Source organism: Pseudomonas sp. WS 5011, assembly GCF_012985775.1.
GTDB classification, from domain to species: Bacteria; Pseudomonadota; Gammaproteobacteria; order Pseudomonadales; family Pseudomonadaceae; genus Aquipseudomonas; species Aquipseudomonas peli.
In genome coordinates this window covers 171,985-216,844 of the sequence record NZ_JAAQXA010000008.1, presented here as the reverse complement: position 1 = coordinate 216,844, position 44,860 = coordinate 171,985, and the positions used below count along the sequence as shown (strand labels likewise).

Sequence of the window (44,860 nt, the reverse complement as noted above, 5' to 3'; positions counted from 1 at the left end):
CACCCGTTCCGGGTAATCAAGCGTCAGTTTGGTTATGTGAAGACGCGGTTCCGTGGTCTGGCCAAGAACACGGCACAACTGGTGACGCTGTTTGCGTTATCAAATCTGTGGATGGCACGCAGACATTTACTGACGAATGCGGGAGAGATGCGCCCGTAATATGGGCAATAGCCGCCGCGAGGTGCTCGCGGCGGTTAGAAATACAGAAATTAGCGGGTGATCTGGTCGTTTTTGATCGGTTTGCCGCTTTCAAAATCGGCAGGGGCTGAAGTCAGCCTGAAATACAGGGCTTTTTCAGACCATCCTTAAGCAGCACCGGGTACCAGCGCAGCAGCTCTGGCTCACCAGCCAGGCCCAGAAGCAGGCAAAAGCCCAGGGCCACAGCGGTCATCCAGCGGTTGCCCGGCTTGCCCCATTGGCTGAGCGCGCGGGCCAGCCACAGGCCACCAAGCAGCAGGGCGAACAGGCGTGGCGACAGGTGCTCCATGCCGTAGTACACGGCAAAGGGGTAGAGCAGTCCGGCCAGCAGCAGGAGCAGGCCAAATAGACGACTCATTATTCGCTGGCTGGAGCGTTAACCAGCTGCAGCACCGCCTCGACCACGTCACCCACCGTGCGCACTGCCTTGAACTCTTCGGCCGCAAGCTTCTTGCCGGTCTGGCGCTTGATGTGGTCGATCAGGTCCACGGCATCGATGCTATCGATCTCAAGGTCCTGATAGAGGTTGGCTTGCGGCGTAATACGTTCGGCGTCCAACTCGAACAGCTCCACCAGGGCATCGCGCAAGGTCTCGAAAATCTCTTCACGGGTTTGCATCGGCGGCTCCCTCAGGCGGTCTGTTGCGATGACACGAATGCCGCCAGGCTGGCTACGTTGGCAAAGTGCTTGCGGGTGTCTTTGGCTTCAGCGTCGATCTTGATGCCAAAGCGCTTCTGGATCGCCAGGCCGAGCTCCAGGGCGTCGACCGAGTCCAGGCCGAGGCCTTCGCCGAACAGCGTCAGGTCGGCGGCAATGTCTTCGGCCGCCATGTCTTCAAGGCCCAGGGCATCGATAATCAGGTTTTTAATTTCCAGCTGTAAATCGCTCATCTTTGGCGAGCTCCTTCATAAAGTGTTGGTGCAGAAAATCGTTGAGTTTGCGCGAGGCTATCGGCGGCGCCCCCATGGCATTGAACTGCTGTGGGTCAATATCCTCGCCTACGCGTAGGCGAATGTGAAAACGGCGCGACGGAATGCTGTACCAGGGCTCGGCTTTGGTCAGGGTGGTGGGGCTGACGCTGATCACCACTGGGGTGACGATGCGTGCGCCACGAATCGCGATGGCCGCTGCACCACGGTGAAACTCCGGGGCCTGCCCCGGCGTGGTGCGCGTGCCTTCGGGGAATATCACCAGGGTCTGGCCGCTTTGCAGCGCGCCGGCGGCTTCGTCGAGCATGTCCATGCTGCCGCTGTTGCTGATGAAGTGGGCCGCGCGCAGGGGGCCGCGCATGCTCGGGTTGTCCCACAGGGTTTGTTTGACCACGCAGTTGGCATCACGAATAAAGGCGATCAGCACCACCACATCGATCAGCGAGGGGTGGTTGGCGATGACCATTTGTCCCGGTTGACCGAGGCGTTCGATGCCTTCGACTTCGTAGGTCAGTACGCCGCTGCGGTACATAAAGCGCACGAACAGGTAGAAGGTTTTGCTCACCACCGCGCGGGCGCGGGTGCGCCGGCTCAGGGCATCGCCTGGCAGCAGGGTCAGCAGCGGGAAGATCAGCACGCGCAGCAGCACACCGCCGATGCCGAACAGGCTGAAGCTCAGGGCCGTGGCCACCAGCCGCCAGACATAGGGCGGGCTGTAACGGCTCAGGCCTTGTTGCGTGACCAGGTCCATTGTCGGTTCTTCCAGTGGTGCTGCAGGGTCGGCTGGTCGCTGCACAGGGCGCGGACCAGGTTGAGAGCGTGGGGCCATTCGCTGCCGGCGCCGTCGCCCCGGCTCAGGTGCAGCTGCCAGTCATCGCCCGGCGTCAGCAGTAGGCCAACGGCATAGGGGAACGGGACGTCGTCGATAAATGGCGCGTAAAGCTCGGGCGGAGTTTCTTCGGCAATCACCACTAGCACTGCTGGTGCGCCGTCGTGGAGCATGCCGCAGGCTTCCAATATGGCGTTTTCCAGGCCGTCGCCGGCGCCGGCAATGGCCGTCATTTCGCTGTGATCGCCGCGCTGGATCGACCATAGACCGATGATCGCGTTGTGCACCGAGAGGCTGAACTGGGTCGGCGACAGCGGCTCGTTGTGCGCCAGATCACTGAGAATGGTCAGGGTGCGCGGGGTTTCGCCATGCCGGCTGGCGAACACCATCGGTAATTGCGGGTGCGCTTCGGCCAGCGGCCAGGCGACGTGGAAGGCCATCCGCGCCAGGCGGCTCAGGCGGCGGCGCTGCATGGCCGGCAGCGCGCTGACATCCGGTTGCTGGCCCGCATCCACCAGGCGCGACGGTGCCTGATGCCAGGCGCACCAGTCAGCCGTGCTGTCCAGGCCAGGAGCCCAGGCACGCCATTGTTCGATCCTGAAATGTGTCACGCGGTGGGCATCCATGTCGGCTGCCGCCAGCCGCAACCAGCGGAGGGCTTGGCAGCAGGCATGGCGAAGTGCTGGCATTATCCAGACCGTACGGGCCGTGCGCAAATCTATGGCCTACTGTTCTGACCGGAGGCGGCGGGGTTTTGCCGAAAATCTCGCCCTTGTCACGTAGTTTGCATAGAATCCGGGACCATTTCGGGGTTTATGCGGGATTCAGGGGGTATTTCATGCGGCGCGTGATCTTCAATCAGAAGGGCGGTGTGGGGAAGTCCAGTATTGCCTGCAACCTGGCCGCGGTCAGTGCTTCCCAGGGCTATCGCACGCTGCTGATCGACCTAGATGCCCAGGCCAATTCGACCCATTACCTCACCGGCCTGACCGGTGAGGACATCCCCATGGGCATTGCCGAGTTCTTTAAAGGCACGCTGTCATCGGCGCCGTTCGGCAAGAAAGGCAGCGTGGATATCTACGAGACGCCGTTCGACAACCTGCATGTGGTCACCGCCACCGCCGAGTTGGCCGACCTGCAGCCGAAGCTTGAGCAAAAACACAAGATCAACAAGCTGCGCAAACTGCTCGAAGACCTCAGTGAAGACTACGAGCGCATCTACCTCGATACCCCACCTGCGCTGAATTTCTACACCGTCTCCGCGTTGATCGCGGCTGACCGCGTGTTGATTCCGTTTGACTGCGACAGCTTCTCGCGCCAGGCGCTGTATGGCCTGCTGCGCGAAATCGAGGAACTCAAGGAAGACCACAACGAGGGCCTGGAAGTCGAAGGCATTGTGGTCAACCAGTTCCAGCCGCGCGCCAGCCTGCCGCAGCAGCTGCTCGATGAGCTGATTGCCGAGGGTCTGCCGGTGCTGCCGGTCAACCTGATGAGTTCGGTGAAGATGCGCGAATCTCACCAGGCCTGCACGCCGCTGATCTATCTGGACCGCAACCACAAGTTGACTCAGCAGTTTGTCGAGCTGCATGACCTGCTCAACAGTGCTGATTGAGTTGAGTCTGGATAACAAAAAAGCTGCCTAGGCAGCTTTTTTGTTGGGCGAAGAAAACCTACCTGACGACGTAGATGTCGCAGGGCGCCTTGTGCAGGAAATGCTGCGCTAGGCTGCCGAGCAATGCTTGCGACAGTGCGCTGCGGCCGTGGCTGCCGAGTACCAGCAGTTCGGTGTTGGTGCTTTTCAGGCGCGCTTGCAGGCAACGCAGGATGCCGCCTTGCTCCACCGAATGAGTCAGGGTCGGGCCTTTCTCCGGTAGGTTCTGCGCTTCATCTTCCAGCAACTGGTTGATCAGGGCTTTTTGCGTGTTCAGTTGCGCTTCAACCTGCTTGGGCGTGCCCTTGTCTGGCTCGAAGACGTGCAGGGCGTGCAGTTCGGCCGTTTCCGGCAGCAGGCGGTAGGCCTGGCCGAGGGCGCTGCAGGCGCAGAGTGAAAAATCGATGGCCGCCAGTGCGCGCTGGTATGGCTTGAAATCGTTACGCGCTACCAGCAGCAGTGGCACCGGGCAGTTGCGGGCAATGCGGTCGAGGCTGGTGCCGGAGAAGAAGTCGTGGCGCTGGTGATGGCCGCCGAGTACCAGTAAGTCGCAACCCAGCTCATTAAGCTGTTGCAGCACCACTTCCGAGGGCTTGATGCCGGTGCGGATCAGCAGTTGGCTGCCGGGTGGGGCGTATTGGGTCAGGCTGCGGTCCAGCGCCTGCTTGGCCTGCTCATGCTCCTGACTGCTTTTACTCGGGTCGAGCACATGCAGGATGGTCAGTTTGGCGCTGAATTGCTTGGCCAGTTGCGTGGCGCGGCACAGCGCCATATCGGCAGTGTCGCGCAGGTCGTGGGCAATAAGGATGTGGCTGGGCATGGTCGGCGTTCTCCTGCCGATGCATGTCGGCACATTTATTGTGACCTCGAGTCATAGCTGGACTTTTGACCTAGGGCAAGGTCAGGTGTCAGCGTGCGCGCAATTGGTAAAGGCCGCGACTCTCGGCCACTACTTCACCACTCTCATCGGTTAGCTGCAACTGTAAAACATACTCGGCTTTGCCCAGTTCTGTTGCCTGTTTTTGCAGCTGCTGGATTTCCTCTGCTGCAAGGTGTGCCTCGACACGAATATCGCCGGTTGCCGGGCGGCGAAAGCGCAGGTTCATTTCCTTGATGATGGGGTAAAAGCGCTGGGCATCGAAGCTGGTGAGGAACAGCGCACCGCCGGGAATTTCTGCCAGGGTGAACAGCGCGCCGGCGTACATGCTGCCGATATGGTTCTGGTTACCCGCCAGCGGCATGCGCAGGCGCACGTGGCCGACTTCCAGCACTTCGGCCTTGAGCCCGCTGCGCTGGACAAAGGCAATCTGTTCTTCGGTGAGCTGGCGCACCAGTTCGATAGGCATCGTCATGCTTGGCTCCACAATTATTGTTGTGCAGCCAGCCTAAGGGTTGGTCGATGGCAGGGTAATGACCGCAAGGCTGCCGGTCGATTGACCAATTCGCTCAGATGCCCTGCTGACGCAACCAGCCGAGCAATTGCGGCAAGGGCAGCGCGCCACTCTGGCGAGCCACTTCGATGCCGCCCTTGAGCAGGATCAGCGTCGGGATCGAGCGAATGCCCATTTCAGCCGACAGCTGCGGGTTGGCTTCGCTGTCCAGCTTGGCCAGGCGGCAGTGGCCTTGCAGCTGCGCGGCGGCCTGTTCATAGATCGGAGCAAAGCTGCGGCACGGGCCGCACCAGCTCGCCCAGACATCAATCAGCAACGGCAGGTCGCCTTTATTCTGCGCGTCGAAGTTGGCCTGGGTCAGGTCGAAGGGTTTGCTGGGTAGCACCTCCGATTTGCAACGGCCGCAGCGCGGCGCATCGCCCAGGCGCTCGGCGGGAATGCGGTTAAGGCCGTTGCAGTGTGGACAAGGGATCAGCAGAGGGTTGGACATGGGCGACTCCAGAGGCGGTTATCCCTTATCTGGAGTCGCTTATGCGGATATCAAGGGCGATCAGCCCGCCGCAGCGTCCAGCGCCTGGGCTAGGTCGGCGAGGATGTCGTCGCTGTGCTCGATACCGATCGACAGGCGCACCATGTCACGCGGTACGCCGGCGCGCTCCAGCTCTTCATCATTCAGCTGGCGGTGAGTGGTCGAGGCCGGGTGGCAGGCCAACGATTTGGCATCGCCGATATTCACCAAACGCACCACTAACTGCAGCGCATCGATAAAGCATGCGCCTGCAGCCTGGCCGCCCACAATGCCAAAGGACAGGATAGAGGCCGGCTTGCCGCCGCAGAAACGCTGCGCCAGTGCGTGCTCGGGGTGATCGGGCAGGCCAGCGTATTTGACCCACGCCACCTGTGGATGATTTTGCAGGTAATGGGCGACCTTCAGCGCATTCTCGCAGTGGCGCTCCATGCGCAAGGCCAGGGTTTCCAGGCCTTGCAGAATCAGGAAGGCATTGAACGGCGACAGCGCTGCCCCGGTGTTGCGCAGCGGCACCACGCGGCAGCGGCCGATAAAGGCCGCCGGGCCGAAGGCTTCGGTGTAGGTCACGCCGTGATAGGAAGGATCCGGGGTGTTGAGCAACGGGAAGCGCGCCTTGTTGTCCGCCCAGGGGAACTTGCCGGAGTCGACGACGATGCCGCCGATGCTGGTGCCGTGGCCGCCGATGTACTTGGTCAGCGAATGCACAACGATATCGGCGCCATGCTCGAACGGGCGGCAGAGAATCGGCGTGGCCACGGTGTTGTCGACGATCAGCGGCACGCCATGGCGGTGCGCAGCGGCGGCCAGTGCGGCCAGATCGACGATATTGCCGGCCGGGTTGCCGATGGACTCGCAGAATACGGCTTTGGTTTTGTCGTCGATCAGCGCTTCGAGGGCGGCGATGTCGTCATGGGCAGCAAAGCGGGTCTGGATGCCGAAGCGCGGCAGGGTGTGGGCCAGCAGGTTGTAGGTGCCGCCGTAGAGTTTGGCCACCGAGACGATATTGTCGCCAACCTCGGCCACGGTCTGGATCGCGTAGGTGATGGCGGCCATGCCCGAGGCCACGGCCAGCGCGCCGACACCGCCTTCAAGCGCAGCCACGCGCTCTTCGAGCACGGCGTTGGTCGGGTTCATGATCCGCGAGTAGATGTTGCCGGCGACCTTCAGGTCGAACAGATCGGCACCGTGCTGGGTGTCGTCGAAGGCAAAGGAGCTGGTTTGGTAGATCGGCACCGCCACGGCCTTGGTGGTCGGATCAGGGCTGTAACCGGCGTGGATGGCCAGGGTTTCCAATTTCATGCGCGCGTTCCTTCAGGGCAGTTTGAAAGACCCGCAGCATGGCCAAAGCAAGAAGGCCCGGTCAATGCGCTGGCGCAATGAAACGGGCCTTGGGTTAGATCGATGTATTTGCCGCTTATGCCGCTAACAGGCCGCTGAAAACTACCTGCGTTGCCATCGCGGCGTTAAAAACAGGCTCACAGCCAACGGTTGAACGTGCGTTAGCACGGCCCCGAAGGGGTGAGCGAAGCGAATCAAGTGCTCATTTACAGCTCGTAAACTGCGCTTTTTCGCCGTTTTGACCAGCCGAAGGCTGTTACTGGCGTAGCGCCTTGCGCTGGCTGCCTCGCCTACGTTTTCAACGGCCTGTTAAACCGGTGTTAGCGGGAAGAACCAGGGGATTACAAAACTGGCCACAACCCACAGCAGCAGATTGAGTGGAATGCCGACCTTCATAAAGTCGGTAAAGCGATAGCCGCCGGCGTTGTAGACGAAGGTGTTGGTCTGATAGCCGATGGGCGTGGCGAAGCTGGCGCTGGCGGCGAACATCACTGCGACCACAAAGGCGCGCGGGTCTACGCCCAGGTGCTGGGCCATACCGATGGCAATCGGCGTGACCAGTACCGCTACAGCGTTGTTTGACAGCACTTCGGTAAGAATCGAGGTGAACAGGTAGATAAACGACAGCATCAGCAGTGGCCCGGCCCAGGGCATCAGACCCATGACATTGCTGACCATCAGGCTGACCAGGCCGACCTTATCCATGGCGATGCTGATAGCCAGCATGCCGAAAATCAGGCTGAGAATTTTCCAGTCTACTGCCTTGTAGGCGTCTTCCACGTCCAGGCAGCGGGTCGCCAGTACGGTCACCGCGCCGATGATCGCCAGGCCCTCGATGGGCATTACGCCAAACGCGGCGAGGATCATCACCGCCAGGGTGGCAATAATCGCAATCGGCGCCTTGTCGCGGCGGAAGGCACGCTCCTGCACGGCATTGAGGCTGATCAGCTCGCCGTTGTCGGCGAAACGCTTGATCTGCGTCGGCGTACCTTCCACCAGCATTACATCGCCGAACTGCAGTTCGAAGTCATCCAGGTTGCCCTGGATGTTCTCATCCTGACGGTGCACGGCGAGCACGGCGATGCCGTAGCGCGCGGTGAGGTCGAGGTCGCGCATCGGCCGGTGGCTGTAGCGCGAGTTACGCCCGACGATGGCCTCGGCGAGGATCACGTCGTGGCTGCTGATGGTTTCGAAGGCATCGCTGCGGTTGAAAATCAGGTGGCCGCTTTCGCGCAGCTCCACCACATCCTTGACCTGGCCGTGCAGTACCAGTTGGTCGCCCGCCACCAGTAGGGTGTCGTGGGCCGGCTCGGTGAGCTCTTGCTCGTCACGGAAGATTTTCAGCACCTGCAGGCCACTGCCACCGTTGAGGTTGGCTTCGTGCAGGGTCTTGCCGATTACGGGCGAGTCATGCGGTACCAGCAGCTCGGTCATAAAGGTGCGGTCAAGGTTCGGGCGCAGCTGCTTGGACAGGGTTTCGCGCTCAGGCAACAGGCGATGGCCGATGGTCAGCAGGTAGGCCATGCCGAAGGCGGCCATGATCAGGCCTGCGCCGGTAATCTCGAAGATGCCGAAGGGCTCCAGGCCCGCCTTGCGCGCCACGCCGTCGACCAGAATATTGGTCGAGGTGCCGATCATGGTCAGGGTACCGCCGAGGATGGTGGCGTAGGACAGCGGAATCAGCAGTTTCGACGGCAAGGTGCCGGCGCGGCGGGCCAGGGAAATCGCCACCGGAGTCAGAATGGCCACCACCGGTGTGTTGTTCAGGCAGGCGGAAATCACCAGGGCGGTGACGGTCAGCCCGGTGAGTACGCGAATCGGGCTGGTACCGACCAGATCGCCCAGCCAGTTACCCAGGGCGTCGATGCAGCCGGTGCGCTCCAGTGCCGCTGAGAGTACGAACATGCAGGCGATGGTCACTGGCGCCGAGTTGCTCAGTACGCTGAGTACTTCCCCAGGCGTCAGCAGTTGGGTAATCAGCAGCGCAGCCACGGCGATGGCCGCGACGATGTCCGGGCTCCACTTCTCGCGCACAAAGGCGTACAGCACCCAGATCAGCAGGGCACCGACAAACAGCAAGGGCAGAGGAAGAGAGTCCCAGAACATGAACATCCTTAGCGTTGAATCTCGTGTGAGGTATCGGGCACGCCAATCCAGACGGGGCGGCCACGCAAGGCGGAGAAGATAAGGGTTGCTGCTTAGAGAGTCTAAGAATGTTTGGAAAGGTTTATATGCCTTTTCGATTTAATAGATAAGGCTGTACCGGCCGCTCTAGCGGGCACTGTGCCTGTGCGCTGGAACGGTGGCGGATTAGGCTCAAGGCTTTATCGGGCAGGAGGTGATATGCGTCAGCTAGGCATTCTGGGTGGCATGAGTTGGGAGTCCACGGCCAGCTATTACCGTTTGCTCAACCAGGGTGTGCGCGAGCGACTCGGCGGTTTGCATTCGGCACCGCTGCTGTTGCATTCAGTGGACTTTGCCGAGGTCGCCGAGCTGCAGCGGTGTGGCGACTGGCAGGCGGCTGGGCAGATGCTGGCGCAGGCGGCTCAGGGGCTTGAGCAGGCGGGGGCCACGGCCCTGCTGCTGGCCACCAACACCATGCACAAGGTGGCGCCGGCCATTGAGGTGGCGGTGCAGATACCTCTGCTGCATATTGGTGATGCGGTTGGTCAGGCCCTGCAACGCCTGGGTGTGCGCCGCGCGGCTTTGCTCGGCACGCGTTTTACCATGCAGGAGGACTTCTACCGCCAGCGCCTGGCCGAGCGCTTTGCGATTGAGGTGATTACGCCGGACGCGGCGCAGATGACGGAAATCGACCGGGTGATCTTTGCCGAGCTGTGCCAGGGCCAGTTTCTGCCGCAGGCGCGGGCGTTCTATCTAGACTGCTTGCGCACGCTGCAAACCCAGGGCGCCGAGGTGGCCATCCTCGGCTGCACCGAGATCGGTTTGCTGCTCGATGGCCTGGATGCCCCACTGCCGCTGCTCGACAGCACCGAACTGCATGTGGCCATGGGGCTGGAGTGGATGTTGGGGGCTTGAGCGCTGCTCAAGACGAGCAGCTGATTTCCAGGTGCTTGCCCCATTCCGGCGGTCGCTGGGCGTAGCGTTCGAAGCCTGGCTGTTCGTCGAAGGGCCGCGATAGCACTTGATGCAGTTCGCGCACCGGGGCGTAGTCGCCTTGCTCGGCGGCCTCGATCACTTGCTGCGCCAGGTAGTTGCGCAAGATGTACTTGGGGTTGACCGCGTGCATGCGCATGCGGCGTTGCTCCGTGTCGTCACCATCGCGTGCACTGCGCGCGAGGTAGTCAGCTGCCCAGGCATCGAAACCAGCCAGGTCGGTGAAATCGTCGCGCAGACGCGCTACGGCTTGCGCGGCCGGGCTGTCGCCGAGTTCGCGGAAGAACAGGGTGTAATCCACTGCGCTGCTCTGCATCAGTTGCAGCAGGCGCTGCACCAGGGCTTCATCGCCCTCATCGGCACTGAGCAGGCCCAGGCGCTTGCGCATCAGGTCGAGGTAATGCGCCTGGTACAACGGCAGGAACAGGCCGAGCGTCTCGCGCAGCGCGTCGACATCGACCAGCGGCACCAGGGCTTGGCCGAGGGCGGCGAGGTTCCACTGGGCAATGGGCACCTGATTGCTGAACGAGTAACGGCCGGTGTCATCGGAATGGTTGCAGATGTGCTGGGCGTCGAAATCATCGAGAAAGGCGTAGGGGCCGTAATCGAAGGTGATGCCGAGGATCGACATATTGTCGGTGTTCATCACCCCGTGACAGAAACCGTAGGCCTGCCAGTAGGCGATCATCGTGGCGTTGCGTTCGATGACTTCGCGGAATATTGCCAGATACGGCTGTTCCTGCTGCAAACAGTCGGCGTAGTGGCAGTGCAGCACGTGCTCGGCCAGCTGTTTGAGTTGCTCATGTTGCTGGGTGTAATAGAAGTACTCGAAGTGACCGAAGCGGATATGGCTGGGCGCCAGGCGCAGTACCATCGCCGCGCGTTCTTGTTTCTCCCGCCAGACCGGCGTGCTGGAGCCGGTCACGCACAACGCCCGCGAGCTGGGGATGCCGAGGGCGTGCAGGTGTTCACTGGCGAGAAACTCGCGGATCGATGAACGGAGTACGGCGCGGCCGTCGCCCATGCGCGAGTAGGGCGTTTGTCCGGCGCCTTTGAGGTGCAGGTCCCAGTACTCGCCGGCGTCGTTGATGACCTCACCCAGCAGCAGGCCACGGCCATCGCCCAGGCGCGGGTTGTAGCCGCCGAACTGATGCCCGGAATAGACCATGGCGCGTGGCTCGGCGGTGCTCCACAGCTTGTGCCCGGCGAAGATCTGCGCAAACACCTCGCTCTCGGCTTCACTCGGGTCCAGATCAAGCAGGGCCATGGCGGCCGGGCTGGCAACGACCAGGCGCGGCTCGGCAATCGGCTCGGGCAGTACGTGGGTGGAAAATACGTCGCCGAGGCGGGCAAAACGGTTGTCGAACTGCAGCTCGATAAGCGGCTTCACGGTCAGGCTCCAGCCGGGCACATACGGCCCGGCAGTGATGAGGTGGCAGCCCGCGCTGGCGGGCCTGGCGGCAGGCTACTGCGGGTCGATTGCAGGTGTCGGTGGTGGTAATTGTCCCTGCTGTGCATCGGCTGCCGCTGTGGCGGCCACCATTTGTCCGGTGGTCAGGTTGAGTTCCTGGCCGTGCAGGTTCTTGATCATTACCTCGACCTGGTTGAAGGCCATTTCCACGTTGTGCTCACGGAAGCTCAGGGCGATGCGCGTGAGGATTTCATCGGTGGCGGCGTTGCGGTCGCCCAGCTCGCGCACATGGAAGCGCAGCTCGTAGTCGAAGGTGCTGGCGCTGATAGTCAGGAAGAACAGCAGCGGTGCTGGGTCGCGCAGTACCCGCGGGTTTTCCTCGGCGGCCTGCATCATCAGCTTGCGCGCCAGCGGCAGGTCGGTTTCGTAGGCTACGCCGATCTTCACGATGACCCGGGTAACCGTGTCGTTGAGCGACCAGTTGATCAGCTGGTCGGTGACGAAGGTCTTGTTCGGCACGATGATTTCTTTGCGGTCGAAATCGGTGATGGTGGTGGCGCGAATGCGGATCTTGCTCACCGTGCCGGACAGGTTGCCGATGGTCACCACGTCGCCGATGCGCACCGGGCGTTCGAACAGGATGATCAGGCCGGAAATAAAGTTGGCGAAGATCTCCTGCAAGCCGAAGCCCAGGCCCACCGACAGGGCGGCGACCAGCCATTGCAACTTGTCCCAGCTGACGCCGAGGGTCGACAGGGTGGTAACAAAGCCGATGGCTACGATCAGGTAGGACAGCAGGGTGGTGGTGGCGTAGGCGCTGCCCTGAGCCAGGTTCAGCCTGGAGAGCACCAGTACTTCGAGCAGGCCGGGCAGGTTGCGCCCCAGGGCGATGGTGATGCCGACGATGATCAGTGCGCCGAGCACATCGCTGAGGCTGATCGGCACCAGAGTGGCGGCATCACCGCTGCCGCTGCTGTATTGGTAGAGGGCGATATTGTCGAGGTAGGCAAACACCGAGATCAGGTCCGCCCAGACCCAGTACAAGCCCGCGATAAAGGTGCCGAGCAGGGCCAGGCGAATTAGGCGCAGCGACTGCTGGTTGACCTGTTCGATATCCAGGGTCGGCTCCTCGACCACGGTTTCCGTGCCTTCGCCGCTGTCCTTGCTCTGTGCCTGGCGTTTGGCCGTGGCGCGCTGGTAAGCCAGGCGACGTGCTGCCACGCCCAGGCCGCGCACGAAGGTGGCCTCGATGACCAGCCAGATCACCAGCAGATACAGGGTGTTGATCAGACGGTCGCTGAGTTTCAGTGCGGTGTAGTAGTAGCCGAGGCCGACCGCGATGATCAGCGCCAATGGCAGCAGGCTCAGGCCGATGCCGATCAGCATGCGGAAGGCTGAGGCATGCTCGCGTGCCGGGCCGGTGAGTAGCAGTTTGTGCAGCAGCCAGACCATCAGTGCGTAGCAGGTCAGCACCACGGTCAGGCCGATCACGTCATCGCCCAGGCCGGCCGGTTGGTGTTTGGCCACCGTGACCACGGCGACCATGGCCATGACTACCAGACCCAGACGGCGTACCTGGCGATGCAGGAAGGCCACCTGTGAGCGGCCCCAGCGGAAGTGCAGCTCGGCCACGCCGCCATCGGCGAGGATGCGGTACAGGGTGTAGAACACCAGCCAGGCCTGGGCCATCTGGAACAGCGCCTCACCCAGGTTGGCGTTCTGTCCGCGGGCATCCATTTGCAGGGCAAAGCCGCACAGCGCCAGGAACAGCGTGCCGGGCAGGGCCAGCAATACGTTGAGCATGATCGCCATCGGCGTGTGCAACTGGCTGTCGCGTTTGAAGTGGCCGATGTCTTGATGCAGTTCTGCGAGCTTGCGATACAGGTAGCCGCGGCGCCACAGCAACAGCGCAATCAGCAGCAGCAGGGGCAGGAACAACAGTGGCCGCTCGGTCAGGCCTGCACCCAGCTGACGCAGGTTGGAGCCCCAGGGCAGTTCGGCAATCTGCCGTTCGAGCAGGCGCGGCACGGACTTGATCCACTCCAGATCCAGCGGTTTGTTGCTGGGGATCCAGAACATCTGCTCGTCGAGGGTGGCGCGCAGGGTTTCTGCGGTGGTTTTCAGCTGCTTCTGATTCAGCTGCAGGGTGATCGACTCATTGAGCAGGGCGTTCAGCTCACGGTTAAGGCGGTCGATCAGCTCGCGGCGGGTATCGGCGATGGCCAGCAGGTCGGTGCGCAGGGCCTGGTTGCCGGCCTCGTTAGGCTGGGCGCTGAGCAGGTTGTCGACATACACGCTGGGGTTGTTGATGGCTTCGCGCTGCTGATTGAGCTCGAACTGGTACAGGCGCAGGTCGGCGATCTGATCGGGCAGGTTGCTGTCGATCTTCAGCGTCGGCAGGGCTTGCTGCTGCTTATAGAGGATGCGCGAGAGCAGCAGGCTGCCTTGCAGCACGCTGATCTGTTCTTCCAGGGCCTGGTCGCTCTGGCTCAGGCTGTCGAGTTGCTGCTTGGTCTGCAGATTCAGGCGGGTCAGTTCATTGAGCCGATCGGTGGCGCGCAGCAGGTAATCGGAGAGCTTCAGGTTGATTGCGCTTTCCTGTGCCAGCAGGCTGTCGGTGCCGGCCTTTTCGACCTCGCGTGACTGTTCGGCGAGGGTTTGTTCGGAGAGGTCGCGGCGCTTTTCATTGATCAGGTTCTGCAGGTCGAGCAGTTCCTGTTCAAGGCGTTTGATGCGCTCTTCCAGCAGGCTGCGGCGGCTGTTACCGAGGTCCTGCAGCAGGCTGTTGCCGGCCAGTTCCTGGCGGCGCAGCTGTGTTTGCGCATCAAGCTTGGCCAGTTCGGCATTCAGCTGGTTACGCCGCTCGTTGCTCAGCGGTTTGCTGGCATCGCGGCCGCTTTTCAGGATGCTGTTGATTTCCTGGCTGCGGGTCTGGTTGCCGCTGATTTCTGCCTGGGCGCGTTCCGGGCGAGTCTGCGCGGTGATCACCAGGCTATTGGCCTCGATGATCTGCTTCTGCCACTCGTTGAGTTGTGCGTTGCGATCGGCGAGCAATTGCTCGAGCTGCGGCAGTGTGCTTTTGCCGTAGCGCAGATTGACCTGGGTGGGTGTGCTGTTTTTCAGTCGCTCGTAATCGCGTTGCGCCTCGCCAATCAGGCGTGGGGCTTGCTGCAGCTGTTTCTCAAGGTCGGCGCGGCGCTGCTCGCTGTCGGCTTTTTCATCCAGCAGCGCAAGGGTTTTCTCCAAGGTCTGCTTGACGGCCAGTTGCTCGGCTTCCGGCAGCTTGCGGTCGGCCAGGTTGTCCAGGCTGCTTTGTACGTCAGCCCGGCTAGGTGGCTCGGCAGCCTGGAGCAGCGGGGCGCTCAGGCACAGCCCGAGCAGTGCGACGGCAAGATAAGTGCGAAGAGAGGGCATAGTGACGATCGTTGGCTCGAAAAGAGGCTGAGTTTAACAGGCGCCTGGCTAAGCGCCTGTGCCGCATGTAACGGCTCTTGGGCGCTAGATTACGCTCTTGTGCTGCGCTTTTTAACGCAACAGCGCTGGCGCGTAACCCGGCGCTTAAAGGAAGAGCCCAGGGCCTGGGCGACTGCCTTCGGGGAATCTGACGCCGACCTTGCGGATCTTGTTCCCTTCCATGGCGGCCACGGTCCAGGTCAGGCCTTGCCATTCCACCTGGTCGCCGATAACTGGCGAGCCGCCAATCTTGTGGGCGATAAAGCGGCCCAGGTGCAGCTGGCCTTCGGCGCCTTCCAGTTGCAGGCCGTAGAGTGCGGCGATGGCGGCCAGTTCGGCATCGCCTTCCAGTACGAAGTCACCGAAGAAGCGCAGGTCCTGGCCGCGCGTTGGCGCCTGGCTGAACAGTTTGCCGAGGGCGGGCAGGTCATGTTCGTGGCCAACCACGCAGAGCAGGTCGCCGGCATCCAGAGTCGTGCTGCCGGAGGGGTGCAGCAGTTCCTTGCCACGGAACAGCGCGGCGATACGCGTGCCTTCGGGCATCTTCAGTTCGCGTAAAGGCGCGCCGATGCACCATTTTTCCGCACCGAGGCGGTAGATAAACAGCTCCCACTGGCTGGTCGGGTGCACGTCCAGCCCAGCGCGCGATACCGGTGCGGGCTCTGGTGGGACGGTCACGCGCAGCAACTTGGCGGCAAACGGCAGGCTGGTGCCCTGCAACAGCAGCGAAACCAGCACGATAAAGAACGCCACGTTGAAGAACAGCTGGGCATTCGGTAAGCCGGCCATAAGCGGGAACACCGCCAGGATAATGGGCACCGCGCCACGCAGACCGACCCAGGCGATAAAGGCGCGTTCGCGGTCATGGAAGGCCTTGAAGGGCAGCAGGCCGATAAAGATCGACAGTGGGCGGGCGAACAGAATCATCCACAGCGCCAGGCCCAGAGCCGGCAAGGCAATCGGCAGCAGCTCGTGCGGGGTGACCAGCAAACCGAGAACCAAGAACATACCGATCTGCGCCAGCCAGGTCAGGCCGTCGAGCATATGCAGGATGCCGTGGCGCGAGCGAATCGGCCGGTTGCCCAGCAGCAGGCCGCACAGGTAGATCGACAGAATGCCGCTGCCGCCGACGGCGGTGGTGATGGCGAAGATGATCAAACCGCCGCTGACCACCAGCAGCGGATACAGGCCGTTGGCCAGTTCCATGCGGTTGATCAGGTTGAGCAGCAGCCAGCCGCCACCGAGGCCGAACAGCGCGCCGATGCCGAACTGCTGCAGCAACTGCACCAGCAAGCCCCAGCTCAGGCCATCCTGGCCGCTGGCGAGCATGGCGATTAGGGTGACGGTGAGGAACACCGCCATCGGGTCGTTGCTGCCGGACTCGATTTCCAGGGTGGCGCTAACCCGTTCGTTCAGGCCGCGCCCGCCGAGCAGGCTGAATACCGCAGCGGCATCGGTGGAGCCGACGATGGCGCCGATCAGCAGGCCTTCCATCCAGCTCAGGTCGAACAGCCAGGCCGCTGCTACGCCGGTCAAACCCGCAGTGATCAATACACCAACGGTGGCTAATGAGAGGGACGGCCACAGGGCGACGCGAAAGCTGGAGACCCGCGTTCGCATGCCACCATCGAGCAAGATGATGGCTAACGCCAGGTTGCCGACCAGATAGGCCAGTGGGTAGTTGTTGAAGACAATGCCGCCAGGGCCATCGGTGCCGGCGAGCATACCGACAGCGAGAAATATCACCAGAATCGGGATGCCGAAGCGCGAGCCGAATGCACTGACCAGGATGCTCATTGCGACCAGAACGCCACCGATCAAAAACAGATTATTGATGGTGCTGGCATCCAAGGCGCGTACTCCGTGCGGGTTGGTGAGCGTGCCACTATGCATGGCCCGTGCCAGAGATTCTAACCGCTGCCTTCACACCGCGCTCAAAAAAAACGCCCCGCGTTCAGCGGGGCGTCAGTTTCAACAGCGCTTCGCTGGGTTTAGAACCAGGTGTCCTGCATGCCCAGGCAGGTGTCGTCGCGGGCTTCGAGAATCGCCAGGTCGTGGTGGCAGCTCGGTACTTCCCAGGTCAGGAAGTAACGCGCGGCCTGCAGCTTGCCTTGGTAGAAGTCGACATCGCTGGGATTGCCTTTCGCCAAGCCTTCCTCTGCGCGGATTGCCTGTTCCAGCCAGCGCCAGCCGATCACGGTATGGCCGAACACCTTCAGGTACAGCGCTGAGTTGGCTAGGCCTTCGTTGACCTTGCCGCTCATCAGGTCGCCCAGCAGCGCCAGGGTCACGGTTTGCAGGCGTGCCAGCAGTTGCTCCAGCGGCTGGCGCAGGGCGGTCAGCGAAGCGTGGGCTTCGGCGCGTTGGCAGGTGCCGTGGATCAGCTTGAGCAATTGCTTGAGCGCCGCGCCGCCGTTCATCGAGACCTTGCGGCCGAGCAGGTCGAGGGACTGGATGCCGTGGGTGCCTTCGTGGATCGGGTTGAGGCGGTTGTCGCGGTAGTACTGCTCCACCGGGTAATCGCGGGTGTAGCCGTGACCGCCGAGAATCTGGATGGCCAGCTCGTTGGCTTTGAGGCAGAACTCCGACGGCCAGGATTTGACGATCGGGGTAAGCAAGTCGAGCAGCTCCAGGGCGATGCGCCGTTCTTCCTCGGTTTCCAGGGTCAGGGTGTCGTCGAACAGGCGCGCGGCGTACAGACCGAGGTCGAAGGCACCTTCCACGTAGGCTTTCTGGGTCAGCAGCATGCGCCGTACGTCAGCATGCTCAATGATCGCCACCTGGCTGGAGGTCGGGTCCTTGCCATCGGGCAAGCGGCCTTGCGGGCGCTGGCGGGCATAGTCCAGCGAGTACAGGTAGCCGGCGTAGCCGAGCATCACCGCGCCCATGCCGACGCCAATGCGCGCTTCGTTCATCATCTGGAACATGTAGCTCAGGCCATGGTGCGGTTTGCCCACCAGGTAGCCGACGCAATCGCCGTTATCACCGAAGTTCAGCGCGGTGGAGGTGGTGCCGCGCCAGCCCATCTTGTGGAACAGCCCGGCCAGGACCACGTCGTTGCGCTTGCCCAGGCTGCCGTCATCATTGACCAGAAACTTCGGCACGATAAACAGGCTGATGCCTTTAACGCCCGCCGGGGCATCCGGCAACTTGGCCAGGACCATGTGCACGATGTTTTCCGACAGTGGGTGGTCGCCGCCGGAGATAAAGATCTTGTTGCCCTTGAGCCGGTACGTGCCGTCTTCGGCTGGTTCGGCGCGGGTGCGGATGTCCGACAGCGAGGAGCCGGCATGGGGCTCGGTCAAGGCCATGGTGCCGAAGAAGCGGCCGTCGATCATCGGCTGCAGAAAGCGCTGCTTCTGCTCAGTCGTGCCGAAGTTCTCGATCAGGTTGGCCGCGCCCATGGTCAGGAACGGGTACGAGGTGGTCGCCGCGTTGGCCGACTGGAAGTGGGCGAAGCAGGCCTGCGACAACAGGTTGGGCAGCTGCATGCCGCCGACGTCGAACTCGCGGGTGGCGTTGAGGAAGCCGGCCTCGAGGAAGGCATCCACCGCCGGTTTGACTTCGGGGATCAGCACCGCCGCGCCGTCGACGTACTCCGGCTCGTGTTCGTCATTCTTGCGGTTGTGCGGGGCGAACAGGTTTTCCGCGATGCTGCGGGCGGTGTCGATGGCCGCGTCAAAGGTTTCGCGGCTGTGTTCAGCGAAACGCTCACGCTGGGTCAGGCCTTCGGCGTCCAGCACTTCATACAGCTCAAAGGCCAGGTTGCGGGAACTGAGCAGAGACTCGGACATGGGTGTACCTCCGGTTGCGATGAGCCGAGTCTAAGCAGCTGCACGTGCGGCTCCCAGCACTATTAATAAGCGTGATAACGGGGCGTTGGGCCGGAGCGGTCGGGTAGGGTGGGTGACGCTTTATCCATCCAGCAGATCGCCAAGGTAGATGAAAAGACGTCATCCACCCCGACGGGGCTGTGCAGCAAGGGACGTGCTTATTGGACAAAGCCCTGCGCCAGCTCGCGGGTTAGCTCAGCGGCGCCGATATTCTTGCAGCCGCTGACATTCTGCCCCGCCCAGAGCGGAGAGAAATCACCGCTGCCCAGGCTTTCAGCTTTGCTGCGCAACGGCGCAATGGCTGCCGTCGCCAGTGGGAAGGCGGGTGTCGCCGGGCTGATTGGGCCCAACTCGCGCATCACCCGGTTGACGATGCCACGCGCCGGACGGCCGCTGAACAGGTTGGTCAGGGCCGTGTGCTGTGCTGCCGGGCTGTGCAGGGCGGCACGGTGAATGGCGCTGGTGCTGGCTTCATCACAGCACAGGTAGGCGGTGCCGATTTGCACCCCGGCCGCGCCAAGCGCCATGGCCGCGCGCACTCCGGCAGCATCGGCGATGCCGCCGGCGGCAATCACCGGCACGCGTAACGCCTGGACGATCTGTGGCAGCAGGGCGAAGGTGCTGAGCTGGCTGCTCAACTCATCGCTGAGAAACATGCCGCGATGGCCGCCGGCTTCCAGGCCCTGGGCGATGATCGCATCTGCGCCATTGGCTTCGAGCCACAACGCCTCTTCAAACGTAGTCGCCGAACTGAGCACCTTGGCCCCGCACGCTTTTACGCGCGCCAACAGCTCAGCCGAGGGCAGGCCAAAGTGAAAGCTCACCACGGCCGGCCGGAATTCATCGAGCAGATCGGCCATCTCGGCACTGAACGGCAGGCGGCCGGGACCGCTGGCAATCGTCGCGGGATCAATGTCGAACTCGCGGTAGTAAGGACTCAGCGCCTCACGCCAGGCGGCTTCGCGTGTGTCGTCGGCTGTTGGCGGGGTGTGGCAGAAGAAGTTCAGGTTATAGGGCCTGCGCGTCTTCTCGCTGAGCGCCTGCAGCTCCTTGCGCAGGCCAGCGGCATCAAGCATGGCGCAGGGCAGCGAACCCAGCGCTCCGGCGTTGGATACGGCAGCGGCTAAACCATGCAGCTGCACGCCAGCCATGGGGGCCTGGATCAGCGGTAGCTCAATGCCCAATAGGTCTTGCAATGACATGTGGGTTCTCTTTTGCCGGATGGATCAGTGGCCACCGTACTGATCCATCCGGCGCCTGGCAAACTGGTAAACTGCCCGGCCACAGGAGTCCGCCCAATGAACTACCGCCACGCCTTCCATGCCGGCAACCATGCCGATGTGCTGAAACACTATGTCCTCACTCGCCTGATTGCCCTGCTGTCACGCAAGGAGGCGCCGTTCGCCTACCTCGACAGCCATGCGGGTATCGGTCTGTATGACCTGCGCGGCGATCAAGCCAGCCGCACGGGTGAGTGGCTGGAAGGTATCGCCCGGCTGTGGCAGGCCACCGATGTACCGGACCCGCTGCTGGATTATCTGGAAGTGATTCGGGCGATGAACCCGGATGGCGAGCTGCGTCATTACCCCGGCTCGCCGGAGCTGGCGCGCCTGCTGACCCGCGAGCAAGACCGCTTGCACTTGAACGAGAAGCACCCGGAAGACGGTCGTCTGCTCAAGGAAAACATGCACGGCGACCGCCGCGTGGCCGTGCACCTGGGCGAGGGCTGGTATGTGCCACGCGCCCTGCTGCCAACCCGCGAGAAGCGCGCCCTTCTGTTGATCGATCCGCCGTTCGAGCAGGTCGATGAGATGGAACGCTGCGCGCAATCCCTGAGCGAAGCCATCAGTCGTATGCGCCAGGCTGTGGTGGCGATCTGGTACCCGATCAAGGACCTGCGCCAGCTGCGGCGTTTCTACAGTGACCTGCAAAAGAGCAAGGCACCCAAGCTGCTGCGCATCGAACTCTATGTGCACCCCACTGACGAAGCGGCACGCTTGAATGGCTCCGGCCTGGTGATCAGCAATCCGCCATGGGGCTTGGAAGATGAACTCAAGCAGATCCTGCCATGGCTCGCTCAGCTGCTCGGGCAAAGCCAGGGCGGCTGGCGCCTGGATTGGCTGATTGAGGAAGGCAGCGCGGGCTAGCGACCTTTGCTCGGTTCGACAAAGTAGCTCAGCTGCTGGCGTGGGTTGAGGTACTCCAGCGCTTCGCGCGGCAGCTGCGCCGGGCGCAGGCTGCTGGCGATGCCGAGGCGTGTTTCCTGTTCCAGGTCGATGATCAGCGCCTCGTTTTTGGGCACTTCGGCATCGTAGACCACCAGCGTCGGTTTCAGCGGCAGGCTTGGGTTCATGCCCAAGACCAGGCCGTATCGCTGGTCATCCAGCTGCACCAGGCAGCCCGGTGGATACACCCCCATGCAGCGGATAAAGGCTTTCAGCGCCACCGCGTCGAAGCGCGCATTGTATTGCTTGAACATCAACGCCAGCGCTTCGTGCGGGCTCAGGCCATCACGCGGGTTGAGCGGGTTGCACAGGTTGTCGAACTGGTTGGTGATGCACACCAGACGGCTTAGTCGGCCGATGGCTGCTTCACGCAGCTGACGCGGGTAACCGCTGCCGTCGCAGTATTCATGGTGCTCGTTGATGACGCGCAGCACTTCATCATCCAGCATCAGCTTGTGGCCCATGCGCAGGCCAAATTCACAGTGCAGCTGCAGCAGCTGCTGTTCCGGACGGGTCAGCGGCTCACTTTTCAGCAGGACCTTGCTGGGCACCTCCAGTTTGCCGACATCGTGCAGCAGCGCCCCCATGCCGAGGACATGGCAGTCCTCGCTGTCCAGGCCGAGTTGGCGACCCAGCATCAGGCTCAGTACGGTGACGTTCAGGGAGTGCAGGTAATTGTCTTCGGCGGCCTTGCTGTTGATGGTGTGCAGCACGGCGCCGCTGCCCCCCAGCAGCGTATCGACCATCGCGCCGACCACCTCGCCAGCCTGCTTGCAGGCTTCTTCTGGGCGGCTGCGTAGCGTCTGGTTGAGGGTTTTGACCTGTTGGCTGGCCTGAACGAATTTGCGGTCCACTTCGGCCAGGCGTTTGCGCAGGGCCTTGAGTTTTTCCGCACGGGCCAGGCTGGCCTGCTGCTGTGGCGAGGGCGGTGCTGCCGGTACTGGGGTGACGACCGTTGCTGTGGGTTCGGTCGCGCTCAGGGGCTCACAATCACTGCGCTCGGGGTCATAGCGCAGGCGTGCAACCCCCAAGGCGCGCAGGGCCTTGATCTGGTTTTCATCCTTGATCTTGAAGTTGCTGAAGGCAAAGTTGTGTTCCCACCAGGCCAGTTCAAGCTGGATATACAGGCCGACACACAGCTGGTCGGGGGATATGTAGGCTGAGGGTGCGGGCATGCGGGTGTCGAGGATGATGGCTAATGGCTTGCAGTCTAGCGGTTTGCCTACCTCGTGGCAGTAGGCGACAGCCGCTTCTGCACTATTTACCGGGTGGCGGGCTGGCTGGCGTTGTGTCCTGCAGCGCGTGCTCGACTTCCTCTGCCCATTGCAGCCAGGACTGTTCACCCAGAATGCCGCGCCGCAGCGTTAAGTAAGGCATGCGCAGAGCGTGGCGCTGCTCGGCGGGTAAGCCGTGGTAGTCGCGCTCAATGCTCATCAGGCTGTCCAGCGTTTTGCGGTGCACGGCGATATGCCGCTGCATTTCTTCACGCAGGTTGTCGGGTGAGGTGTGTGCGCCGGCATACAGCTTTACCAGCAGCGCATCGTTGATGGTATTCGGCTGCACTGGCTCGCCCAGCCAGCGCAGCAGTTCGGCATGGCCGGCTGGGGTCAGGCGGTAGTTCTTTTTGTCCGGGCGGGTGTCTTGGGTTTGTGCTTCAAACGCCAGCCAGCCGGCTTCGCTGAGCTTTTTCAGCTCCAGGTACACCTGCTGGTGTTTGGCGTTCCAGAAGTAACCCAGGCCATCCTTGAAGCGCTTGAACAGGTCGTAACCGCTGCCGGGCTCGCTTTCGAGCAGGATCAAAATGGCGTGCTTGAGTGACATGGGCGGACTTTAACGGCTGCTGCCTGAGATGCGCCGCAGTATACGGGATATGCAAAAAGTTGCATGGGTGGTGAATGCTTGCCTATTATGCAAAAACTTGCATAACAAAAATAACCACGGAGCTGCCCATGAAACGCACAGGAACCCGCTTTCGTTCGCGTCTGGCGCGCAACGATTACGACGCCATCATCATCGGCTCCGGTATCGGCGGCCTGACCACCGCCGCGCTGCTGGCCAAGCTCGGCAAGCGCGTGTGCGTGCTGGAGCAGCATTACACCGCCGGCGGCTATACCCACAGCTATGAACGCGAAGGCTACGAGTGGGACGTGGGCGTGCATTACATCGGCGAGGTGCACAAGCCCTGGTCGGCGATCCGTCGGGTGTTCGATGTGATCAGCGACGGTAACCTCGAATGGGCGCCAATGGACGCCCATTACGACCGCATCGTGATGGGCGAACAGACCTATGACTACGTGGCCGGGCGTGATGAATTCAAAGCGGAGATGGCGCGCCATTTCCCCGGCGAGGCCGCAGTGCTCGACCGCTATGTCGATCTGCTCAGCGAGGTCAGTGCCAAGGTGCCGCGCTTTTTTGCGGGTCAGGCGCTGCCGCGCTCACTGGGTATGCTCTACGGCAAATTGCGCCGTCTGTGGCTGCCGGATTACTTCTTCAAAACCACCCGTGAAGTGCTTGAAGGTCTGACCGACAATCAGGAGTTGATCGGCGTGCTGACCGCGCAGTGGGGTGATTACGGCCTGCCGCCGGCCGAAGCCGCCTTTGTGATGCACGCTATGGTCGCCAAGCACTACATCACCGGCGGCAACTATCCGGTGGGCGGCGCGACAAAGATTTCCGAGACCATCATCCCGGTGATCGAGGCGGCAGGCGGTCATGTATTCACCTATGCCGGGGTCGACAAGATCCTGGTCGAAAAGGGCCGTGCGGTCGGTGTGCGTTTGCAGAAAGACGGCGTCGAGATTCGCGCGCCGCAGATCGTCAGCTGCGCCGGCCTGGTGCCGACCTATACCCGTCTGCTCGAACCGCAAGTTGCGAGCGACCATGGCCTGCTGGAGCAACTGCCCAAGGTCAAACTGTCGGCCGCCACCCTGTGCCTGTACGCCGGGTTTAAGGGTAGCGCCGCCGAGTTGAAGCTGCCGAAGACCAACTACTGGGTCTACCCGAGTCATGATCACGACCACAACGTCAGCAGCTTTATGGCCGGACAGAATCCGGCGATGCCGCTGATCTACATCAGCTTCCCCTCGGCCAAAGACCCGGCCTGGGATGCGCATTACCCGAACAAGGCCACGGTGGAAATCGTCGCGCCGACCCAGCCGCAGTGGTTCGCCCAGTGGAAGGGCACCACCTGGGGCAAGCGCGGTGCCGAGTACGAGGCGTTCAAGGCCGAGTTGACTGCGCAGCTGCTGGAAACCCTCTACCAGCATCAGCCGCAACTGCGCGGTGCGTTGGATTTCTGCGAGCTGGGCACGCCGCTGTCCACTGAGTGGTACCAGTGGAACGAACAGGGTGAAATCTACGGGATTGATCACACGGTCGAGCGTTTCGAGCAGCACTGGATTCACACCCAGACGCCGATCAAGGGCCTGTACCTGACCGGGGCGGATACGGTGACGGCTGGCGTGGGCGGCGCGTTGATGGCCGGGGTCATGACCGCATCGCGGATGCTCGGCTGGCGCGGTTACAGGGTGGGCAAGTTGTTGAAAAGCTGGAAGGCACAAGCGCCTACCGCCGCCAATGCGACGGCGGATGCAGCGGGCTAAACCACGACGTCGACACTATTGCCCAGATTGGGCGGGTTGCTCGGCAGGCTGGCTGGCGTGGCGGCCTCAATCAGGCCACCGATGTTGGCGGCCTGCAGTTCCAGGGTCTTGCGCAGTAACAGCAGCGAGGCCATGGCGGAGGCTTGCGCCGAGGCCTGGGACGCCACCTGGTTGGTCAGGCTGCTGAGTTCCATGGGGGTTCCTTCTGCGTCAGGTGTCTTCAGTCTGGCAGGCAAGTGCCCGTGCCACCCAGGCCACAATAGCCGCCGGGGTTCTTCGCCAGGTACTGTTGGTGATAGGCCTCAGCGTAGTAGAACGGTGGCGCCTCGCGTACTTCGGTGGTGATAGCGCCGTAACCGTTTTTGCTTAATTCCGCCTGGAATTTGGCCCGGCTGCTCTGTGCTGCGGCCAGTTGTTCGGCGCCGTAGCAGTAGATCGCCGAACGGTACTGGCTGCCCGTGTCGTTACCCTGGCGCATGCCTTGGGTCGGGTTGTGCGCCTCCCAGAACACTTTCAGCAATGCGGCGTAGCTGGTGACCTGCGGATCGAATACCACCAGCACGACTTCGGTATGGCCGGTCAGGCCTGAGCAGGTTTCGTCATAGGTTGGGTTCGGCGTATGGCCGCCGGCATAGCCGACTGCCGTGCTCCACACCCCCGGCTGCTGCCAGAAGCGCCGTTCCGCGCCCCAGAAACAGCCCATGGCGAATACCGCCTGCTCAAGGCCTTCAGGAAATGGCCCCTGCAGCGCATTGCCATTGACGAAATGCGCAGTCGGCACCTTCATCACGTCTGCCCGGCCGGGCAGGGCCTGTTCGGCGGTGGGCAGTTCGAGTTTGTGGGCGAGAATTTGCGAACGCAGAACCATGAGCCATTTCCTCAGCAGAAGCATGTGTGTCATAGACCGTTATAAGGCGGGCTTGTTACAGCCGGCTAGCCTTTGTTTGGATAGCGCTTGAGCCTTTCCAGCAGGTCGCGACCGGCGATAGGTTTGTCGAACAGGTAGCCTTGGCCGATGTCGCATTGCTGGCGGCGCAAAAAGTTCAGCTGCGCAGGTGTTTCAATGCCCTCGGCTACCACCTTGAGTTTCAGGTTATGTGCCATGGCGATCACCGCTGAGGTGATTTCCATGTCGTCCTGATTCTCCGGGATGTCCTTGATAAAGCTGCGATCAATTTTGATCACATCTATGGGGAATTTCTTCAGGTAGCTGAGTGAAGAATAACCGGTGCCGAAGTCGTCCATGGCCAGGGTCAGGCCCAGGCTTTTCAAGCGACTGAGCTGATGGCGGGTGTCGTCAGTGGCTTCCAGCAGCAGGCTCTCGGTCAACTCCAGTTCGAGCAGGGCCGGGTCGAGTTGTTCTTCATGCAGGATGGCGGCGATTTCACCCACCAGGTCCGGGTCGGAGAACTGTTTGGGCGACAGGTTGATGGCCATCTGCAGCGGCGCATGGCCGACGGCGATCAGCTGTTTGCTCATGCGGCACGCCTGGCGAGTGACCCATTTGCCGATGGGGATGATCAGGCCGGTTTCTTCCGCCACGCTGATAAATCTGTCCGGGCTGATCATGCCCTTGTCTGGGTGATTCCAGCGCAGCAGCGCTTCCAAGCCCAGCAGTCGACCCCGCTTTAGGCACAGCTTGGGCTGGTAGAACACCTCAAGCTCGTTCTGCATCAGCGCGCGGCGCAGGTTGCTCTCAACGAACAGCTTGTCGTGCGCTTCGGCATTCAGTGCATCAGTAAACACCTGCAGCTGATTTTTGCCGTTGGCTTTAGCTTTATGCAGCGCCAAGCCGGTGTGCTTCATCAAGGTTTGCGGGTCATCACCGTGATCGGGCGCGCAGCCCAGACCGATGGAGCCGGTGACGTTGATCAGCTGGTTGTCGACGAACAGTGGCTTGTCCAACGTCTGCAGCAGCTTTTGCGCCACCAGTTGACTGTCGGCCTGGTTGAGGTCGAGTAATACGGCAAATTCGTTGCTGGCAAAGCGGGCCAATACGCTGCTGGGGTGCAGGGTGTTACGCAAGCGGCGCGCGAGGCTGACCAGCAGTTTGTCGCCCGTCTGGTGGCCGAGGCTGTCGTTGATCCGTTTGAAATTGTCGATATCCACCAGCAGCAGGCTGATCGGTTTGCCGGGGTGCGCGCTGAAGTGATCTTCCAGTGAGCGGATAAAGGCGTAGCGGTTGCCGAGCCCGGTGAGATTGTCGCGAAAGGCCAGGCGCTCAATATGCTGCTGCGCCTGCTTGCTCGCCGTCACGTCTTCGTAGATGCCGATGTAGTGCGTCAGGCTGCCATCGTCGGCATAGACTTTGGACAACGACAGTTGCCCCCAGTAGGGGTCGAGGTTTTTCCGGCGGCTCTTGAATTCACCCAGCCAGCTGTTCTGTTCGGCCAGGCTGGAGCGGGCGTCAAACAGCAGGTCGCTGAGGTTTTCCAATGCCGGTATTTCGGACAGGCGGCGCCCCTGGACTTCGCTGGCGCTGTACAGGGTAATGGCGGTAAAGCTCGGGTTTACGTACTCCACCAGGCCATCACGGTCGAGCAGGATAAAGGCGCTTGAGCTTTGCTCGACGGCGCGTTGAAACAGGTACAACGCGTTGGTTGCAGAACGGCGTTGCTGGTTTGTCAGCACCTGAGCGTATTGATCGGCCAGTTCGCCAGCAAAGGCGATTTCGTCAGCCTGCCAAGTGCGTGGCGAGCCGCTATGTTCCAGGCACAGCACGCCCACCACTTCACCGGCGATGCGGATGCTGGCATCGAGCATCGCCGCGATGCCCATGGGTTTCAGGTAGCTGTTGCTCAGCTCGTGGGTGCGCGGGTCCTGGTAGGCATCATGGGCGTCGAGCGCCCGGCCGCTGTGCAGCGCCTGCAGGTAGGCGGGGTAGGGGCTGGCGTCGATGTCGGGTTGCTCGACATGCCGGCCCTGATCCTGTTGATACAGGGCCACCGCTTGCAGCATGTGCTGATTGAGGTTCCAGATGCCGACGCGGCTGACGCCATACAACTCACAAGCGCTTTTACTGATCAGTTCGGCGGCTTCACGCAAGGGGTTGCTGTCGCCGTAATGATGGCGCGCGAGGGTGACGATCAACTGTTGCTGGGCTTGTGTGCGTTGCTGTTGCGCCTGCAGCTCGGCCTGGCTGCGCTGGTACAGCTCGAGGGTTTGTGGCGACGGAGCGCTCTGCTCGTTCATCACCAGCAGGTAGCCGCGTAGCAGGTGTCGGCCGCGTTGCTTGAAGGCTTCGCCCACTTCCATCAGCGTCAGGCTGCCGCGCGGTGTGTGCAGGCAGTACTGCACACTGTAGTGGTGGCGGGCGGCCAGCTGCTGCGCAATGTTGTCATGCAGCTGGTGGCGAGCTGCGGGTTCCATCAGGCTGGCGTAGGGCGCATCGAGCAGGGAGCAGAGTTCATGGGCCGGCAAACCGAACTGTTGTTCGCAGCCTGAATCGAGGTACAGCAGGGCCCAGCTGGCTTCATTCAAGCGCTCGAAACGCAGTAGGCCGAGGCGCGAAGGCACTGGCAACTGCGTCACAACCTCGGCCGCTAAACGACTTGCGGCATCGGGATGGCTTTTCATTCGGTGGCTGGCTTCCAGTATGCTGATCGAAGCGGTAATCGACTCACTTCATTTATAGCGTCGGGTAAGGGTGCATCATGCAATTGCGACTGACAAGAAAACTAATATCCGCAGTGCTGCTGAGCAGCTGTATGGTCACCTCGACAGCGTTCGCAGCTGAGCCTGACACGGGTTTGAGCAGTGCCGAACAGGGCAATTATCTGCTCGAATTGAAACGCCTTTATCTGACCGAGAATGACCGCCAAGCGCTGCTGGCGCATTGCAATGATCTGCTTAAAACCTACGCCCTGCGCGCCGCTTATCAGGTCGGCCAGGCGCAGCGTCAGGACCTGCTCTATCAGCTGCGTCAGGGCGAGTCCGGCGAGCTGCTACTACGTGAAGAAACCCGTAGCCAGCAAGGCACCGATATTGCCGTGCGCAACCAGCGGGTGCCGCTGTTTGGCGTCGACCCTTTCGTGCGTTACGAATGCCCGAGTAGCGGCATCAGCTGCGTGCTGCACAACCCCAACGACGGCAGCCCAATGCTGACCATCGTGCGCGATCACAAGGGCTCTGCCGAACTGGCCAAAGCACTGAGCTTTCTGATCCGTAATCTGCAGAAAGGCTGATCGTCTCCCATAGTTCCACCGCTGGCTTAAATCTAAAAAAAACCCCGCCTAACTGGGCGGGGTCGAGGGTACGAGCGTGGCTGCTCGAAAGTTGATGCGTTACAGCAGCATGGTGCGGATGTCCGCCAGTACGTCACCCATGCGCTTGGTGAAGCGCGCCGCAGCGGCGCCGTTGATCACGCGGTGGTCGTAGGACAGCGACAGCGGCAGCATCAGCTTGGGCTGGAAGGCTTTGCCATCCCAGACCGGCTGGATGGTGGCCTTGCTCACACCGAGAATCGCCACTTCCGGCGCGTTGACGATCGGCGTAAAGCCGGTACCGCCAATGTGGCCGAGGCTGGAGATGGTGAAGCAGGCGCCCTGCATATCGTCGGCTGACAGCTTCTTGGTGCGCGCCTTTTCCGCCAGCACGGCGGCCTCAGCGGCGAGCTGCAGCAGGCTCTTCTGGTCGACGTTCTTGATCACCGGTACCAGCAGGCCATCCGGAGTGTCCACGGCAAAGCCGATGTGCACGTATTTCTTGCGGATGATCGCTTTGCCGCTCGGCGCCAGTGAACTGTTGAAGTCCGGCAGTTCCTTGAGCAGGAAGGCGCAGGCCTTGAGCAGCAGTGGCAGCACGGTGAGTTTGACCCCGGCCTTTTCCGCCACGGCTTTCTGCGCGACGCGGAAGGCTTCCAGCTCGGTGATATCGGCCGAATCGAACTGGGTCACGTGCGGCACGTTGAGCCAGCTGCGATGCAGGTTGTTGGCGCCGACCTGCATCAGGCGGGTCATCGCCACTTCTTCGATTTCACCAAACTTGCTGAAGTCCACCACCGGGATCGGCGGGATACCGGCTCCACCGGTTGCACCGGCAGCTGGTGCTTCCTTGGCCTTCTGCATCATGGTTTTGACGTAAGCCTGCACATCCTCTTTGAGCACGCGGCCTTTCGGTCCGGTGCCCGGTACGGCGGACAGCTCGACGCCGAACTCGCGAGCGAGCTGACGCACAGCCGGGCCCGCATGCACCTTGGCGCCGTCACGCTTGGGCGCGGCGGCAACGTTGGCAGCAGCGGCTGCCAGCGAGGCAATTGCACCAACTTCGGCAGCGACCGCAGGATGCGCGCCGGCCGGAACTTTGTGCACGTCACTTGCGGGTGCAGCGGCCGGTGCTGGCGCTGCGGCTGCTGGAGCCGCAGCGGCGCCGGCCACTTTCAGCTTGAGGATAAAATCACCGGTGCCAACTTCGTCTTCCAGTTTGACGCTTATGCTTTCCACCACGCCGGCAGCCGGCGAGGGGATTTCCATGCTGGCCTTGTCCGACTCCAGGGTGATCAGCGACTGATCAGCTTCGACGCTATCGCCGACCTTGATCAGAATCTCGATGACCTTGGCTTTGCCGTCCGAGCCGATGTCCGGCACATGTACGTCCTGCACGCTGCTGCTGGCCTGCGCGACTGGCGCAGGTGCAGCGGCTGGTGCGGTAGCTGCTGCTTTGGGCGCTTCAGCCGGTGCTGCGGCAGGCGCCGCGGTTGCTTGGGCAGCGCCTTCGGCTTCCAGCTCAAACAGTTCGTCGCCTTCTTTCAGGCGGTCGCCCAGCTTTACTTTCAGGCTTTTCACCACGCCGCCTTTCGGCGCGGGGATTTCCATGCTGGCCTTGTCCGACTCCAGGGTCAGCACGCTCTGATCAGCCTCGATGCGATCACCGACCTTGACCATCAGTTCGATTACTTCACCCTCACCACCACCGATGTCGGGTACGCGAATCAATTCACTCATCGTTTCGCTCCTTAGCAGTCCAGTGGGTTGAGTTTTTCCGGGTTGATGCCGAACTTGACGATGGCCTCGGCCACCACCTTAGGTTCGATATCACCACGGTCGGCGAGTGCTTCCAGGGCAGCCAGCACAACCCAGTTGCGGTCCACTTCGAAGAAGTGGCGCAGCTTCTTGCGGCTGTCGCTGCGGCCGAAGCCGTCGGTGCCCAGCACCTTGAATTCCTTGCTCGGTACCCACTGGCGAATCTGTTCGGCGAACAGCTTCATGTAGTCGGTGGAGGCGATGACCGGGCCCTTGCGGCCGCTCAGGCATTCTTCCACGTAGGTCTGCTTGGGCTTCTGGCCCGGGTGCAGGCGGTTGCTGCGTTCCACGGCCAGGCCGTCGCGGCGCAGTTCGTTGAAGCTGGTCACGCTCCATACGTCTGCAGCGACGTTGAACTCGTCACGCAGGATCTTCGCCGCCTCGCGCACTTCACGCAGGATGGTGCCGGAACCGAGGAGCTGCACGTGGTGCGCGGCTTCCTTCTTGTCCTCTTCGAGCAGGTACATGCCCTTGATGATGCCTTCCTCGATACCGGCCGGCATGGCGGGCTGCTGGTAGGACTCGTTCATCACGGTGATGTAGTAGAAGACGTCCTGTTGCTGCTCGGTCATCTTCTTCATGCCGTCCTGGATGATCACCGCCAGCTCGTAGCCGTAGGTCGGATCATAGGTGCGGCAGTTGGGGATGGTCGCTGCCAGCATGTGGCTGTGGCCGTCCTCGTGCTGCAGGCCTTCGCCGTTCAGCGTGGTACGGCCGGCGGTGCCGCCGATGAGGAAACCACGGGTGCGGCTGTCGCCAGCGGCCCAGGCCAGGTCACCAATACGCTGGAAACCGAACATCGAATAGAAGATGTAGAACGGCAGCATCGGTTGGTTGTGGCTGGAGTACGAAGTACCGGCCGCAATAAACGAGCTCATCGCGCCAGCTTCGTTGATGCCTTCCTCGAGTATCTGGCCCTTCTTGTCCTCGCGGTAGAACATCACCTGGTCTTTATCCACCGGCTCATAGAGCTGGCCGACCGAGGAGTAGATACCGAGCTGGCGGAACATGCCTTCCATGCCGAAGGTACGCGCTTCGTCCGGGATGATCGGGACGATGCGCGAGCCGATGTCCTTGTCCTTGACCAGCTGCGCAAGGATGCGCACGAAAGCCATGGTGGTGGAGATTTCACGGTCGCCCGAGCCGTCGAGGATGGCCTTGAGGGTATCCAGTGGTGGCGTCGGGATGCTGAAACTCTTGGCGCGGCGCTGTGGCACGAAACCACCGAGGGCGGCGCGGCGCTCGCTCAGGTAACGGGCTTCGGCGCTGCCTTCTTCCGGCTTGAGGAACGGCAGGTTTTCCAGCTCGTCGTCTTTAACCGGGATGTCAAAGCGGTCGCGGAACTGCTTGAGGCTGTCGACATCGACCTTCTTGGTGTTGTGCGCGGTGTTCTTGGCTTCACCGGCACCGGTGCCATAACCCTTGACGGTCTTGGCCAGAATTACGGTCGGCTGCTCTTTGTGGTTGACCGCCTGGTGATAGGCCGCATAGACCTTGTACGGGTCGTGACCGCCACGGTTGAGCTTCCAGATCTCGTCGTCGGACAGATCGGCGACCATCGCCTTGAGTTCCGGCGAGTTGAAGAAGTGCTCACGGACGAACGCGCCGTCCTTGGCCTTGTAGTTCTGGTATTCGCCGTCGATGACTTCGTCCATGCGGCGCTGCAGGATGCCGTCGACGTCCTTGGCCAGCAGTGGGTCCCAGAAACGGCCCCAGACCACTTTGTTAACGTTCCAGCCACCGCCACGGAACACGCCTTCGAGTTCCTGGATGATCTTGCCGTTACCGCGTACAGGGCCGTCGAGGCGCTGCAGGTTGCAGTTGATGACGAAGATCAGGTTGTCCAGCTTCTCGCGGCCAGCCAGGGAGATCGCGCCGAGGGACTCCGGCTCGTCGCACTCGCCGTCGCCCATAAAGCACCAGACCTTCTGCTTACCGGCCGGGATAAAGCCGCGCGCTTCCAGGTACTTCATAAAGCGTGCCTGGTAGATCGCCTGAATCGGGCCCAGCCCCATGGAGACCGTCGGGAACTGCCAGAAGTCCGGCATCAGCCACGGGTGCGGATAGGACGACAGGCCTTTGCCATCGACTTCCTGACGGAAGTTGTTCATCTGGTCTTCAGTGATGCGGCCTTCCATAAAGGCGCGGGCGTAAACGCCGGGCGATGCGTGGCCCTGGAAGAAGATCAGGTCGCCGCCGTGCTCCTCGGTAGGGGCCTGGAAGAAGTAGTTGAAGCCGATGTCATACAGGGTCGCCGAGGACGCGAAGCTGGAGATGTGGCCGCCCAGGTCCGAATCTTTCAGGTTGGTGCGCATGACCATGGCTAACGCGTTCCAGCGTACCAGCGAGCGAATGCGGCGTTCCATAAACAGGTCGCCAGGCATGCGTGCTTCGTGGGTCAGCGGGATGGTGTTGCGGTAGGGCGTGGTGATCGCATACGGCAGCTGTGAACCACTGCGGGTGGCCAGCTCGCCCATACGGGTCATCAGGTAATGTGCGCGGTCTTCACCCTCGTTATCGAGGACGGACTCAAGGGCGTCCAGCCATTCCTGGGTTTCGACGGGATCGAGGTCTTGCATGGCTTGCTCCAGGGCGGAAAGGCTTCCAGAATCGGAGGCCAGGTTTCGTGGCCGACTTCGTGAGTGGCCGCGTGAATTCTTGGATTGACCGGGGGTAGGACCGGCTGCGTGTAGTTTTACTACATTCCGACGCCGATTTCAGCCTTTTGGATACAATCTTTGGTAGTAAAACTACAATTATTTTTCTGCCAGTGATTCGACCCGCTCTAGCGCTGGGTGTGCCATCCATGGTCGCTGCACTGACAGACCGCTAAAAAGGATAGACCATGAGCCTGCCCGCGCTGGCCTCTTTGCCTGCTGCCTTGTCCCCCCTCGCACTGCGTGCCGAACAGTCCCTGCAGCACGCATTTGCTGAGCTTTCCAGTGAGGCTGCAGCGGCTTTCGCAGGTTGGCCGCGCTCGCGAGTGGAGGCGTTGCAGCGTGTGGGCGCTGCCAGTGATTTCGTGGTGCAGCAGGGCATGCGCGATCCGCAGATGCTGCTCGATCTGGCCGCCAGTGGTGAACTGGAACGCAGTCTCGGGGCGGGCGAATTGCGCGGGCAATTAGCGCTGACGTTGGAGGCGTGCGCCGATGACGACGAACTGGGGCGGCGCTTGCGGCGCTACCGCAATCGTCAGCAGCTGCGCATCATCTGGCGCGATATCAGTCGCCAGGCGGATTTGATCGAAACCTGCCGCGACCTTTCCGATCTGGCCGATGCCTGTATCGATCTGGCCTATCAGTGGCTCTATCCAAGGCATTGCGCGCAGTTCGGCACGCCCATCGGCCGGCGCAGCGGCCAGGCGCAGCATATGGTCATCCTCGGCATGGGCAAGCTGGGCGCCCATGAGCTGAACCTGTCCTCGGACATCGACCTGATCTTTGGCTACCCCGAAGGCGGCGAAACCGAAGGGGTGAAGCGCCCGCTGGATAATCAGGAGTTCTTTATCCGTCTCGGTCAGAAGCTGATCAAGGCGCTGGATGTGATCACGGTGGAGGGCTTCGTCTTCCGCACCGATATGCGCCTGCGCCCTTACGGCTCCTCCGGCTCGCTGGTGTTCAGCTTTAATGCGCTGGAGCAGTACTACCAGGACCAGGGTCGCGACTGGGAACGCTACGCGATGATCAAGGCGCGGGTGGTCGGTGGTGACCAAGCCGCTGGCGCACAGCTGCTGGAGATGCTGCGGCCCTTCGTTTACCGGCGTTATCTGGATTTCTCGGCGATTGAAGCGCTGCGTGCGATGAAGCAGCTGATTCAGCAGGAAGTGCGCCGCAAGGGCATGGCTGAGAACATTAAGTTGGGCTCTGGTGGCATTCGCGAAGTGGAGTTTATCGCCCAGGCTTTCCAGCTGATTCACGGTGGTCGCGACCTTAGCCTGCAGCAGCGCTCGTTGTTTGCTGTGCTGAATACCCTGCGCGATCAGGGCTACTTGCCGCCGGCGGTGACCGATGAGCTGCGCGACGGTTACGCCTTCTTGCGTTATGCCGAGCACGCGCTGCAGGCCATCGATGACCGGCAGACGCAGATGCTCCCGGACAACGATCAGGACCGTGCGCGGGTGGCCTTTATTATGGGCTTCGACAACTGGCAGGCGTTCCACGAGCAGCTGATGCACTGGCGTGGCCGGGTTGACTGGCACTTCCGCCAGGTGATCGCCGACCCTGATGAGGAGGAAGGTGGCGAGCCGGTCGAAGAGGCCGTGGGCTGCGAGTGGTTGCCGCTCTGGGATGATGTGCAGGACGAAGAGGCCGCGTGCCGACAACTGGCCGAGGCCGGCTTTGCTGAGCCGCAATCGGCCTGGCAGCGCCTGGCTGGACTGCGCAACGGCAACCAGGTGCGCGCCATGCAGCGCCTCGGTCGCGAGCGTCTGGATGCCTTTATCCCGCGCCTGCTGGCGCAAGCGGTGGAGCATGACAATCCGGACCTGGTGCTGGAGCGCGTATTGCCGCTGATCGAAGCTGTGGCGCGGCGTTCGGCCTACCTGGTGCTGCTCACGGAAAACCCCAGCGCGCTGCAGCGCCTGCTGACCCTGTGCGCGGCCAGCCCGTGGATTGCCGAACAGATCACCCGCTTCCCGCTGCTGCTCGATGAGCTGCTTAATGAAGGGCGTCTGTTCAAGCCGCCGCTGGCGCCCGAGCTGGCCGCCGAGCTGCGTGAACGGCTGATGCGCATTCCCGAAGAGGATCTGGAGCAGCAGATGGAAGCGCTGCGCCACTTCAAGCTGGCGCACCGACTGCGCGTCGCCGCCTCGGAAATTGCCGGCACTCTGCCGCTGATGAAGGTCAGCGACTACCTGACCTGGCTGGCTGAGGCGATTCTCGATCAGGTGCTGGCCCTGGCCTGGCGCCATACGGTGAGTAAATACGGCGCGCCGCGGCGTGCCGACGGCAGCATCTGTGATCCGGATTTCGTTATCGTCGGCTACGGCAAGGTCGGCGGCATCGAGCTGGGCCATGGTTCGGACCTCGATCTGGTGTTTATCCACGACGGCGACCCGCATGCGGAAACCGATGGCGAAAAGTCCATCGACGGCGCGCAGTTCTTCAATCGCCTGGGTCAGCGCATCATTCACCTGCTGACCACCCAGACCAACTCCGGCCAGCTCTACGAGGTGGATATGCGCCTGCGGCCTTCCGGCGCTGCGGGCCTGCTGGTCAGCTCGCTGGGTGCCTTCGAGCGCTACCAGCAGGGCGAGGCCTGGACCTGGGAGCATCAGGCGCTGGTGCGGGCACGGGTGCTGGTCGGCTGTGCGCGGGTTAGCAAGGCCTTTGAGGCGGTGCGCGCCGGCGTGCTGGGGCGTGAGCGCGACCTGGCCACCCTGCGCACCGAGGTTAGCGAGATGCGCGCGAAGATGCGCGACAACCTCGGCAGCAAGGCCACGGCGGCCGGCACCGCGGCGAATGCCTTCGAGGCCACCGCGCCGTTCGACCTCAAGCAGGACGCCGGAGGTATCGTCGATATTGAATTTATGGTGCAATACGCGGCCCTGGCCTGGTCGCGCCAGTACCCGGAATTGCTTGAGTTCACTGACAATATTCGCATTCTGGAAGGGCTGGAGCGGGTCGGCTTGCTACCGGGCGAAGATGCCCGCTTGCTGCAGGATATCTACAAGGCCTACCGCTCGGCGGCCCACCGCCAGGCCCTGCAAAAGCAACCTGGGGTGGTCAGCGGGGATCAGTTCGCCGAAGAGCGGCGCACGGTGATGCGCATCTGGCAGGAACTGGGTTTGAGCTGAATTTGAGGATGTCGGACACCCAGTGTGGCCGGCCAATGTTGTACCAATCGAGTTTGAGGAGCAGGCAACTATGTCGATGGCCGATCGTGATGGCGTGATCTGGTATGACGGCGAGCTGGTGCCGTGGCGCAACGCGACCACCCACGTGCTGACCCATACCCTGCACTACGGCATGGGCGTGTTTGAAGGTGTGCGCGCCTACAACACCCCGCAAGGCACGGCGATTTTCCGCCTGCAAGCGCACACCGACCGCCTGTTCGACTCGGCCCACATCATGGGCATGAAGATTCCCTTCTCCAAAGACGAGATCAACGAAGCCACCCGCGCTGCCGTGCGTGAGAACAACCTGGAAAGCGCCTATATCCGCCCAATGGTGTTCTACGGATCTGAAGCCATGGGCCTGCGCGCCAGTGGCCTGAAAACCCAGGTGATCGTCGCAGCCTGGAGCTGGGGCGCCTATATGGGCGACGAAGCCCTGCAGGTCGGCATCAAGGTGCGTACCAGCTCCTTCACCCGCCACCACGTCAACATCTCGATGACCCGCGCCAAAGCCAACGGCAACTACATCAACTCGATGCTGGCGCTGCAGGAAGCCATCTCCGGTGGTGCCGACGAAGCCATGCTGCTGGATACCGAAGGCTATGTGGCCGAGGGTTCGGGCGAGAACATCTTCCTGGTGCGTAACGGCGTGATCTATACCCCGGAAGTCACTTCCTGCCTGAACGGTATTACCCGTAATACCATTCTGACCCTGGCAGCCGAGCATGGCCTGGAAGTGGTCGAGAAGCGTATCACCCGCGATGAGGTGTATATCGCCGATGAAGCCTTCTTTACCGGCACCGCTGCCGAAGTCACGCCGATTCGTGAAGTCGATGGCCGGCAGATTGGCGCAGGCCGTCGCGGGCCGATCACCGAGAAGCTGCAAACCGCCTATTTCGACATGGTGACCGGTAAAACCGATGCCCACGCCGAGTGGCGCACCCTGGTTAAATAAGCCGCTCGCGTATGCCGGATGGGGCTCCACCGGCGATGCAGGCTAGGTTGATAGTCGAGCGTTGAGTCTGTCCGGGAGGCGAAAGCCTCCTTGGTCGTTTCTGGAAGTGGCATGAAAATACTGATCGTAGGCCCCAGCTGGGTGGGCGACATGGTGATGGCGCAGACGCTGTTTCAGTGTCTGCAACAGCGCCACCCCGGCTGTGCAATCGATGTACTGGCCCCCGAGTGGAGCCGGCCGATTCTCGAACGCATGCCCGAAGTGCGTCAGGCCCTGAGCTTTCCGCTCGGCCATGGCGTGCTCGAACTGGCGACCCGGCGCAAGATCGGCAAGTCCCTGGCCGGCCAGTATGACCAGGCGATTCTGCTGCCCAACTCGCTGAAGTCCGCGCTGGTGCCGTTTTTCGCCGGTATCCCCAAGCGCACCGGCTGGAAGGGTGAGCTGCGCTACGGCCTGCTCAACGATATCCGCACGTTGGATAAAGAGCGCTACCCGCTGATGATCGAGCGCTTTATGGCGCTGGCCTTCGAGCCGGGTGCGGAGCTGGCGCAGCCTTATCCACGCCCAGCCTTGCAGATCGATGCACAGAGCCGCGACGCCGCCTTGGCCAAGTTCGGCCTGAGCATGGATCGCTCGGTATTGGCGCTGTGTCCCGGGGCTGAGTTCGGTGAAGCCAAGCGCTGGCCGAGCGAGCATTACGCCAAGGTTGCCGAGCTGAAAATCCGCGCCGGCTGGCAGGTGTGGATATTCGGTTCGAAGAACGATCACCCGGTTGGCGAGGACATTCGCAGCAGGCTGATTCCCGGCCTGCGCGAGGAGGCGGTGAACCTGGCCGGCGAAACCAGCCTTGCCGAAGCCATCGATTTGCTGTCTTGCGCCGGCGCTGTGGTGTCCAACGACTCTGGCCTGATGCATGTGGCTGCGGCGCTGAATCGTCCGCTGGTAGCGGTCTACGGCTCGACCTCGCCTGGCTTTACCCCGCCGCTGGCCGAGCAGGTGGAAATCGTCCGCCTAGGGCTGGAATGCAGCCCCTGCTTCGACCGTACTTGCCGTTTTGGCCATTACAACTGCCTGGGCCAGCTCAAGCCGCGCCCGGTGATCGAGGCGCTGGATCGCCTGGTCGGCGACCCTGTCGAGGTTGAATAGCTTGCGGGTACTGTTGATCAAAACCTCCTCGCTGGGCGATGTGGTGCACACCTTGCCGGCGCTCACCGATGCTGCGCGGGCGATTCCCGGCATCCAGTTTGATTGGGTAGTGGAGGAGGGTTTTGCCGAGATTCCCGCCTGGCACCCAGCCGTGGCACAGGTTATCCCGGTGGCGATTCGCCGCTGGCGCAAACACCTCTGGCAGACCCTGAAAAATGGCGAGTGGAAGCGCTTTAAGCAGCGGCTTGGCGAAACCAAGTACGACCTTGTCATCGATGCCCAGGGGCTGCTGAAAAGCGCCTGGCTAACCCGTTACGTCAAGGCGCCAATCGCTGGCCTGGATCGCGATTCCGCGCGCGAGCCGCTGGCCAGTCGCTTCTATGATCACGCCTATGCCGTGCCGCGCGAGCAGCATGCCCTTGAGCGCACCCGCCAGTTATTCGCCCAGGCGCTGGGCTATGCGCTGCCAGCTGGCGTCGGCGACTACGGCCTGAACCGCATGCAGCTGGCCGACTCCGTATCGCAGCCTTACTTGCTGTTTCTGCACGGCACCACCTGGCCAAGCAAGCATTGGCCGGAGGCCGATTGGCGTGCGCTGGCCGAGCAGATGAGCGCTCAGGGGTGGGCGGTGCGCCTGCCCTGGGGCAATGAAGCCGAGAAGGCACGCGCCGAACGGATCGCTGCTGGCATTGAAAACGCTGCGGTGTTGCCCAAATTAAATCTTGCAGGTGTGGCCAAGGTCATCGCTGGGGCCAGCGCCTGCGTGGCGGTGGATACCGGGCTGGGCCACCTGGCCGCTGCGCTGGATGTGCCCAGTATTTCCCTGTACGGGCCGACCCTGCCGGGGCGCGTCGGTGCCTATGGTCGTGGTCAGGTGCACCTGTGCGCGACGGGGCCGAATGCGGGCTCGGGTGATCGACACAAAGCCTGTTTCGACGGTCTGGATGCGGAGCGTGTCGCCACACAATTGCAGGCCCTGTTGCTGGCCGAGGACGTTGTCTGATGCAGCTCGCGTTTATCCTCTACAAATACTTCCCCTTCGGTGGCCTGCAGCGCGACTTTATGCGCATCGCCCTGGAGTGCCAGGCGCGCGGTCATGCCGTTCGCGTCTACACACCGATCTGGGAAGGCGAAGTGCCGGCGGGCTTCGAGGTGGTGGTGGTGCCGGTCAAGGCGCTGTTCAACCACAAACGCAATGAAAAGCTCACTGCCTGGGTCGAGGCCGACCTGGCCAAGCGCCCGGTGGATCGGGTGATCGGCTTTAACAAGATGCCCGGCCTAGACGTCTACTACGCCGCCGATGGTTGCTATGAAGACAAGGCGCAGACCCTGCGCAACCCGCTGTACAAGCGCTGGGGCCGTTACAAGCACTTCGCCGATTACGAGCGGGCGGTGTTTGCCCCTGAATCGAAAACCGAGATTCTGATGATCTCCGAAGTGCAGCAACCGCTGTTTATCAAGCATTACCACACCCCGCTGCAGCGCTTTCACCTGCTGCCGCCGGGCATCGCTGCAGACCGCCGCGCGCCGGCCAATGCCGCTGAGATTCGCGCCGAGTTTCGTGCTGAATTCAAGCTGTCGGATAGCGACCTGCTGCTGGTGCAGATCGGCTCCGGCTTCAAGACCAAGGGTCTGGATCGCAGCCTCAAAGCCCTGGCCGCCTTGCCGCGTGAGCTGAAGCAACGCACCCGACTGATCGCCATCGGTCAGGACGATCCGCGCTCGTTCCAGCTGCAGGCCAAGGCGCTGGGTGTGTCCGATCAGGTGCAGATTCTCAAGGGGCGCAGCGATATTCCGCGTTTCCTGCTGGGTGCCGATCTGCTGATCCACCCGGCCTACAACGAGAACACCGGCACCGTGCTGCTGGAGGCGCTGGTCTCCGGCCTGCCGGTGCTGGTAACGGACGTGTGCGGCTATGCCCACTACATCGCCGAGGCGGATGCCGGGCGGGTGCTGAGTGGGCCGTTCGAGCAGGAGCGGCTTAATCATCTGCTCGCCGATATGCTTGCCGACGATGCGCGTCGTGCCTTCTGGGGGCGCAACGGTTTGGCTTATGCCGACAGCGCCGATCTGTATTCCATGCCGCAACACGCGGCCGACATCATTCTGGCGAAGCGTCCATGAAACTGGTACTGGCTGAACCCTTTAGAAGCCTGTGGGCCGGCCGCGATGCCTTCGTCGCCGTCGAGGCTTTGCAGGGGCAGGTCTATCGCGAGTTGGAAGGCCGCCGCACGCTGCGCACTGAAGTCGACGGGCGCGGTTACTTCGTCAAGATCCACCGCGGCATCGGTTGGGGCGAGATCGTCAAAAACCTGCTCACTGCAAAACTGCCAGTGCTCGGTGCGCGCCAGGAGTGGCAAGCCATTCAGCGCCTGACCGACGTCGGCGTGGCGACCATGACCGCCGTGGCCTACGGCGAGCGCGGCAGCAACCCGGCGGCGCAGCATTCGTTTATCGTCACCGAAGAACTGGCGCCGACCACCGACCTCGAACAACTCAGCCTGAACTGGGCACAGCAACCGCCCGAGCCACGGCTGAAGTGGGCGTTGATCAAAGAAGTGGCGAACATGGTTGGCAGCATGCACCGCGCCGGGGTCAACCACCGTGACTGCTACATCTGCCATTTTCTGCTGCACACCGATAAGCCGGTAACCGCGGACGATTTCCGCCTGTCAGTGATCGACCTGCACCGCGCCCAAGTCCGCAATCAGCTGCCCTTGCGCTGGCGCAACAAGGACCTGGCCGCGCTGTATTTCTCCGTACTGGATATCGGTCTGACTCAACGCGACAAGCTGCGTTTTCTGCGCGCTTATTTCGCTGCACTGAAGGGGCCGCAGCCGTTGCGACAGATCCTGGGCGAAGAGGCGCGGCTGCTGACCTGGCTGGAAACCAAGGCGCAGCGCCTGCTAGAGCGTTACGTCCGTAAATATGCGCCGGGGGCCGTGCAATGAGTGAGTGGCGGATAACCGAGCATTGTCCCGCTGCGTTGCGCGATGAACTGGCCGATCTGCAGCGGGTGTTTGCCCTTAAGGGGCAGCGGCTGACCCGCGACCCGCTGTCGGAAGTGGTACGTATCGAGCGTGATGGCGTGTGCTATTACGTCAAACGCTACTGGGGCGCGGGCAAGGGGGTGCGCCGTTATATCGGTCGGCCAAGGGTCAAGGCTGAGTGGCAGAACCTCAAGTATTTTGCCAAGTGGGGCATCCCCACTGCATCTATCGTGGCCTATGGTCTGGAACGCAAGGCTGGATCCTTCGTGCGTGGCGCGCTGATCACCCGCGAGTTGCCCCGTACCGAGGATATGGCGCTGTTGGCGCGGCGTAAGGACGAGCGCCTTGCCGACCGGGGATGGGTCGAGCAGGTCAGTGTGCAACTGGCCCGCGCCACTCGCACCCTGCACGATCACCACTTCACCCATAACGATTTGAAATGGCGCAATCTGCTGGTCAACGACCGGGCGGAGCTGTTCTTTATCGATTGCCCGACCGGAGCGTTCTGGTGGGGGCCGTTGCTCCGCTACCGCATGATCAAGGACCTTGCTTGCCTGGATAAAGTGGCCAAACACCACCTGAGCCGTACTCAGCGACTGCGCTTTTATCTGCAGTACCGTGGTCGCGAGCGCCTGAGTGCTGCGGATAAGCGCAAGGTGCGCCGCATCGTCAAATTCTTCGAGGGGCGGGAATGAGTGATTTTATCGCGGCCGAGGATCGTGCCGCTCTCGAACGTGAGGGGCTGGCCAGCTTTGAGGCGCTGTGGGCCTTGCAGCTGGAGGCGGTCGATGAACCCAATACCGAACGCGGCGGCTGGAGCAGTGTGTATCGCCTGGAGCTGGGCGGTGCGGCCTTCTACCTCAAGCGCCAGAGCAACCACCTGACCCGCAGTTTGCTGCATCCTTTTGGCGAGCCGACCTTCGCTCGCGAGTTTCGCAATATCCAGGCGTATCGTCGGCTGGGTATCCCGGCGTTGCAGGCGGCCTTCTTCGCTGAGCGACGTTTCCCCGGCGAGCGGCGCGCCATCCTGCTGACTCGCGCACTGGACGGCTGGCACGATCTCGAACATTGGCTGCAGGGCTGGAGTTCTGCACCTAGCGCTACTCGCCAGACCATCCTGCGCGCCTGCGGCGAACTGGCGCGGCAGCTGCACGGTGCAGGGCAGATGCACGGTTGTTTCTACCCCAAGCATATTTTCCTCAAGGCGGACGGCGCGGGTTTTGCCGCGCAGCTGATCGACCTGGAAAAGACCCGCCCACTGTTGTTCGGTCAGCGTGACCGGATCAAGGATCTGGAGCCGTTGTTGCGTCGTGCCAGCGTCTGGACCGAGGCCGAGGTGCGCGAGTTGCTGCTGTCCTACCTGGGGGCTGCGGGCGACTTGGAGGGCTGGTGGCAGCAGCTGGGCGCGCGCCGGCGGCATAAGGAGGCGCATTGATGGATCTTGCCCAGCTGGCCCAGGCCGGTCGCGCTCCGGCACTGCCGCTGCGTCTCGAACTGGCGGGCGAAGTGCTGGAGCTGCAGCGCTTGTTGCGCGTGCTGCCGGATCAACGCTACGTCGCGCTTGCGCTGTGGCGCGGACGGCCGGTGCTAGCCAAGTTGCTGGTTGGCGGCAAGGCCGAGCGGCATTTTCAGCGCGAGCTTCAGGGTGCACACCTTCTTGCTGGGCAAGGTTTGCAAACCCCCGAGCTGTTGGCTCAGGGCTGGCAGGCAGGTGAAGGCGGTTGGCTGTTGTTCGACTACCTCGATGATGCGCAAAGCCTGTGGGATACCTGGCGAGCTGTGGAGGGCCAGCCGCTGCTGAGTGCGGCGCAGCAGGCTGTGCTCGGCGAGGCCCTGACCGTGATCGCACAGATGCACGCCAGCGGCCTGTGGCAGTCCGATCTGCACTTGGACAACCTGTTGCGTCATGCCGGTAGTGTGTCGATTATCGATGGCGGCGGGGTGTGCGTCGAAGTCGCCGGCAAGCCGTTGTCGCGGACGCGGGTGCTGGAGAACCTCGGTATGTTCTTCGCCCAGCTGCCTGCTGACGTGCAGCCCTTTGTTGAAGAGTTGCTGGTGCACTACCTGCTGGCCAATGGCGAGCACGCGCTGCCACTGGAAGCGCTGCTGGCTGAGGTGGCCAAGGTCAGGCGCTGGCGTCTGCGCGACTATATGAAGAAGATTGCCCGCGATTGCAGCCTGTTCAGTGCCCGGGTTGGCGCGTTCGGTTTGCGCGTAGTGCGCCGTGAGTGTGCCGCTGAGCTTGCGCCCTTGCTCGATCAGCCCGACGCTCTGCTCGCGGAAGGGCGGGCCTTGAAATTAGGCGGCTCCGCCACGGTGGCTCTGGTCCACCAGGCCGATCGTGAACTGGTGGTCAAGCGCTACAACGTGAAAAACCTCGGCCACTGGCTGAAACGTTTCTGGCGGCCCAGTCGCGCCTGGCACAGCTGGGTCGAGGGCAATCGTCTGCAGCTGCTGGGCATCGTCACGCCACAGCCACTGGCCGTGCTGGAGCGGCGCTGGTGCTGGTTACGTGGGCGCGCCTACCTGATTACCGAATACTGCGGCGGGCAGGATATAATCGCGCGCTTTCAGCCATACCAAGATGGAACACCCCCGGAAACCGAGCTGTTGGCGCTGGATCGTTTGTTCGCTGCCTTGTTGCGTGAACGCATCAGCCATGGCGATTTCAAGGGGCATAATCTGTTTTGGGATGAAAGTCTGGGTCGTTGGTCGCTAATCGATCTCGACGCCATGCAGCAGCACCGCAGTGCGCGTAGTTTCGCCAAGGCCTATGCCCGCGACCGCGCCCGCTTTCTGCGTAACTGGCCCGCCGACTCGGCGCTGCACCAGTTGCTCAACCAACGTATACCGCTGACGCCCGCCGTCGGCTCAGCAGACTAGAAGAGGCAAAACCAGTGGCACTGACCATTCTCGGCCTGTCCGGCGCCCTCAGCCATGACCCTTCCGCCGCCCTATATATCGACGGCAAGCTGATCGCGGCCGCCGAAGAAGAGCGCTTTGTGCGCGACAAGCACGCGAAGAACCGCATGCCCTACGAATCGGCCAAGTTCTGCCTGGAGCAAGCCGGGATCAAACCGAGTGATGTTGATGTGGTGGCCATTCCTTTCGCCCCCATCAGCATCTTCAGCGAAGCACGCTGGAAGTATGCCAAGCGCTACTGGTACGCCCCGGATCGTGCGCTGGACGCCATCCTCATGGGTAACCGCCGCTATAAGCGTTACTACAAACACATTCAATGGTGCCTGCAGCAACTCGGCTTCGACCTGAAAAAGATCAAGATCGAGCCTGTCGAGCACCACCTGGCACATGCCGCCAGCGCATACCACTGCTCGGGCTTTACCGAGAAAACCGCGATTCTCGGCATCGACGGCAAGGGTGAGTACGCCACCACCTTCTTCGGCTACGGC

General features: G+C 62.1%; 36 protein-coding genes and 2 pseudogenes (1 of these 38 cut by a window edge). 16 read left to right on the top strand and 22 right to left on the bottom strand.

Annotated features, from left to right (window positions below; translation table 11 throughout):
* A pseudogene (locus tag HBN63_RS11465) lies at positions 1-159 on the top strand (IS5/IS1182 family transposase); the annotation flags it as partial.
* Between the two features lie 148 nt (positions 160-307).
* Here the strand turns inward: HBN63_RS11465 and HBN63_RS11460 are convergent.
* From HBN63_RS11460 to HBN63_RS11440, 5 genes and pseudogenes are all read right to left on the bottom strand, one after another.
* Positions 308-556, bottom strand: a pseudogene (locus HBN63_RS11460) (hypothetical protein); the annotation flags it as partial.
* Positions 556-816, bottom strand: a complete 261-nt coding sequence (locus HBN63_RS11455; protein WP_170049506.1) for an acyl carrier protein — start codon at positions 814-816, stop codon at positions 556-558. The gene HBN63_RS11455 and the pseudogene HBN63_RS11460, both read right to left, overlap by 1 nt.
* 11 nt (positions 817-827) lie before the next feature.
* Positions 828-1,088, bottom strand: a complete 261-nt coding sequence (locus tag HBN63_RS11450) for a phosphopantetheine-binding protein (protein ID WP_090249897.1) — start codon at positions 1,086-1,088, stop codon at positions 828-830.
* Positions 1,063-1,878, bottom strand: a complete 816-nt coding sequence (locus HBN63_RS11445) for a lysophospholipid acyltransferase family protein (protein WP_170049505.1) — start codon at positions 1,876-1,878, stop codon at positions 1,063-1,065. The genes HBN63_RS11450 and HBN63_RS11445 overlap by 26 nt, the downstream gene beginning before the upstream one ends.
* Positions 1,851-2,567: a beta-ketoacyl synthase chain length factor gene (locus tag HBN63_RS11440; RefSeq protein ID WP_160085729.1), complete on the bottom strand. Its 717-nt coding sequence runs from the start codon at positions 2,565-2,567 to the stop codon at positions 1,851-1,853. The genes HBN63_RS11445 and HBN63_RS11440 overlap by 28 nt, the downstream gene beginning before the upstream one ends.
* A gap of 227 nt (positions 2,568-2,794) precedes the next feature.
* On the opposite strand from HBN63_RS11440, the gene HBN63_RS11435 reads away from it, so the two are divergent.
* Complete coding sequence (locus HBN63_RS11435) at positions 2,795-3,568, top strand: ParA family protein (protein ID WP_090249893.1); 774 nt, start codon at positions 2,795-2,797, stop codon at positions 3,566-3,568.
* A gap of 58 nt (positions 3,569-3,626) precedes the next feature.
* Here the strand turns inward: HBN63_RS11435 and HBN63_RS11430 are convergent, their stop codons facing one another.
* The 5 genes from HBN63_RS11430 to HBN63_RS11410 all read right to left on the bottom strand — a co-directional run bounded on the left by HBN63_RS11430 (position 3,627) and on the right by HBN63_RS11410 (position 8,971).
* Positions 3,627-4,427 (bottom strand): universal stress protein, encoded by an 801-nt coding sequence (locus tag HBN63_RS11430; protein ID WP_170049503.1) that lies wholly within the window; start codon positions 4,425-4,427, stop codon positions 3,627-3,629.
* Between the two features lie 88 nt (positions 4,428-4,515).
* A complete protein-coding gene (locus HBN63_RS11425) occupies positions 4,516-4,959 on the bottom strand; it encodes a YiiD C-terminal domain-containing protein (protein ID WP_170049502.1) in 444 nt (147 codons plus the stop codon).
* 94 nt (positions 4,960-5,053) lie between these two features.
* Positions 5,054-5,488 carry a thioredoxin TrxC gene (trxC, locus tag HBN63_RS11420; protein WP_170049501.1) on the bottom strand — a complete coding sequence of 145 codons (435 nt, stop codon included), beginning with the start codon at positions 5,486-5,488 and terminating at the stop codon, positions 5,054-5,056.
* Positions 5,489-5,548: 60 nt separating this feature from the next.
* Positions 5,549-6,826, bottom strand: coding sequence for a bifunctional O-acetylhomoserine aminocarboxypropyltransferase/cysteine synthase (locus HBN63_RS11415; RefSeq protein ID WP_170049500.1), 1,278 nt, complete (start codon positions 6,824-6,826; stop codon positions 5,549-5,551).
* A 348-nt stretch (positions 6,827-7,174) separates the two neighbouring features.
* A complete protein-coding gene (locus HBN63_RS11410) occupies positions 7,175-8,971 on the bottom strand; it encodes an SLC13 family permease (RefSeq protein ID WP_170049499.1) in 1,797 nt (598 codons plus the stop codon).
* A 237-nt stretch (positions 8,972-9,208) separates the two neighbouring features.
* Between HBN63_RS11410 and HBN63_RS11405 the strand changes: the two genes are divergently transcribed.
* A complete protein-coding gene (locus HBN63_RS11405) occupies positions 9,209-9,904 on the top strand; it encodes an aspartate/glutamate racemase family protein (protein WP_170049498.1) in 696 nt (231 codons plus the stop codon).
* 7 nt (positions 9,905-9,911) lie between these two features.
* Here HBN63_RS11405 and HBN63_RS11400 read toward each other — a convergent pair whose 3' ends face one another.
* From HBN63_RS11400 to HBN63_RS11380, 5 genes are all read right to left on the bottom strand, one after another.
* Positions 9,912-11,372: a protein adenylyltransferase SelO gene (locus HBN63_RS11400; protein WP_170049497.1), complete on the bottom strand. Its 1,461-nt coding sequence runs from the start codon at positions 11,370-11,372 to the stop codon at positions 9,912-9,914.
* A 75-nt stretch (positions 11,373-11,447) separates the two neighbouring features.
* The gene (gene mscK, locus HBN63_RS11395; RefSeq protein WP_160085723.1) at positions 11,448-14,807 is read right to left on the bottom strand and encodes a mechanosensitive channel MscK; all 3,360 of its coding nucleotides are present in this window, start codon (positions 14,805-14,807) and stop codon (positions 11,448-11,450) included.
* A 144-nt stretch (positions 14,808-14,951) separates the two neighbouring features.
* Positions 14,952-16,697 carry a potassium/proton antiporter gene (locus tag HBN63_RS11390; protein ID WP_170049516.1) on the bottom strand — a complete coding sequence of 582 codons (1,746 nt, stop codon included), beginning with the start codon at positions 16,695-16,697 and terminating at the stop codon, positions 14,952-14,954.
* 140 nt (positions 16,698-16,837) lie between these two features.
* Complete coding sequence (locus HBN63_RS11385) at positions 16,838-18,640, bottom strand: acyl-CoA dehydrogenase (RefSeq protein WP_170049496.1); 1,803 nt, start codon at positions 18,638-18,640, stop codon at positions 16,838-16,840.
* A 197-nt stretch (positions 18,641-18,837) separates the two neighbouring features.
* Positions 18,838-19,881 carry a nitronate monooxygenase gene (locus HBN63_RS11380; RefSeq protein WP_170049495.1) on the bottom strand — a complete coding sequence of 348 codons (1,044 nt, stop codon included), beginning with the start codon at positions 19,879-19,881 and terminating at the stop codon, positions 18,838-18,840.
* Positions 19,882-19,977: 96 nt separating this feature from the next.
* Between HBN63_RS11380 and HBN63_RS11375 the strand changes: the two genes are divergently transcribed.
* Positions 19,978-20,826, top strand: coding sequence for a 23S rRNA (adenine(2030)-N(6))-methyltransferase RlmJ (locus HBN63_RS11375; RefSeq protein ID WP_090249862.1), 849 nt, complete (start codon positions 19,978-19,980; stop codon positions 20,824-20,826).
* On the opposite strand, the gene HBN63_RS11370 is transcribed toward HBN63_RS11375, so the two are convergent.
* Together HBN63_RS11370 and HBN63_RS11365 are read right to left on the bottom strand one after the other, a co-directional pair.
* Positions 20,823-22,079, bottom strand: a complete 1,257-nt coding sequence (locus tag HBN63_RS11370; RefSeq protein WP_170049494.1) for an HD-GYP domain-containing protein — start codon at positions 22,077-22,079, stop codon at positions 20,823-20,825. The genes HBN63_RS11375 and HBN63_RS11370 overlap by 4 nt on opposite strands.
* A gap of 82 nt (positions 22,080-22,161) precedes the next feature.
* A complete protein-coding gene (locus HBN63_RS11365; protein ID WP_170049493.1) occupies positions 22,162-22,725 on the bottom strand; it encodes a PadR family transcriptional regulator in 564 nt (187 codons plus the stop codon).
* Between the two features lie 128 nt (positions 22,726-22,853).
* Here HBN63_RS11365 and HBN63_RS11360 point away from each other — a divergent pair, with 128 nt between their 5' ends.
* Positions 22,854-24,506: an NAD(P)/FAD-dependent oxidoreductase gene (locus tag HBN63_RS11360; RefSeq protein ID WP_170049492.1), complete on the top strand. Its 1,653-nt coding sequence runs from the start codon at positions 22,854-22,856 to the stop codon at positions 24,504-24,506.
* Here HBN63_RS11360 and HBN63_RS11355 read toward each other — a convergent pair.
* The 3 genes from HBN63_RS11355 to HBN63_RS11345 form a co-directional block, all read right to left on the bottom strand.
* Positions 24,503-24,700: a putative motility protein gene (locus HBN63_RS11355; RefSeq protein ID WP_160085716.1), complete on the bottom strand. Its 198-nt coding sequence runs from the start codon at positions 24,698-24,700 to the stop codon at positions 24,503-24,505. The genes HBN63_RS11360 and HBN63_RS11355 overlap by 4 nt on opposite strands.
* A gap of 26 nt (positions 24,701-24,726) precedes the next feature.
* Positions 24,727-25,374, bottom strand: a complete 648-nt coding sequence (msrA, locus tag HBN63_RS11350; RefSeq protein WP_170049491.1) for a peptide-methionine (S)-S-oxide reductase MsrA — start codon at positions 25,372-25,374, stop codon at positions 24,727-24,729.
* 65 nt (positions 25,375-25,439) lie between these two features.
* Positions 25,440-28,082 carry an EAL domain-containing protein gene (locus tag HBN63_RS11345; protein WP_170049490.1) on the bottom strand — a complete coding sequence of 881 codons (2,643 nt, stop codon included), beginning with the start codon at positions 28,080-28,082 and terminating at the stop codon, positions 25,440-25,442.
* A gap of 131 nt (positions 28,083-28,213) precedes the next feature.
* On the opposite strand from HBN63_RS11345, the gene HBN63_RS11340 reads away from it, so the two are divergent.
* On the top strand, positions 28,214-28,690 hold the full coding sequence (locus tag HBN63_RS11340; protein ID WP_262498937.1) for a hypothetical protein: 477 nt from the start codon (positions 28,214-28,216) through the stop codon (positions 28,688-28,690).
* 99 nt (positions 28,691-28,789) lie between these two features.
* Here the strand turns inward: HBN63_RS11340 and aceF are convergent, their stop codons facing one another.
* Entirely contained in the window at positions 28,790-30,448 is a 1,659-nt protein-coding gene (gene aceF / locus HBN63_RS11335; RefSeq protein WP_170049488.1) for a dihydrolipoyllysine-residue acetyltransferase, read from the bottom strand.
* Positions 30,449-30,459: 11 nt separating this feature from the next.
* A complete protein-coding gene (gene aceE, locus HBN63_RS11330; RefSeq protein ID WP_170049487.1) occupies positions 30,460-33,105 on the bottom strand; it encodes a pyruvate dehydrogenase (acetyl-transferring), homodimeric type in 2,646 nt (881 codons plus the stop codon).
* Between the two features lie 266 nt (positions 33,106-33,371).
* Between aceE and glnE the strand changes: the two genes are divergently transcribed.
* The 10 genes from glnE to HBN63_RS11280 all read left to right on the top strand — a co-directional run.
* Entirely contained in the window at positions 33,372-36,320 is a 2,949-nt protein-coding gene (gene glnE / locus HBN63_RS11325; RefSeq protein ID WP_170049486.1) for a bifunctional [glutamate--ammonia ligase]-adenylyl-L-tyrosine phosphorylase/[glutamate--ammonia-ligase] adenylyltransferase, read from the top strand.
* Between the two features lie 70 nt (positions 36,321-36,390).
* Entirely contained in the window at positions 36,391-37,314 is a 924-nt protein-coding gene (locus HBN63_RS11320; protein ID WP_170049485.1) for a branched-chain amino acid transaminase, read from the top strand.
* Positions 37,315-37,425: 111 nt separating this feature from the next.
* Positions 37,426-38,460, top strand: coding sequence for a lipopolysaccharide heptosyltransferase II (gene waaF, locus HBN63_RS11315; protein WP_170049484.1), 1,035 nt, complete (start codon positions 37,426-37,428; stop codon positions 38,458-38,460).
* Position 38,461: 1 nt separating this feature from the next.
* Entirely contained in the window at positions 38,462-39,463 is a 1,002-nt protein-coding gene (gene waaC, locus HBN63_RS11310) for a lipopolysaccharide heptosyltransferase I (protein WP_170049483.1), read from the top strand.
* The gene (locus HBN63_RS11305) at positions 39,463-40,584 is read left to right on the top strand and encodes a glycosyltransferase family 4 protein (RefSeq protein WP_170049482.1); all 1,122 of its coding nucleotides are present in this window, start codon (positions 39,463-39,465) and stop codon (positions 40,582-40,584) included. Before waaC ends, HBN63_RS11305 begins: the two co-directional genes overlap by 1 nt.
* Positions 40,581-41,411: a lipopolysaccharide core heptose(I) kinase RfaP gene (gene rfaP / locus HBN63_RS11300; RefSeq protein ID WP_170049481.1), complete on the top strand. Its 831-nt coding sequence runs from the start codon at positions 40,581-40,583 to the stop codon at positions 41,409-41,411. Before HBN63_RS11305 ends, rfaP begins: the two co-directional genes overlap by 4 nt.
* Entirely contained in the window at positions 41,408-42,145 is a 738-nt protein-coding gene (locus tag HBN63_RS11295; RefSeq protein ID WP_170049480.1) for a lipopolysaccharide kinase InaA family protein, read from the top strand. The genes rfaP and HBN63_RS11295 overlap by 4 nt, the downstream gene beginning before the upstream one ends.
* Entirely contained in the window at positions 42,142-42,885 is a 744-nt protein-coding gene (locus HBN63_RS11290) for a lipopolysaccharide kinase InaA family protein (RefSeq protein WP_170049479.1), read from the top strand. Before HBN63_RS11295 ends, HBN63_RS11290 begins: the two co-directional genes overlap by 4 nt.
* Positions 42,885-44,333: a lipopolysaccharide kinase InaA family protein gene (locus HBN63_RS11285; RefSeq protein WP_170049478.1), complete on the top strand. Its 1,449-nt coding sequence runs from the start codon at positions 42,885-42,887 to the stop codon at positions 44,331-44,333. The genes HBN63_RS11290 and HBN63_RS11285 overlap by 1 nt, the downstream gene beginning before the upstream one ends.
* A 14-nt stretch (positions 44,334-44,347) precedes the next feature.
* Positions 44,348-44,860, top strand: partial view of a carbamoyltransferase gene (locus HBN63_RS11280; RefSeq protein ID WP_170049477.1) — the beginning only. It continues 1,242 nt past the right edge of the window; 513 of the gene's 1,755 nt are visible here — the first part of the coding sequence; it begins with the start codon at positions 44,348-44,350; its stop codon lies beyond the right edge, outside the window.

Excerpts from the sequence above, each read along its gene's own strand:
- msrA (WP_170049491.1), bottom strand. The coding sequence starts at position 25,374 with ATGGTTCTGCGTTCGCAAATTCTCGCCCACAAACTCGAACTGCCCACC.
- HBN63_RS11365 (WP_170049493.1), bottom strand. The coding sequence starts at position 22,725 with ATGTCACTCAAGCACGCCATTTTGATCCTGCTCGAAAGCGAGCCCGGC.
- aceF (WP_170049488.1), bottom strand. The coding sequence starts at position 30,448 with ATGAGTGAATTGATTCGCGTACCCGACATCGGTGGTGGTGAGGGTGAA.
- trxC (WP_170049501.1), bottom strand. The coding sequence starts at position 5,488 with ATGTCCAACCCTCTGCTGATCCCTTGTCCACACTGCAACGGCCTTAAC.
- HBN63_RS11430 (WP_170049503.1), bottom strand. The coding sequence starts at position 4,427 with ATGCCCAGCCACATCCTTATTGCCCACGACCTGCGCGACACTGCCGAT.
- HBN63_RS11405 (WP_170049498.1), top strand. The coding sequence starts at position 9,209 with ATGCGTCAGCTAGGCATTCTGGGTGGCATGAGTTGGGAGTCCACGGCC.
- HBN63_RS11435 (WP_090249893.1), top strand. The coding sequence starts at position 2,795 with ATGCGGCGCGTGATCTTCAATCAGAAGGGCGGTGTGGGGAAGTCCAGT.
- HBN63_RS11425 (WP_170049502.1), bottom strand. The coding sequence starts at position 4,959 with ATGACGATGCCTATCGAACTGGTGCGCCAGCTCACCGAAGAACAGATT.
- HBN63_RS11415 (WP_170049500.1), bottom strand. The coding sequence starts at position 6,826 with ATGAAATTGGAAACCCTGGCCATCCACGCCGGTTACAGCCCTGATCCG.
- HBN63_RS11285 (WP_170049478.1), top strand. The coding sequence starts at position 42,885 with ATGGATCTTGCCCAGCTGGCCCAGGCCGGTCGCGCTCCGGCACTGCCG.
- HBN63_RS11445 (WP_170049505.1), bottom strand. The coding sequence starts at position 1,878 with ATGGACCTGGTCACGCAACAAGGCCTGAGCCGTTACAGCCCGCCCTAT.
- waaF (WP_170049484.1), top strand. The coding sequence starts at position 37,426 with ATGAAAATACTGATCGTAGGCCCCAGCTGGGTGGGCGACATGGTGATG.
- HBN63_RS11450 (WP_090249897.1), bottom strand. The coding sequence starts at position 1,088 with ATGAGCGATTTACAGCTGGAAATTAAAAACCTGATTATCGATGCCCTG.
- HBN63_RS11410 (WP_170049499.1), bottom strand. The coding sequence starts at position 8,971 with ATGTTCTGGGACTCTCTTCCTCTGCCCTTGCTGTTTGTCGGTGCCCTG.
- HBN63_RS11375 (WP_090249862.1), top strand. The coding sequence starts at position 19,978 with ATGAACTACCGCCACGCCTTCCATGCCGGCAACCATGCCGATGTGCTG.
- HBN63_RS11370 (WP_170049494.1), bottom strand. The coding sequence starts at position 22,079 with ATGCCCGCACCCTCAGCCTACATATCCCCCGACCAGCTGTGTGTCGGC.
- HBN63_RS11305 (WP_170049482.1), top strand. The coding sequence starts at position 39,463 with ATGCAGCTCGCGTTTATCCTCTACAAATACTTCCCCTTCGGTGGCCTG.
- HBN63_RS11295 (WP_170049480.1), top strand. The coding sequence starts at position 41,408 with ATGAGTGAGTGGCGGATAACCGAGCATTGTCCCGCTGCGTTGCGCGAT.
- HBN63_RS11380 (WP_170049495.1), bottom strand. The coding sequence starts at position 19,881 with ATGTCATTGCAAGACCTATTGGGCATTGAGCTACCGCTGATCCAGGCC.
- HBN63_RS11360 (WP_170049492.1), top strand. The coding sequence starts at position 22,854 with ATGAAACGCACAGGAACCCGCTTTCGTTCGCGTCTGGCGCGCAACGAT.
- HBN63_RS11455 (WP_170049506.1), bottom strand. The coding sequence starts at position 816 with ATGCAAACCCGTGAAGAGATTTTCGAGACCTTGCGCGATGCCCTGGTG.
- HBN63_RS11320 (WP_170049485.1), top strand. The coding sequence starts at position 36,391 with ATGTCGATGGCCGATCGTGATGGCGTGATCTGGTATGACGGCGAGCTG.
- HBN63_RS11385 (WP_170049496.1), bottom strand. The coding sequence starts at position 18,640 with ATGTCCGAGTCTCTGCTCAGTTCCCGCAACCTGGCCTTTGAGCTGTAT.
- mscK (WP_160085723.1), bottom strand. The coding sequence starts at position 14,807 with ATGCCCTCTCTTCGCACTTATCTTGCCGTCGCACTGCTCGGGCTGTGC.
- rfaP (WP_170049481.1), top strand. The coding sequence starts at position 40,581 with ATGAAACTGGTACTGGCTGAACCCTTTAGAAGCCTGTGGGCCGGCCGC.
- HBN63_RS11355 (WP_160085716.1), bottom strand. The coding sequence starts at position 24,700 with ATGGAACTCAGCAGCCTGACCAACCAGGTGGCGTCCCAGGCCTCGGCG.
- glnE (WP_170049486.1), top strand. The coding sequence starts at position 33,372 with ATGAGCCTGCCCGCGCTGGCCTCTTTGCCTGCTGCCTTGTCCCCCCTC.
- HBN63_RS11345 (WP_170049490.1), bottom strand. The coding sequence starts at position 28,082 with ATGAAAAGCCATCCCGATGCCGCAAGTCGTTTAGCGGCCGAGGTTGTG.
- HBN63_RS11340 (WP_262498937.1), top strand. The coding sequence starts at position 28,214 with ATGGTCACCTCGACAGCGTTCGCAGCTGAGCCTGACACGGGTTTGAGC.
- aceE (WP_170049487.1), bottom strand. The coding sequence starts at position 33,105 with ATGCAAGACCTCGATCCCGTCGAAACCCAGGAATGGCTGGACGCCCTT.
- HBN63_RS11290 (WP_170049479.1), top strand. The coding sequence starts at position 42,142 with ATGAGTGATTTTATCGCGGCCGAGGATCGTGCCGCTCTCGAACGTGAG.